Source organism: Abyssisolibacter fermentans (genome assembly GCF_001559865.1).
Taxonomy (GTDB): Bacteria; Bacillota; Clostridia; order Tissierellales; family MCWD3; genus Abyssisolibacter; species Abyssisolibacter fermentans.
Genome location: NZ_LOHE01000085.1, coordinates 1 through 57,671 on the forward strand (window position 1 = coordinate 1; position 57,671 = coordinate 57,671).

The following is a 57,671-nucleotide window of genomic DNA, read 5'->3' on the forward strand; positions in this document are numbered from 1 at the left end:
ATGATGAAAAAATATAGGCATCAATGTCATGGTCGAAAAATGTCATGTAGCTTCCAAAAGATTTAATGGTTTGATTTCTTTGGGGTCAAGCGTTGTGAGTGTGTTGCCAGAAGATGGGGAAGATACATTGCACAATGGTGATGGGCACGAATCTGAGAATCTATGCTGGTTCCTGTAAAGAAGTAATTTTTTTCATTATATAAAAACTGAAAAAAGCACTTCTTAAAAGTTACCTACTAAGAAACCTCAGATTGCGTGCTAGTACATTTATTGGTTGAAATAGTTATTAGAGCAGTTGGTTACTGTTTGCTTAGGGTAGATGATATTAGAAAATATATATGAGTAACCAATTTTAATGCAGCGTAAACTGTTAATGTTGTGCTAAAAAAGGAAGATGATTTAGTTAACTGTTTACTATTATGGAAAATAAGAGTATGATATTATTGAAGGTTGTCTTGATTGTTTACCTATATACTAGATTGATATAATACAGGAAGTTCGACGACATTCAAGTTCAAGCACTATGGAGATAAATACACATGATACAAAAAATAGTCTTAGAAAGATACAAAGTCTATTGGATAAAATAATGAAGTTGGAGAGTTTTACTACAGGAGGATTTCATGAGCCAAAGTTCGCAAATCCTAATAATATTAGAAGTATTCACGAATTTTGGTTCGTGAATGCAGAAGTTAGGCAACATCAGATGTATGAGACCGCGCGTCCTGAGCGGATTTACTATGGATATGCATGAAGAATTATTTATTGAGGAGATTATTGCATGATTGATTATGAGGTTTTAAAAGAATTTATTATTCTATATTACAAAGATAAAGATATTATGCATGACTTGTCGCATATTGAAAGGGTTATAAAAACGGTGAAAAGCCTTATGAAATATGTTGAATGTAATATTGATTATGAAGTTATAGTCTATGCAGCTTATTTTCATGGTTTTATTTATAATGATGATGAGAACATTAAAATCTGGTTGAAAGAAAGAGGTTTTTCTGAGGAAAAAATAGAATTTATTGTAAAAGTTGCTTGGGAATCTCAAAAAAATGAAAGTGCAGAAACAATTGAAGGGAAATTATTACATGATGCACACATGGTAGAAGGTGGGAAAACATTTTTGATTGTTAAGTCACTTATAACAGGTTCTGTGAGAGGACAAACATTGGATGAAACTATAGAATATATAGAAAAGAACATCTTAGGAACAGGTTGTTGTTACTTTGAAGAAGCAAAGAAAATTTATAATGAAGCACAAAAATTTGCAAAAGAATTTATTAATGAGCTAAAAATAGGATTAAATTGTGGACTGAGATAGGTAATTTTTAAGGAGCCGCCGTCCATGACGGATTCTGATTTTAGGGGCATCTGGCATCTCCTAACAACACATCTCTGCAGAGGGCGCGTAGAGAAAGGTCACATAGTAGGACATCGTAAGAACGATCATGAAGTAAGGTGCGCCACATCACTTTATCAGGTGCAAGCACCACCATGGGGCATTTCTTATAAGTCCGATTCAGTGATGTCGGAGATGTAGAAACGTTATACGCTATGCATATTCATTAATGTAAAATTTTGAGGAAGACATTTTATACATACAACTATATTTTGAAAAATTCTGTGAAGTAGAAGTATTGTATATTTAGATTTCAAATAAAGGATGGATTATTATGAAAAAAGTTTTTTTATCTTATTGTTGGAATCGATATGATAAATTTGTGGAAATTCTTGCGACTAAACTACTGACTAAATATGATGTAGTTTTTGACAAATGGGAAATGAAACACGGGTATAACATGGATTTTTTTATGGAAAATTCTATAAGAGAAGCTGATAAAGTATTTGTTCTATGTGAAAGAGAGTATGTAAAAAAGGCAAATAATAGAGTTAGTGGTGTTGGAGTAGAAACATCAATAATAAGTCCAAAAGTGTATAGGGATAATAAGCAAGAAAAATTTATTCCTGTTTTTTTAGAGGGTACAAAGATAAAACCTGATTATATGGAATCAATATTTGGAATTGAGGTTAATCCAAATATTAAAATGACTTCTGAAAAATTAGCAGAATTTATTAATGCAATAGAAGGTAAATCTATTTTAGAAAAGCCCAAGTTTGATGTTTTTAGCGACAATGTAGACGTTGAAATACCAACGAAAATTAGCGGGATGTCTTTAATTGATAAGTTTAAAAATGGAATTTTTGATGTAGAAGTTTATGAAAAAGTGTTAAACGTTTTAAAAGAGAATCTGCTTGAAAAGTTTATTGTAAAATACCAACTTAGTAATTTTGGAAAAATAATCTTAAGATTTGATAAAAATAGACAGATAAAAATTATGCTATCTATAGATAAAAATTATGCAGAAGCAACTGGGTATGGCGGATGGAAAAACTATGATATATTTGGAAAAGTTGCATATGATGTTGGTATTGCAACTGAAATTGAAGAAGTTAAGGATATTGCTGGTCGAATTTTAAAGGGATGCGCGGAGATTCGATTTAACTTAAATGATATGCTAGATGACTTTAATATGTCAAATATATAAAAAGATAAATATGAACTGCGTATAACAAGATTTTTGCGCAAGGGTGCATGGAAGTACGTTTTTGTGGCAAGGCATATGCACCACATCTCTTTACCAGGTGAAAATATCGCCAGGGAGAAGGGCTCTGAGGGTCCGGTTCAGAGACGTCGGAAATACAAAATGTTATATAAAATCGCGTGCAAAGAAAATGCTGCGTCCTGCGGCAAATATTTTAAAGAATCCTAATTAGTAAATTCTAATAGGTATTGGAGGAGACATGAGATCAAAAGAAATTATTAAGTTTTTAAGTATAGCAGAAAAATTAAAATGTGAGTTACGTCATTCTTGGACATCAACAATGAGACAGGAAAGTGTAGCAGATCATAGTTGGAGACTTTGCCTTTTTTCATGGATACTAAAGGATAAATTACCCGAATATGATATGGATAAAGTAATGAAAATGTGTTTATTTCATGATTTAGGCGAAGCTTTAGCTGGAGATATACCTAGCTTTATTAAGAATAGTGAAGACGAATTGAATGAAGAAAATGCAATAATTCAGATACTTAATATGTTGGATGGTGTTTTAAAGGATGAGCTAGAAAATCTATTCATGGAAATGAAAGAGCAAAAAAGTAGAGAAGCTAAGTTATTTAAAGCACTTGATAAAATGGAAGTAGTAATACAACATAATGAAGCACCGATTGAGACATGGATACCATTAGAATATGAGTTAAATAAAACATACGGAAGTGATGAAGTAAAGGGTATTAAGGCATTGGAAGAGTTAAGAGAAGTGATTAGAAAAGATACTATAAAAAAGATTAGTGGATAAAGAGGAGTAGTAGGGACCTACGTCCTATAGGCTCTGGTTTCGCGGAACGCGCGCCGTTACATAACAATGTGTTCACATTCGTTCTGAGTAAGGTATTCCCTCTTTTATAAAGACAAGTTTTAAGAATATAGCAGCACAATCACTTTATAGATCAATTGGGTTTTTAGAAATTGGAAAAGAGTATGAATGGACAAAAAAACTATAAAAACACAAAAAATATATTTCCTACGAGAACTTCATGTAACACTTATTTGCAAAAGGGGTTAATCAATAGGGATGGTTCGTTTAGATTGAATTGTACGGATCTGGTTCGGATAAGGCGTAAACACGACACTGTTAATGAAATAAGAGTTTTTTATTTATTAAGTTTGGTATGCTTATAAAAGGAAGAAAGGGTAGGTAGATGAAAAACACTAAAAGATTTTGGGATAAAATATCATCAAGGTATGATTCTCAAGTTTATTTAAAACATCTTGAAGGATATAATAAAACTATAAATATGACAAGGAATTATTTAAAAACTACCGATGTAGTACTAGACTTCGCGTGTGGAACAGGTGTAACTACAATTGAATTATCTAAGAATGTTGAAAGAATTGAAGCTATTGACATATCAGAAAATATGATTGATATTGCAAAATGTAAATCAGTACAAAGAGATATATCAAATATCTGTTTTGATGTAGCAACTATCTATGACAAAAGGTTTATTAAAGAATCTTTTGATGTAGTTATTGCCTTCAATATTCTTTACTTAATGGAGGATATGGATAATGTAATACAACGTATATATGAACTATTAAAACCTAATGGGATATTTATTTCATCAACGAATTGCCTAGGCGAAAAGAACAGTTTAACGATTATGATTCAATCACTATTAAGTAAAATTGGAGTAATTCCATTTATAAGAAGATTGAAGATATCTGAATTAGAAGGAATAATTAAAGGTAGTAATTTTTCTATTATGCAAACTCATAAGTTTAATGAATCTGTACCAAATTATTATATAATATCAAGAAAAAAATAATAAATAAACTAAAAAAACATGGATTATTCTATTGTTTTTTATGCCAGAATTTTATCCATAATTACTTTTTTGATCAAAATGTTAAAAATATAATCATTAGGGAGGTTCCTTTTAATTTTAGTATAACTCGAAGCTAAATGAGAATATTTTATAGTTATTTTAATAATCAAGGGACGGTTATTTTGACTTGAAAGGTACAAACTCCATTCGATAAAATGATGAAGTAGGAGAATTTTACTACAAGAGGATTTCATGAATCAAAGTTATATGAAAGAATTGAAGAGCTACAACATTAGAGTCCGAGTATATTGTAGGAGCGTGACGAATGATAGAGAATATAGTTAAATTAACAGGAATTGTAACTAATTTTAATGATCAGCCATTAAAAAAGACAGACTGTTTTTCTTCAGTCTGCCGTCCCCTACGATTGATGTGAAACATCATAATTCCAGTTACTGCATAGTGTTTCTTATAAATCATTAAAACGTAAAATGTTTTTGAAATTTTATTCATTGAATTAAGCAATATGTAATTATTTTAAATGAATTAATCTAGTGATTTTCCTAATAATAAGTTTTGAGTATCAATAGTTATAGTTCTCAAAACTTTACTAACTTCCTCGTCATTTTTATGAGAAATGTTTGGATAAATAGCAAAAGATGTTATTTGTATAAACATATTATTATCTGTAAAATTAGCATTATAAATTATTGGTAATTCATAATTGTCAATTAAAAATTCATTAGTCATATTATCTACAATATTTACACTGAAGTATTCCTTTTGTTGTATTTTGGGACTATAATAAAAACCTAATTTAGTTATAACATTTTTTGAATCATTAATAAAGTAGACTATGTTTTTTTTAGGTTTTGATGGGTCATTTCCAATTATATCGCCTTTATCAGAAGACCATTTACCATCTACATTACCATAATACGGAACAGCGAATACATAATCTTTTTTATTAATACGAGTGTATTTATTACTTAATTCATTTATTAGGTTATTTGTTTTATTGAAAAACTCTTCATAAGTTAGACTTTTATATTCGTACTTATATAACAGAATTAATAAAATAATTATAACAGCACTTATACTTATAAATAATGATTTTTTATTCATTTGTTTCACCTCAGGTTTTAAGCGTATAGTATAAAACTATACGCTTTTTACTATTTATTACCATGTATATACAGGTCTACCAAATGTTACTGATGTATATTTAGTTTCTTCATATGGTATTACACCTTCAAATCTATTTTTTATAACAATTTCATGCTGACCGAGACAATTTATATAGTCATATTTATATTGTCCTCCTGTCTTAACTCCAGCTGCATATATAGGTATGTAACCTTTTTTCCTTTCAGTAATTCTAGCAGTACCTGAGCAACCAATAGCTTTATTTGTTGAACTTTCTCTTGATACAGTTAACCCAAGAGATTGCGCTATTTCAGTTTTTACAGCCACAAAGGAAGCTTCTATTTTTACATCAGTAGCTGTATTAACGGCGACATTCCAAGTTACAGTATGACCTTCACTATAAGTAACAGTAAAATTTTCCCATTCTCCACCAGTATTATCAAAATAAACTTTTATTAGAGGAAAAGCTTCTGGATCTATTTCTGTATATTCAGGTAGATATTCAAGTTTTGACAACTCACTGGTAGTTCCAGATCTATATATTGAGCTATTAGATTTGGGCATATATCTAGAAATATCATCAAATTTTTTATTGAAATGATCATTTATTTCTTCTTGGGAAAAAGAACTTGTACCAAGATCACTGCTTGCAAAAACAGTTGTAAAACTAGTAAATAAAATAAAACAAATAGTTACTATACTTAAATATTTTTTAGTTTTCATTATTAACCTCCGAATAAATAGAATTATGTAACTGCAATTACAATAATATCGATATCGGTTAAATTATAACATAAAATTTATAGCAAAACAACTAATATATTAATAAAATACAAATAGATTAAAAAAATGTAATTATAAACCAACAAAGTAATGTCATTAGCCTGGTATTTTTGAGGAAGTTTCGAAACTGTTGAAAGATTTTTATAATAGAGACTTATGAAAAAGTCTACAATCAATAGGGACGGCAGACTGCGTAAAAACAAACAAAATAACTAGTAAAATTTGATTAGAAAATAGTCAATATATGATATAATTAAAATAAAAAAGGTAGAAAAACATGCAAAGATATATATATAAAGGAAAAAATGTGGGGTACAGTCGTTTATGGCATTGTTTGTCTATTATTGTTATATTTCTCATTTAGATGATAACAAGTAGAAGCAAATATGCATTGGGAATATAAGAATTAATTATTTTTTTAAAGTTTATGCCGACGTCGTATAACAGAGGGTTTGCAACATCTAGGTAGAAAATTGGAGTAATAACCAGACGTCGCAAACCCTCAGAACGTTATCTATCATTATTTAAAAAGGGATTAGGGTAATGCTTAGGGTCTTATTTATTAAGTTTGGAGGTTTCAGTAAATGTTAGTGTTATTAAGTAATTTTACCCGAAAAGATAACAAAGAACTAATTAATAGAGTTGTTAATAATTTTAGTAATGGTAAATATAATTTAGCATATGTACCATCTTGTACTGATTCTAGTCGAAAATATTATATACACGTTAAATCTATGCTTAATGAGTATGGGAATTTCCAATATGAATATTATGATATCGATGAGAATTGCGATAGCATTGATTTTGATAAATTATTTTCATCTGATGTAATTTATCTTTCTGGTGGAAATACTTTTTATTTTTTGAATAATATAAAAAAGAATAACTTAATTGATAGGTTCAGGTCTTATGTTAAAACAGGTGGTAACATAATTGGTTTAAGTGCTGGAGCAATTATACTAAGTCAGAGTATAGAAATTGCTAAATTTGGAGGTGAAAATATATGTGAGATAGAGGATTTTAGTGCATTGGGATTAGTACAATTTGATTTCATACCACACTGGAATATGGGTTCTCATAATATATACGAATTAAAACATTTTTCTAAGAAAAATAAAAAAGTGATTTATACTTGTAATGATGGAGATGGAATAATTGTCGATAAAGAAAACATAGAATTGTATGGTTCTATTACAAAGATAGATTATAGTCTTTAAAAAAGATAGGATAGAATATTCCTTGGAAGTGATGTTAAATAACGAGGATAAAAGTGTATTTTTGTTCGTTCAGGTGCTCTAGGGTAAGCCCTCATATATCCCAACTAAGCACATTGCAACAGTCGTTGTATTAGCCTTTAATCAGGGTATGAGCAACTCCTTCAAAAGATAAATAAAGGAGAGAGATAATGTTACATAATTATTGTAGTGTTTGTGGAGATAAGCTAATTGAAAAAACAATAGGTGATGAGGGTCTTTTGCCATTTTGTAGTACTTGTAATATCCCTTTTTTGATGAATTTAAGACATGTGTATTAGTAGTAGCTGTAAATAGCAATAAGGTTGCATTACTCAAACAGCAATATGTATCCGATAATTGGGTATTGGTTGCTGGGTATGTAAAAAGAGGTGAAAATGCCGAAGAGACCACCAAAAGAGAAGTGGAAGAAGAAACTGGGTTAGACGTAAAAAGTATTCAGTATATTTCTAGTTATTATTATAAGAAAAGAGATATATTAATGCTTGGTTTTATGGTAGAAGTAGAGGGTGAAGAATTTGGATCATCACAAGAAATAGATGAAATAAAATGGTTTGATATTGAAGAAGCAAATAAGTACCTTAGAGAAGATAGTATTGGTTATATCCATTTTGAAAACTGTAAAAATTATTTGAAAAATAATAGATAAAATATAGGGTATCTCTCTAGAGTCATGTAGTCTGACTACATTTAACAATGCATCTTCACAAGGTTGAAGGGTAATTATCAAGGGCAGCGGAAAAAGTGGAAATTTAGAGTATGAGCAAAGATTTTGGTTCTTTGATCAGGTTGGTCTAGAGAGTACATTGAGTTCGAGTGTACATATGGAAAAAGTAAAGTTTCATAATGAATGTTCTAAAATGGATTTAGAAATAAAACCACCTACTCAAGAACAAATTAAACAGATTAAATTTAAATATGGATTGGAAAAAAGAATCATTAGAGAAGGGGAGTATATGAAAAGAATTGGAATTATTGGCGCTATGCCAGTAGAAATTGAGATTTTAAAAAAAGAATTGAAAGATTGTTTTGTTGAAACCTATGCGGGTTTAAATTATTATCTAGGTAAAATCAAAGATATTGAAATTGTTTTATTAGAATGTGGGATTGGGAAGGTTAATGCTGCTATTTATACACAGATTCTAATTGATAAATATTCAGTTGATGCAATAATCAACACAGGTATTGCTGGAGGACTTTCAGATGATGTTAAGCATCTTTCTATAGTAATATCAAAGCAATTAACTTATTATGATGTGCGTAAAATTCAAATGATAAACTGCTTTCCCAACCAAGAGTTTTTCAAAGCAGATGCTAATTTAATTGACTTAGCAGCTAAAATTTCAGAGTCTAATAATTTGGATTATCATATTGGAACGATTATATCAGGTGAAGATTTCATATCAGATACTGAGAGAAAAAGAAAACTTTATCAAATTTATAAGGCAATTTGTATAGAAATGGAAGGAACAGCAATAGCACATACCGCTTTTGTAAACCAGATTCCTTTTTTAGTTATTCGTTGTATTTCTGATTTAGCAAATGAAGCAGCTACTGAAGATTATAAGAATTTTGAAATATTAGCAGCACATGAATCTGCTAATCTTGTGAAAGAAATGATATGTCATATATAAGAAAAGCGTATATATAAACTTATGGTTAAAATGTAGTTTTAAATTTTTTAAAGGTTAATAGGTTAAAAAATAAGGGGGTGTATTATATGAACCAAATAACCAAATATTATCAATGGTATGATGAAGAAAATAGATTGAAAAAAGATAATATGCATAGAGTAGAGTATGATACAACAATATTTTATCTTAATAAAATTATTAAAGCTAATCACAAAATATTAGATATTGGAGCCGGGACAGGTGCTTATTCTTTTTATTACGCTTCTAAAGGAAATAGAGTAATAGCATTGGACATATCGTCTAAGAATATTGATATAATGAAGAATAAGTTGGAAAATTTAAAAGATAAAGTGAATCTAGAAATTAAAGTAAGTGATGGAAGAAACTTATTAGATCATAGAGATAATAGCTTTGATATTGTTCTATGCATGGGACCGCTCTATCATATAAAAAATAAAGATGCAAGGTTAAAATGTATAAAAGAATGCTTAAGAGTTCTAAAAAAGGATGGTAAATTAATAATATCATATATTAATAAGTATGCAGCGTTTATTAATAAGATTGCAAGTGATAATGAAAACATAAATAAGACGGAAGTATTTAATATTCTAGAAAATAAGCATTCAGAAAAAGATGATTGTTTTGTTTATACAGAACCAGATGAATTGAGAAATATGTTACATAGTTTAGAGGTTGAAGAAATAATTAATATTGCTACAGATGGAATAGGACATATGATGAGTAAAGCAATTAATAGCTATAGTGAGGAAGAATACCAAAAATGGCTATCATATCATTTAAATACGTGTACAAAGGATATACTTCTAGGATATAGTTTACATGGTTTATATATTTGTAAGAAGAAATAAGATTGGTATTACTTTGAGGTAATAAATCAATAGGGGCAGTTTGGAGTGAACCCGTTTTAGTGTAAGGTTTCTAAATATAAGAGAATGATGATTAAATGAATTGTGTATTGCAAGAAAGTAGGATACAAAGATTGAGTTTTTTAAGTTTAAGAGCATGTATTCATTGAAAAGAAAAATAATGAAAATTTAAAAACTTTATTATACACAAATAAAAGTGATGGAAAAAGAGGAGAAGAAGATTTAATTATTCAGTAAAAAGGAGTAATTTAATAGTAATTTAATGTATAATAAACTTACAAAAGGTAGTAGGTTTGAATTATAAAAATAATTTTCAAAATATAGAATGAGGTTAGTGCTTTTGTTAAATTATATGATTACAATGAAAGCTGATGATTTGCAATATGAATGATATTAATAGTAAAACAAAGTTAATTAGTATGAATAAATGTCGTTTAACAATAATTGCTATATACATATTTATAATAATTATTCTTAATGTGATAAATAAAACAATCTATTATGGCACTATAAATACATCTGACTTTTATGTGGTATGTCTTATATCTTGTTGGATAGAAATAAAGGATTTGTATCGTAGAAAAAAGCTGAATAAAAAAATTATTATTACACACGTAATAGTAATAATAGCAGTTATTTGCGTATTTTTAATAATCTTACCGACTTTTTCGCATGATGAAGCAATTAATAAAGTAAAGATGGATTTTAGGAATAATTTAAATATTAATATTGTTTATCAAGATACATGGTATGTAGGTATTGATGATTATCATTTTGTTAAATATTACTATAGGTTATATTTTAAAGATGGATATAAAGAAATAATATGTTTGTTTAATCCTAAAACAGGAAAATATGAGGTTGAATAAATACCTGTGCAATTTATGGGGTCTTTATGTTCTAAGGTATAATGTAATAACAATAGTTAAGTTGAAGGAGAAGAATGAAATGATACGATTTAAAAATATAACAGCTGATAATTGGAAAGAATGTATAAATCTAAAACTTTCTGATAGAGAAAAAGACTTTATACACCCTAATGTATATTCAATTGCTGAAGCACAATTTTACCCGAAAGCGATATCAAAAGCAATTTATGATGAAGACAATATGGTAGGATATACAATGTTTGGTGAGGATGAAGATAACAGTAATGTGTATTACATTGATAGATTAATGATATCTCAAGATTATAGAAAACGAGGTTTTGCAACTGAAACTATTCAATTAATAATTAAAGAGGCTATAAATAAAGGTTATAAAAAAATTTCAACAAGTACAAATTTAGAAAACGATAAGATGAAGAAATTACTCACAAAGAATGGTTTTTATACAAAAAACGAGCTTGATGGAGAAGAAATAATATATCATTATGAAGTTGAGTAGAATTAAGAATTGTAAACTAATGAGTATTTTACTAAAAAAATAATCGTAAAGGAGGTAGAAGAATAAATGGCATCAAGAATAATACATTTAGCTGTATCAGAAAGAGTTGCAGAACATTTTGGTCTAGATTTGGGTCGGTTCAATCTAGGTAATCTTTTACCCGATTTGCATGAAAATACTAGAGAGTCAAAGGCAATTTCTCACTTTAGAATTGCACGAGAGCCGTATGAAGATGCAAAAACAGATGAATATCAATACTTTGATTATGATAGGTTTTTGCAGAAATATAAAAGGAAAATACATGATGACTTATACCTTGGATATTACTGTCACTTGATTACGGATGAATTATGGATACAGAATATATACATCAAATATATGCGTGATGAGAATAGAAAAAAGCGAATAGACCAACAAAAGAATTATTATCATGATTTTAGTAGATTAAATCAAATAATAAAAGAGAAATACAATTTAAAAATGAATGTTGTATTTGAAACAACTCAAATATCAGAAATTAATTATAAGAAAACATCAGAACTCGAAATCGCCTTGGAAAATGATTTTAAAACAAAATATGACGACTTAGATCTACTGTTATTTAATTATGAAGACATTATTACTTTTGTTGAAGAAGCTAGTAGTGCGATTATTGAAAATTTAGAAAAAATAGAATTGAGATAGTCTATAGTCGACAATTGTGAATGAGCTAACTCCATATCTATAACATTAGTATATTCAAGAATCTTGGTTTACAAATGTAGGAGTTAGGTAAAATTGATTTAGCTTTTTATTGATATTTGAAAGTAATGATTAATAGCTTTTGGAAAGGGGTAGAAAAAATGCCATGGTGTCCAATATGTAAGGCAGAGTATAGAGAGGAAGTAAAAGTTTGTAGCGACTGCAATGCAGAACTTGTTAATAAATTGGAAGAAGAAAATTATGATGAAGAAGCTTTTTTGATATCTGTTTCAGGGGATATAGAGGCTAATGCTGTAGAAGCATTATTGAGAGCATATGAAATTCCTATATTTAGAAGGTATAGAGAAGCTGGAGGATATTTAGAAATATATATGGGAATGTCAACTGCTGGTGTAGATTTGTTTGTTCCATCTAGATGTTTAGAAGATGCAAAAGAGATAATCAAAAATGAAACGGAAAAGAAAATAGTTGAAAATGATGATTTGAGTAGTTTTGAGGAAGCGTATCAAAAGAAACGACGCATAAGAACATGGATTATTCTAACGTTTTTCATGCCTGGAATCATATGGATTATATTTATAGTTATTTTTAATCTAATTAAAATGTTGAAAATATAGGATGATTATTGTTAAAAATGAATTTAACAATTAATAGGGAAGGTTCTTTTTGATATTGATTTATTTTTTGACCGATAATATATTTAGCATATGCATTCTTATTTACATTATTACCTTTTATAGGAATAATTACATAAGGAGGCAAAAGAAAAATGAATTTATTATATAATAAACCTTTAGTGATAATATTAATAATGACTATATTTGTCATAATATCACTAGTGTTATTATGTATTAATCAAGATAATCTTTATGCATTACAAGAAAATTATGTTGAAGATTTAACTAATTTAATTTTAATTAGTATAAACAACGGAGAGTATAGTACATTAAAAGAAATATCTGAAAATGATGACGTTAAATATAAAATTATTGAAGAAAGTAAACGTATAAGCAAGATATCAGATATATCAAATGAAATGGGATATAAAATAAAAGGAATTATTTATAATAAAGATATATATTATGTTGAAGTCGAAACTACTAGTAGCATAGACGGTTTTTTAACATATTTTATGGAGTTTACAAAAAAGGAAGATAGGTTATTACTACATAAATTTTTAATAGATAAATAACAATATAAAATCAAGATATAGTACATTTTTAAGGTAAGCAATAATCAGTAGGACTGTTCCTTTTGATTTTTATAATAAGGTCTTTGAAATGAAAGGTGAGTGTTATGGGAGTAAATGAACTAAGTAATTACGGTAAAGATATTATAACTATTCAGAAGAATACGAAATTACCAATAAAAAGCAAGATAAAGATTATAAGAGCACTGTTAGGATTCGTAGGTCGTCTATTGTGGTACATGAACCCAGTAGGGTTTATTAAGTTTATCAAAACAGTAAAATTAGAAAAGCAAAAAGCATTACAAATGGATTGGACTCATGTACGGGCAAAGGGTATTTCAGAGGAAAATCTCTCATCAGTTATAAGTAAGCAGGTTGTAGCTAAGGTTATGGTTGATACCTTGGGTTATGAACAAGCTGCAAAGATAAGAAATCGATTCTCAGATAAATGTTCATATTACATACTTCAAGAAATTTTTGCAAAGCCTGAGGATTTTGTTAAGTGTGGTAAAGGTGATTTTTTATTAGCCTTTAAAGAATATTATGTAGCTCTTCAAGATGCTATGAAAAAGGTAGGCTTAGAGGAATATGAGGTTGGTATTGATACAAAGGATTGCTTCCAGATGAATATAACCTACTGCGTGTATCATGAGGTAGCTAAGGCATTAGGTAACTCAATGAATTGCTATTACTCAACTTGCTATGGTGATGAAGTATTTTTTCCCAAACTTTGTGAACAAGTAAATTTTGAATTTAAGAGACAGGGAACATTAGCTACAGGTAAACCATGCTGTGATATGACATTTATTCGTAAGTAGAAATGAAATATGATAACATGAGAATCAATAGGGAAGGTTCATTTTGATTTGAGTAAGGGTTACTTTATTTAGAGACCAAAGTTCGTGAATGTAGTAAATAATATTTTATTTTGTGGGGTGAATTATGATTGAATTATGGGATATTTATGATAAAAATAGGAAAATAACTGGTAGAACAATGGAACGAGGGAGTGAATTTGGTAAGGACGATTATCATCTTGTAATTCATGTTTGTATTTTTAATACAAAAAATGAAATGCTTATCCAACAACGTCAACCTTGGAAAGAGGGCTGGCCAAATATGTGGGATCTCACGGTTGGTGGAAGTGCTTTATCTGGTGAAACAAGTATAGAAGCCGCTGAAAGAGAAACGTTAGAAGAAATTGGTTATAGAATTGATTTATCAAGTGAACGACCATTTTTTACTATAAATTTTGAAGTGGGTTTTGATGATTATTATCTTGTTGAAAAAGATATAGATACTAAAGATTTAACATTACAATATGAAGAAGTTCAAGCAGTGAAATGGGCAAGTAAGGATGAAATTTTACAATTAGTTAAAGAGAACAAATTTATTGATTATTGGTTTACTGAACTTTTATTTGATATGCGAAAACATAGAGGAGGACATCGAATAGTATAAATATGATATTTACAAGAACACTATTCTCATAATATGAATAAAAAAGATGATATCAGAGTTGTTTAATGGGGAGATATGAAATGAAACTAGGAAAATTAATAGGTGTTGGTAATACAGCTAACATATATGAATGGAAAAATGGTCAAGTAATAAAGCTTTTCAATGAAGAGTATCCTAAACAGTCAGTTGAAAAAGAGTTTAAAAATGCAAAGAATATAAGAAACTGTGAGTTTTCGAAACCACAAGTATACCAAATTGTTAACTATAAACAAAAAACAGGTATTATCTATGACAAAATAGAAGGTGAGTCGTTACTATCATGGGTAATTAGAACAGGTGATATAAATACATGTGCTGCTTATATGGCAGTTTTACATAAAAAAATACTTCAAAGTAAGGTAGAAAATATTGAGAGTTATAAGGATTTTCTTTATAAACATATTATTAGCTCTAAACAATCCAAAAAGGAAGAAATATTGAATATATTAAGAAATCTTCCAGATGGAGATATACTATGTCATGGAGATTTTCATCCTGGCAATATATTTATAAGAGATGGGAATTTAACAGTTATTGATTTTATGAATATATGTCATGGACATTTTTTATATGATATTGCAAGAACAATATATTTAATAGAATATACACCGTTACCTAGTAAAATTGAAAATCGAGAAAAAATACAAAGACTAAAAAGTGAATTAGGAGATGTATATTTAAAAGAGATGAGTGTGAAAAGAGAAAAACTTCAACCATTTATAGAGGTTGTTGGATATGCAAGGTTAGGTGAGTGCCCTAATGAGAACTCAAAGTGATATAGTAATGGTCATCTCATCCTATAATACATTAAGTAGAATTGAAGCATGACAATAACAAAAATATACTATTATGGAAGGAGATTTGAATTATGTTACCAAAGGCTATTATATTTGATTTAGATGATACAATTATATCATTAAAAGGTACGGCTAATGAGACGTGGCAATTAATGTGTGATGAATATTCAAAGATTAATAATAATGTTGATTCTAAAACCCTTTATACAACTATAACGGAGACTAGACTTGCATATTGGAATGATAGAAAGTCTAATGATAAAGGCAGAAAAAATCAAAAGGAAGCAAGAAGGGAAATAATAGGTAATGTATTTGACAAGTTAAATTTGCCAAGAGAGGACGTAAATTTAATTGCAGATACATTTTCTGAAAAGAGACTTAAAGCACTTAGGTTTTTCCCAATGGCACAAGAAACGTTAGAAATTCTTAAGAAAAAAGGTATAAAACTAGCACTTATAACAAATGGAGAAGCTAAGATACAAAGATATAAGATAGAAAGATTTGAACTCGAAAAATACTTTGATATTATACTGATTGAAACGGAAGTGGGCTATGGAAAACCAGATATAAGAACATATAAGAGCGTTATGGATTACATGAATGTTATGCCTAATCAAACATGGTCTATAGGGGATAATCTTATTTGGGATGTTCAAGCACCACAGAAATTAGGAATTTATTCAATCTGGAATGATTTTGAGAACGTAGGGCTTCCAGAAGATACAACAATAGTACCTGATAGGATTATAACAAGAATTCATGATATAATATGACAAGGAAAATGAGAGTAGGGATTTAGAGTTATTGCAAAACGACCGTATATTTCCGTCACATAACAAATATTTTAGTTCGCTACGGTGCGCCAAGATATACATAATTGTAGAATAAGACTAAAAAGATTACTATATAAAGGATGATATATGTGATAAATACGAAATTAATCATTTTTGAAGGTATTCCAGGGTCAGGGAAAACTACAACTTCTCAATTGCTCTACAACTTCTTTCTTGAATATGGAATCGACTCAAATATTTTCATTGAAGGATGTGAACACCCAATTGATTTACCCTTCTATGCATATCTCTCTTTAAGTGAGTATGACACATTGATTTTGAAATATCAGGAGCAAGCAGAGTGGTTACAGAAAAATTCTATTGTTGAAGATAACTATGTACTCTCGCCATATAAGATACCTGAGCCATATCCATGGGATAATATGTTAATTGAATATTTAAGTTCAAAAGAGTTTTGTTATTCAAGTAAACCTATTGTTTCATTTGATACATTTAAGAAAATATTTTGCAGACGGTTTGAGCAATATGTTTTTAAAATGATTAAAAAAAGCGAAATAACAATTTTTGAAAGTGTTCTACTCCAACATCAAATTCATGATATTAATAGATTATATCCTCATATCAAAGACAATGAAATTATTGAATACTTAAGAATGTTAGCGAGTATTCTTACACCATTAAATCCTGTATTATTTTATATTTCACAGAATAATGTTAAAGAATCTTTGAAACATACGGCTTTTATTAGGTCTAAAGCTAAGTGGGCAGAAAATTGGTCTGGTTTCAGAAATTTTTCAAGATGGAAATATTGAATATAACTTTAATCAAATAAAGAGACAGTTGATTAAATGTAGTGAAAAAAAGTTTGATTTAATTTGCTTTGGAGAATCGTTCTTGCAAGGTTTCGAAGGATTATCTTGGGATTATCATCGTGACTTGTTAAGAGCTTGTTCTCAAAATGATGAAATTATTTGTTCAATAAGAGAACTTGCAATAAGTTATAAAATTGCCCTTTCTTTTGGATATATTGAGAGAGAAGAAGGGACAATCTATAGTAGTAATATGGTTATTTCTGATGATGGTGAAATATTAAATAATTATCGCAGAATCTCGACTGGCTGGAAAGAACTTATAGCAGATTGTAGATATTATAAAGAAGGTAATAGCTTTTCGCTTTTTAACTATAAAGGTAAAAATTTTGCGACAGCTATATGTGGAGACTTATGGTATGACGAGCATATTGATTCGATAAAACGATTAAAGGCAGATTGTGTTTTGTGGCCATTATACGTTGATTATTCTATAAATAAATGGCAAAGTAGAGAAAAAGACGAATATGCTAAACAAGTAAAAGAAATTCAAGCTCCAGTGTTGATGATAAACAGCTATGTAGAGGATGAAAATAGAGCCAAAGGGGGATGTTGCATTTTTCAAAATGGACATGTATTAAAAGAACTTTCAATGGGTGATCTTGGTATTTTGGAATATGAAATATAATATTATATTAAAAATTATACAAATCATAAGGGATGGTTCATTTTTGCTTTTTTTTTAACTTTACAATAGTTTAGCTAATGGTTTACTATTATGGAAAATAAGAGTATGATATTATTAAAGTTTGTTATATGAACTTAACACTAAGGTTAATGCTCTATCTATAACGCTGGAAAACGCCGTGAACATGAATACGATAGGTGACATCAAAATTTAATGATTATGGAAGGACTGATAATATGTTTATTGAATGTAGTGATGGAGTAAGAATATATGTAGAAGAAAAAGGTAAGGGTCAAAAGTGTATGTTTATACATGGAGGACCAGGAGCTTGGTGTGAAAATTTCAAAGAACTTGCAGGAGAAAAATTTGAAAAAACCTTTTCTATGATTTATTTTGATCAACGTGGTTGTGGAAGGTCAGAGGGTAATAAAAATACAGATTATTCACTTGATAGACTGATTGATGATATAGAAGAAATAAGAAAGAAACTTGGAATTAAAAAGTTAACATTGTTAGCTCATTCTTTTGGTGGAATAATAGCTGTTAAGTATGCTATAAAGTTTAAGGAAAATGTAGATAGCTTGATATTAATGAATGTTTCACTTGATATGATAGATAGTCTAAAGAATCAATTAGAGCAAGGTATGAAATTGTTAAATATAACAAAAAGCTACAAAGATGATGATTTGTTTGAAGAATGGAACAGTGTTATTACGACATTAATTAATAAAGGTGAATTTTATAAGTTTTATTATAATAAAGAAGAAAGTAATAGAATAGTTGATAACATTGACTCTAGAATAGGGAATAGAAGCATGGCAGAGCAAGCTTTTTCAAACAATGATTATTTTAAAAATTATACATATCTAACATCAGAAATAGAAGTGCCAACGTTAGTAATAACAGGCAGAGAGGACTATGCTATTGGCCCAAATCACTATAAAAAATTCAAATTTCCAAATTGTAAAATTGAAAAAATTGATGGTAAACATGGCATTTATATCGAACAAACAGATGAACTTATTTCAGCTATAAAAGGATGGAATGTTTATAAACGCTAACTGAATTAGCTATCGAATATTGAAAGTGAGGTGATATGTGTGAGTTCAATATTAGCAGTACAAAGTATTTTTCAAATAATTATAATAATAATTTATATTGGATTATTAGGACTGTCTATATATTGCTTAATATTATTTATTAAATTAGCTAAGAGAGGAATAAAAGCATTAGATATATATATTAAGAAAAATCATGAATTATAAAATCTTGTGAGGCATTATATAAAATTGGGTTTAAAAAAGCTAAAACAAAAAAAGAAGACAAATATCTTCTTTTTTTTAACGTAATTTATCTAATTTTTAATCTAAACAAATAATTGTTTAAATGTTATCTCATTACCTTAGATTTGCTTTTAAACTCTTCTTGAATTTCATGAAGTCTCCTTGTGCCATCAACACGTTTTTGTTTCATTTCTTGTTGTATTTGTCTAGTTTCATCTATACCTTGCATTATTGTTTGCCATGTTTTTTCAAGTGTCTCAATTTGAACAGCACCACTTGATGCTAATTGAGCTGTTAGTTTTGATTGTAGAGCTGTATTTTGAGCATTTCTTAGTAATAACTCGTTAGTTTTTTCATCTAAAGCAGCCATAGCCTTTGCTTGAACCGCTTGACGTTTTAATGTTATAGCCTGAGTTAAACACTGTTTGAAAATCGGCATTGTAATGATAAATGCAGAGTTGATTTTTCTTATAAGATTATAGTTGCCTTTTTGTATTAATTTAATTTGAGGCATAGTTTGTAATGAAACATTTTTTGCAAGCTCTAAATCGTAAATTCTTTGATCAAGCATTTCAACTATTTGCTGAGCATTTGATAGATTCATTTGATCTATTTGATTAGTTGATTGTTGAGCTTTTAATTCAAGTTCAGGTAAAACACTGTTTGTAAAATTTTGTTTTACTTGATTACCTGCAATAATATGTTTCTCCAATAGTTCAAAATAATCCATATTTTTAATGAACATTTCTTCTAGCATATTATTTGCTTGGTTGATTTCAACTTCATATTCTTTTAATTGAACATATACTTTATCTACTTCGCCACCCATTGTATGGTATTTATTGAATAAAGCATCTATAGAATTTTTAGCTTTTTTAAATACCTTTTGAAAAAAACCAGGTTTCTTTTCATCAAAATCCTTGATATCAAATTTGTCCATTATTTTATTTAGCTGTACAAGTAAAGTTCCAGAGTCTTCAACTTTAGTAGTTTCCATTGAGGCCAATATTTTATCAGCAAAGCTTGATACTTCTTGAGCAGCATTTTGTCCAAATGTCATAACAGAATCAACATTTTTCAAGTCTATTTGTTTTGATAATGCAACTACTTCTGGAGAGTTTTGAAGTTTTACAGCTACTTCATTTTTTGTTTTTTCAAGACTAAATTCTTGATTTTGCTGGTCAGTAATTATGTTTTGGTTATTCATGTTTTCATCCCCCTATTTTTTTAAGATCTACCAAAAAGAGAAGACCAAAATGATTTTTGTTTATTTAAACGTCTTTCGGTATTTAAATTATCTAATTGAAGGTCAAACTGTACTTTTTGGAGTTTATGAATATCATAATATTTAGATTTAATATTATTTTCAATATTATTATAACCTGTGGGTGTTAATATTAATATATCAAAACCCAATAAATTTAAGAAAGCTAGAATTGATATGTCCTGCTCATTAAACATGCTTTCATTATTATCATAAATCATTATTTTTGGTATTTTGAACGGATAATCAAAATTTTGTATTAGATTTAATATTTCTTTATCCATTGATAAAATACTCATAATAATTTTTAACTTAAAATCTTTTGTTATATCTTGCATGAAAATTGGTAAAACAAATAATTGATTTATTTTATTTATAATAGTGTTTTGTAAATTTGTTTTTAAGTATGAGAACTTATAAAGGTTGCTTGCAAATAATTTTTCTTTATCTACAAAGCCTTCGTTATCTAAAATATAGGCACATTTATATAAGTCTGCTCTTGAATATTGAGTAGAGCTAAATGGAACACTTTCATAAAAAACTGTGTTTTCACAATTTTTATATATAGCGACATCATCCCAATATAAATTTAAATCGTCATAGACACCACTTATTTTAACAAATAAATTTGGTATATATACTGTTTTATTTTCAATTTTAAAACCAGTTCTCATTCTTGCTTCTTCATTCCACAATATTTTAACTTCATCGATTGTAGTTTTCAAGGTTAAAGGTTTTGTTTCATAGCTCTCAAATTGCCAAGGCTTGTAAATGCCGTCGCTTTCAGTGTAAATCATATCTGCAAGTTCATTAGATGCTTTAAAAGCGGTTGTTTCTGTTCTTACAAGAATCTCTTCTCTTGGAAAACTTTGAGCTTCACACTTGTTATTTGATTCTATTAAATATGAATATTTACAATCTGGGTCAATAGAATTAAAACCAATATCATCCTTTGGATTAATATACAAAACATCACAACCTAATTTAGCTAAAAGCATAAGAAAATATACTTCATGAGATTTTATATTTCCATAATGCAGTACTTTAGGATTAATTACATTTCCAGATACATTAGTTACATCATATTTTTTAGTTAATTTAAGACCATATTCATTTAACCATAACAATTGTTTCATAGCAAAATTCTTCAATTTTTGTACATTTACATTGCTTTCAGTCGATAAATATAAGTCAAGTATTTCCTTAAATGCATTAATAAAAGAATTAGAAATAGTTTTATTTTTTACATTTGGAAAGGCTTTACATGATAATAGATTAGCTATTAATGAATCTACTTTCATAGGGTTAAAACCTTGCATAGTCCAAATACTTTGACATTGCTTTACTAACGACTGATTATTAATCAATGAAATGTTATTATCAAATTTTATATAAGCAGATGCTTTTAAAGTTAATTTTTTATCAAGTCTGTATAGCTTGTTATAAAAAATATCTACATTTTCATCAATACCTATATATCTGTAAAAACAAACAGGTACTATGGGACTGTTACCTCCTATAAAACCACTTCTACTGCTTAATGGCAAAAATATGTCATCAAAAAGCTCATGAGCTGTTTTAAGTTTGGAGTTAATTTTATCAGCCGTAGTTAAATTTATCTTTGGAACAATATTTTTAGAAACATTATTTATTTTTGTGTTAGGTTTATTTTTAACTGTATTAACATGTGTAGTTTTTACATTATATACTGCACTATTATTTTTTTTATTTATAGGAAGTTGTTTTACTGGTATTTTGCTTTTGAATTCTATTTTTCTAGAGTAAAAATTATTTTTGTCAATAACGTTAAAGTCGCAATCATTCATTGAGTTAATAAATAATACGTCACTTCCTATTTGAGATAAAAATATTAAGAAGTATATCTCATGTTTTTTAATATTCCCGTAGTAAAGGACTTTAGGGTTAACCATACCAAATGAATCTGTGTTTTTATATAATGTAGTTATATAGTCTTCTACCCATGTTAATAATTTTAATGAAAAATTCTTTATTTTAGTAGAATTAATAACTGCTTCATTATTTATATATAATGTTAATACTTTTTCAAATGCAGATTTTACAGATTCATTTAATAATGATGGAGTAAAATTAGGCAGTGCATTTACAGATGCTAAAGAATTAGTTATATTCATTGGGCTAAAAGTATCTGATTTAGATAAGTTATTCCAAATTATTTGTGTTTTACTTAAGAGAGTTTTATTTACAGCTTTTATCTGAATTTGATCAACAAATTTTTTATATCCACAAGATAAATTTGAAAGTTTATTATCTAACTCACATATTTTGTTAATATATTGCGCTTCGTTATTTTTCAACCCAATATACCTATAAAAAAGTACAGGGAAAATAGGAAGTTTACCAGATTTATAACCTGATCTTTGGTGTAATGGTTTTAGTAAATCATCAAATGGGTTATTAGAATTTGTAATAACAACTTTAAAGGATTTACGTGTATTAATCATATCAAATACCTACCTTCTATTATATTAATTAGTCCAGATTATTCATATTATGTAGTAATTTTAATTTATCATGCATAAATAAAATAATGTGGTAGTCGTTTTTATGAATTATATGGACATTATATTATTCTGTATATAAGTGATTCATTATAAATAACTATTAATAGTATATCAAAAAAAAACAACTTTTTGAATACTTAGTAAATAGTTATTGCAGAATATAATTAACTAGGATATAAATAATTATATTACAAAATACTAAGTTTGTATATAAATCAAAATTAAAAATATTAATTATATTTATGTTATCATTAAAAATATTAAAAAAAAACTTAAAAAACATGAAAAAAATCTTAATTTTTGTGTGAAAGTATGATATACTATTCATATTCAAAGAATAAAATATTTGTTAAATAATATTATGATTCATTGGGAAATGTATTAAAAACATGTATTTTATAGTAAACTATATATGGATAAAGTATTATCCTTGTTTATTCATATAATACCCAAAATAATATGCTGTATAGTTTTCTATGAATAATCTGGGATTAGTATATATGACAAAATAAATTTGCAAACTAAAATAAAGGAGGGGTCTTAAATATATGTTTAATTTTAGGATTCAACATGAATTGACATGTGTTGCCGAAGGGGATGGTTATTTTTATGCTAGAGCAGGGGCTATGGTTGCATACCAAGGTTCATTTAAACAAGAAAAAGTATTATTAGATCCTAATAGAAATAATAATATGCTCAGATCAGTTGTTAATTATGCAACTAGAAAGCTTACTGGTGAAAATATACCGATAATGAAGGTTGATGGAAAAGGATCATATTATATGGCTCATCTAGCAGACCACGTGTCTATTATTACGTTAAATTCTGGTCAAAGTATTGGTGTTGAAGGTGAAAATCTTTTAGCATTTACTCCAGATTGTGAATATGGAGTTAGATTTGTAGGAGTAGGGGTTATATCTCAAAAGGGATTGTTTACATCTAAGTTATCGGCAAAAGGACCAAATGCACAGGTTGCTATAACAACAAATGGAAATCCAATAGTATTAGAGACTCCTTGTGTAGTAGATCCAGATGCAGTAATTTGCTGGACAGGGCAGGATCCAAGTGTTAGAACTGATATAAATTGGAAGACTTTGATAGGTCAAACCTCAGGAGAGTCATATTTTTTAGAGTTTAGTTCATATGGAGAAATAGTAATAATACAACCTTCCGAGCGACCTTCAGGGTTAAAATTATCCATTGATTAGGCGGGTGGATGTATGAATAATATAAATATAAGAAGTGGCAAAAAAGAAAGCAGGAGCGTTTTTAGTAATAACAATGTAAAGGTAGATTTTGGTGAAAAAGTTATTCATGAAGGGACAATAGATTTAAGACAAAATGCTAAAACTATACAGCAGAATATGGCTAAAGTTCAAGGTAAACCACAAAACAGTATACATTCAACTAATACCATAAACAATGCACAAGTATTACCACAAAACAATATAGCACCTGTTAAAAGGAAAAAGGAAAATACGGTTATTAATACTAGTGCATCAATTGGGGCAAAAAAAGGTCAAAAGTTAAGCATTACTAAAACTATAAGTAATGTAAATAAAGTATTAATAGGTTTAGAATGGGAGTTTCATGGACAATATAATTTTGAATTAGACACATCAATTTTTATGATGGATACAAATAATAAAACAGCAGAAGAGGATTTTATATTTTATAATAATCTTAAAAGTAGAAATGATGCTATAGTACTACATGGAGATTTTAATAAAAATTTAAAAGATTATTATGATGAAATAATACAATTAGATTTAACTAAAATACCTCAAAATATAAAATTATTTGCTGTTACCGTTACGATTGATGAGGATAGCAAAAATACTTTTAAAGATGTTAAGAGCGCAGCATTAAAAATAATTGATCCTACAACTAACAAAGAAGTTTATTCATATAGTTTTTGTGATAAGTTAACCTCAGAAACAGCCATAGTTGTATGTGAGATATACAGACACAAAGAGGAATGGAAGATAAATTGTATTGGCAGCGGATTTAATGGAGGATTACAAGCTTTGTGTGATAATTATGGAATAGATACGAAATAATAGTATTAAGTAACAAAATTTACTGTAAAACTAGATTTTATAGTATAATTAAAGATATATACATGGTATTAAGGAGGTATAATATGCTAAAAACACATTATGATGGACTAAGTTCATCGCAAGTTGAAGAATCCAAAAAGAAATATGGTACTAATTCATTGTCGGAAATGGAGACAGAAACTTTTTGGGATAAGCTAAAAGAAAATTTTCAAGACCCAATAATTAAAATATTAGTTGTTGCATTAATTATTGATGTTGCGTTTTATTTCTTTGATCAAGTTGAATGGTTTGAACCATTGGGTATAGCAATAGCTGTTTTGATAGCTACATTAGTTGGAACTTATTCTGAATACTCAAATGAACAATCGTTTCAAAAGCTTCAAGAAGAAGCATCAAGGATTAAATGTAAAGTTTACAGAAATGGTAATATAGGCGAAATATTTATTAACGATATAGTAAAAGGAGATTTGATACTTGTTCAGACAGGAGATAAAATACCTATTGATGGGGTACTTGTAGATGGACATGTGAGTGTAGACCAATCAGTTTTAAATGGTGAAAGTAAAGAAGCTGAAAAACATATACCAAAAGAAGATTATAAATATGAAGATGGTAATTCAGATTTCTTGGATGAAAGCAAGATATTTAGAGGAACAGTTGTAGTAGAAGGAGAAGCTATTGTTGAAGCTAAAACAATTGGAGACAGCTCTTTCTATGGTCAACTTGCAAAAGAGCTTCAAGCAGAAGACAGAGAATCTCCATTAAAGGTAAAATTGGGACATTTAGCAGATGGTATAAGTAAATTTGGTTATATAGGTGGTTCATTAATAGCTGCATCATTTATGTTTAAGAAAATAGTACTTAACAGTATGGCAGCTGGAACTCCGATAGCAGCTTATTTTTCTAATATACCACAAGCTGTAAATGATTTGGTAACAGCGATAATATTAGCGATTATTATAATAGTTGTAGCTGTTCCTGAAGGACTTCCAATGATGATAGCAATGGTATTATCACTTAATATGAAAAAACTATTAAAAGATAATATACTAGTTAGAAAGCTTATAGGGATTGAAACAGCAGGTTCATTAAATATCCTATTTAGTGATAAAACAGGAACAATAACTAAAGGACTTTTAGAAGTTATATTATTCTGTGATGGTGAAAATAATCAATATGATTCATATAATAATGTACCAGGTAAGTTAAATAGAATGATGGACTTATCAATAGCTGAGAATACAAGTGCAGTACTTAATATTCAAGATGATGGTACATACAAAGTACTGGGAGGAAACTCAACAGAAAGAGCACTACTTAAATTTGCTAGTGAAAAAGTTATTGACTATGATTTAGAAACAGTTGATAATATACCTTTTAATAGTAAAGATAAATTTTCAGCTACACAAGTTAAAGGTGAGTATAATCTTACACTAGTAAAAGGAGCTCCAGAGAAAATAATAGAAGCATGTACAACATATTATGATAAAGAAGGAAATAAACAAGCATTTGGCAAAGAGAAATTAACAAACATTAACAATAAGATAAATGAACTAGCTGACAGAGCTATAAGAGTACTTGCAATAGCTACATCAGATAAACCAATTGGAGAAGATATATTCAATGAACTTACATTTGTAGGTATAGTAGGTATTAGAGATGACTTGAGAGAAGAATCAGTACAGGCAATTGGTGAAGCAATGGATGCAGGTATCCAGGTAGTTATGATTACTGGTGACAGAAAAGAAACAGCAGTTGCAATAGCAAAAGAGGCAGGACTTATTAAAAATGATACAGACATTGTTCTTACATCTAATGAGTTAAAAGAATTATCAGATGAAAAATTAAAGAAAATGATACCTAATATAAGAGTTATAGCAAGAGCATTACCTACTGACAAGAGTAGACTTGTTAAATTAGCACAGGATTTAGATTTAGTTGTAGGTATGACAGGTGATGGTGTAAATGACTCACCTGCACTTAAAAAAGCAGATGTTGGTTTTGCAATGGGTTCAGGAACTGAGGTTGCTAAAGAAGCAGGAGATATAGTTATATTAGATGACAACTTTAACTCAATAGCTAAAACAGTTCTATATGGTAGAACTATATATAATTCAATAAGAAAGTTTATTGTTTATCAATTAACTGTAAACGTAGGGGCTATATTAATAGCTTTTATAGGACCATTTATAGGTGTGGATTTACCACTTTCTATGACTCAGATGTTATGGGTTAACTTAGTAATGGATACACTTGCTGCATTGTCATTTGGAGGCGAGGCTGCACTTAAGAAGTATATGAAAGAAAAGCCAAAGTCAAGAAAAGAAGCTATCATAAACAAGGATATGTGGAGTTCAATACTTATTAATGGTGGACTAGTAGCAACTCTAAGTGTTTTATTCCTTAAACTTGATGTTTTTAGAAATATATTTAGAATTGGTCCAACTGGAAAAGAAGATATTTATTTCTTGACAGGTTTCTTTTCATTCTTCATATTCCTAAATGTATTTAACATGTTTAATGCTAGAACAGTTGAATTAAACTTATTTGAACATATTAGGGATAATAAAGGGTTCTTAAAGGTAGTAGGTGTAATTGTAGTTGTTCAAATTATTATGGCATATATAGGTGGAGACATATTGAGAACAGCAGGATTAACTTTAAGAGAATGGCTTATAATAACCGCTCTTGCACTTATAATTATTCCTGTAGATTTAATTAGAAAAGCTATTAGAAATGCAATGAGAGCAAAAGCGTAAGAATATATTATGTAATTAAAATTAAATAAATAATATTTAATAATAAAGAATAAATAAATAATAAGCAAATTAAAAAAATATTAAAATAGAAAGGATGATAAAAATGGCTGTAAGCTTAAAAAAAGGACAAAAGGTAGATTTAACAAAAACAAATCCGGGGTTAACAAAGGTTATTGCAGGTTTAGGATGGGATGTAAATAAATATGATGGAGGCAATGATTTCGATTTAGATACAGCTGCATTCCTTTTGGGTGAAAACGGTAAAGTATCAGGTGAAGTAGATTTCGTATTCTATAATAATTTAAATCACCCTTCTGGTTCAGTATCTCATTTAGGAGACAATAGAACAGGTGAAGGTGAAGGCGATGATGAGCAGATTAAAATAAATTTAGCTTCTGTACCTCAAGAGGTAAATAAAATTGATTTCACTGTTACAATTCATGATGCTCAAGCAAGAGGTCAAAACTTTGGTCAAGTATCAAATGCTTATATAAGAATATTTAACGAAGAAACTAACGAAGAATTGTTAAGATATGATTTAAGTGAAGATTACAGTATAGAAACCGCTGTTGTGGTTGGAGAACTATACAGACATGGAGCAGAGTGGAAATTCTCAGCTGTTGGAAGTGGTTTTGAAGGTGGCTTAGGAGCTTTATGTGGTAATTTTGGTATTAATATTGGATAAAAGATGAATAAGGGACGTTTCAAAATGGAGAACATTTTGAAACATCCCTAAAGATTTAAATACTACATCGCATTTATTCAAAATCATGTGAATATTAGATTTAATATGAAAAGGGGAGAATTGATGAATAAAAAAGTAATGTTATTAATTATTTTAGTAATTATTACATCAATATTTCTTTCAGGATGCATGCCAGGAGACGGAGCATGTGATCCATCTGATGAAGCAGGATTCTTTAGTGGAATTTGGCATGGATGGATTGCACCAATTTCATTAGTGTTTGGATTGTTTGATAAAAATATAAGAATATATGAAGTTTATAATAGAGGATGGCTATATGACTTCGGGTTTTATATAGCACTTATTGGTGGTTTTGGTGGTTTTAATTTAGTAAGAAATAAAAAGAAAAAATAAATAAACTTAGTGAGGAAGTATAGTTTACATTAAAGAGTTAAAAAATATTACATCTTTAATGATAATTTGTTAATATATAAGTAAAAGTAATAAGGAGGGTTAAATAATGTCTATTAATTTATCAAAAGGTCAAAAAATAGATTTAACAAAATCAAATCCAGGATTGAAGAAAGTTGTCATAGGTTTAGGCTGGGATACTAATCATTATGATGGAGGATACGAATTCGATTTAGATGCATCTGCATTTTTAGTTGGATCAAATGGAAAAGTAAATAATGATTTAGATTTTATTTTTTACAACAATCTTACTCATTCAAGCGGTTGTATTGTTCATACAGGAGATAACAGAACTGGTGAAGGAGAAGGTGATGATGAGCAAATTATTATTGATTTCTCTGTAGTACCACAAGAAATTGATAAAATAGCTATAACAGTTACTATACATGATGCTGTAACAAGAAGCCAAAATTTTGGTCAGGTTTCTAATGCATTTGTAAGAGTAGTAAATGAAGAAACTGGAGCAGAATTAATAAGATATGATTTAACAGAGGATTTTTCAGTAGAAACTGCTTTAGTTTTCTGTGAATTATATAGACATGGTGGAGAATGGAAATTCTCAGCTGTAGGAAGCGGATTCCAAGGTGGTTTAGCAGCCCTTTGTGGAAACTATGGCTTAAGTGTTTAATGTGATATATAATAGGAGGATAAAAAAATGGCTATTAATTTAACAAAAGGTCAAAGGATAAGCTTGACCAAAGAAGATGCTTCATTATCAAGAATAATGGTTGGATTAGGCTGGGATCCTGTACAATCAAATTCTGGCGGTGGATTATTAAAGAGTTTATTTAACTCACAACCTGATATTGATTGTGATGCTTCAGTTTTTATGCTTAATGCGAATGATAAATTAGAAAACAATAAGCATGTTGTATATTTTGGAAATCTAAAATCTGCTGATGGTAGTATTAGTCATATGGGAGACAATTTGACTGGTGATGGAGATGGTGATGACGAGCAGATTATGGTAAATTTAAGTATGGTACCACAAAATATGCAAAAGCTTGTATTTGTTGTTAACATATATGATTGTATTAAAAGAAGACAGCATTTTGGTTTAATACAAAATGCATTTATAAGAATTGTAAATCTTGATAATAATAAAGAATTAATTAGATTTAATCTTACTGATCAGTACTCTAATATGACAGCATTAACAGTAGGAGAATTATATAGGCATGGAAGTGAATGGAAATTTATGGCTGTAGGTCAAGGTTCTAAAGATACTTCTTTAGGAGATATGGCTAGAAGGTATAAATAAAACATGTACCATGAACTATTAGGAGATGATTAATTCATCTCCTTTGTTTGTTGAATGACTGAAAGAGTATTTTTTATAAAAAAAAGACTTTTAATAACATAAAGGAAATTATACAATTTTAAGCTGTGAAAAATTATATTTTATAGCCTTAATTATTATATAACGTTGAATAAGATACTTTATAATTTTGAATCTCATATTAAGTTTCTTCAAATTTTTTCTTTATTCATTAGGTAAGTGACTCACATAAAACGGAGCTTCAAGTGTGCTATTCAAATCAATTTGGGTCACTACTCATAATTTTTTAAAATAATCTGGATTGAATATAGTTTTAGGTAAAGTTAACATAAGATTTAAATAGTAGATTTTGTTCTGAAAACAGCTGTGTTTAATTTTAGTAAACAAATTTAATATTACCTGCGGTTAGGAATGTTATAGTACGGGTTACAATATTGAAAGTACTTATTTAGGAGGGTTATTAATTGAAATATTTTAGTTACTTGAAACAAGACCAAATTAGGTCTATTTTTTATAAAGAACCTGAGCGTTTTAGCAGGAATGATTCAAAGGAGAAATTAGCTTATGCATTAGGTTCTACTTTATACATGCCTGCAACTAGAGAACACATCATAGAAGATATTTTAAAAAATATGAAAAAAGGACTTATGACTATAGTATTATGTTTAGAAGATGCAATAGGGGATAATCAAGTTAAAGCTGCAGAACAAAATTTAATACAAAATATGGAGAAACTTAATTGTTTAATTGAAGATAATCAAATAAGCTATGATGACATTCCTTTATTATTTATTAGAATAAGGAATGCAGAGCAGATGAGCAGATTAGCAAGTGCACTTTCAGATAAGCTGAATTTAATTACTGGTTTTGTTTTTCCTAAATTCTCATATGATAAAGGCGAGGAATATTTTAAAGAATTAGAAAGAATAAATAAAGAAACAGATAATATTATATATGGTATGCCAATATTAGAAAGTAAAGAAATAATATATAGCGAGAGTAGAAAAGCTGAGTTATATAAATTGGCTCAGATTTTTGATAAATATAATGAATTAGTTTTGAATGTGAGGATAGGAGCAACGGATTTTTGCAGCCTTTTTGGTATAAGAAGAAGTTATAGTGCAAGTATATATGACATACAGGTTATTCGTGATTGTATTGGTGATATAGTGAACGTATTATGTAGAGTAGATAGAAACTTTGTGGTTTCAGCACCTGTATGGGAGTATTTTTCTAGCGGAGATAGATTGTTAAAACCACTACTAAGAAGTACACCATTTACTAAAAAATTCGGAGAAAAAATGGGAACTGAGATGAGAGCTCAACTGTTAAATCAATATTTAGATGGGTTATTGAGAGAGATTGAACTTGATAAAGCAAATGGTTTGTGTGGAAAAACTATAATTCATCCTAGTCATATTGTTCCAGTACAATCTATGTATGTAGTAACACATGAAGAATATACAGATGCGTTAGGTATTATGAAAAACCAAAATGGTGATATAGGTGTATTTAAAAGTGAATATAGTAATAAAATGAACGAAATTAAACCACATATCAATTGGGCACGAAAAGTTCTTAGTCGTGCTGAAATTTATGGAGTATTCAACAAAGAAATGAAATATTTGGACTTATTATACTATAGTGTATAGGATATAGATAAGTTTATTAATTAACGAAAGGAGAAAGTGTTTGTGAAGCAGTCTTTCTACCAATATAATATTAATGATAATTATAATATAAAAATAAATGTTAATAAAAATCCGTATGATATTGAATTAGATAATTTGTTCTGCATGGCAGCTAGGAAAAATTTAAAAAGAAAATTCCTATTTGTTAGTAAAGTGTTAGGAAAGCATGTACCAATTGATCCTAAAATAGCCTTATTAACAGGTAGATTATTGAGTATAAAATATATAGAAAATATTTATGGACAGAAGTTTGAGCTGACTAATGAAATATGCGACATTATAAATGGTGGTAGATATTCTCAAGAAAAATACTTACAAATCAACAAAAAGCGACTCGACTTACCAGAAGAAACATTAATAATTGGTTTTGCTGAAACCGCTACAGCCTTAGGTCATAGTTTTTTTGACAGTTTTGAAAACAATGCATTTTATTTGCACACAACTAGAGACATTGTAATGACACCTAATGATTCAATTTCATTTGAAGAAGAACATTCTCATGCAACAAGTCATAGGTTATTTCCATTAAAAACTTCTATTCTTAAATCTGATGCACCTATAGTTTTTGTAGATGATGAGATTACGACAGGTAAAACTACTATAAATATTATAGAATCCATACAAAAAAAATATCCTAGAAAAAGATATTGTATAGTTTCTATACTAGATTGGAGAAGTAAAAAAGACAAAGAGTTATTTAAACAAAAAGAAGAAGAATTAGGAATAAAAATAGATACTGTTTCTTTAATATCTGGTGAAATAGCTTATAATAACGTGAATTCAGAGTACTTTAATGAAGAAGAAAAAAATATTGATAAATCGAAAACAAAAGATTTTTCGCTAGAGTATATATACTTAGATAACATATTTACCGATATTGTTAATAGCCAATCTATTGATAGTAACAATAATATAAATACATGTTGTTATTTAAAGCATACAGGGCGATTTGGTATAGATAATATTGACAATGAAAAGCTCGAAAATTTAGCTAATATTTGTGGTGAAAAACTAAAAAATATGAGAACAGGTTCTAAAACACTTTGCTTAGGTACAGAGGAATTTATGTATATACCTATGAAAATAGCAACCTATATGGGAGTTGGAATAAAATATCATTCTACTACAAGAAGTCCTATTTATGCTAGTAAAACTCAAAAATATGGAGTTCAAAACAAATATACATTTAAAAGTCCGAATGATAACAGTGTACAAAATTTCGTTTATAATATCCCTAAAAACTATTATGATGATATATTTGTTTTTCTTGAAAGGGAAGGTTTAGATGGAAGTTTGGAATCTTTTATAGAAGCTATAAAAGGAACAGGAGTCAAAAAGGTTTATATAGTTACACATGCTACAAGTAAAAGAGGTGATTTGGTTGATAGAAAACAAGCATGATAATTCAGCAAATATGTTTATAAAAAGTAGTTATAGTAAAGATGATGTTATATTTCTCTTAAAGGATATAGGTGAACTGATTAAAGAGCAAAATAATGAACAGAGAGAACAAGCTATACAATCAGGTATTCATTATTCTGAAATGCTTCCTATAGAATATAAGCCTTCAGAAAAATACATGGATATATTCTACAAAGGATTAAAGCAAAATAGAAATAAAATAGCTGTTGCTGTTGGAGTAGTAGCTGAGAGAATACTAGCACTTAGAGGAGAAGATTTAGTATTTGTTTCCTTAGCAAGAGCAGGTTCACCGGCTGGTATTTTGTTGAAAAGATATTTGAAATATAAATATGATATAGATATACCTCATTATAGCATTTCAATCATCAGAGGTAAGGGTATTGATGAAAATTCTATCAAATATATACTTAGAAAGCATCCGAATAGACAAATCCAGTTTATAGATGGATGGACTGGCAAGGGAGCTATTACAAACGAACTATCGAAAGCATGTAAAAATTTCAATGAAAAATATTTAACTAATATAGATGATAGGCTTGCTGTAATAGCTGACCCAGCACATTGTACTACTATTTATGGTACAAGAGAAGATTTTTTGATTCCAAGTGCTTGTTTGAATTCAACAGTATCTGGTTTAGTAAGTAGAACAGTTCACAGGAAGGATTTAATAGGTGAAGATGATTTTCATGGAGCGAAATTTTATGAAGAATTGATAGATGAAGATGTTTCAAATTTATTCATAGATACAATTGCTGAACAATTTAAGTATATAGATGATAAAGTTGCATGTGGGATAAAAGAAATCGAAAGTAATGAATACAATCTAAAAACTACATGGATTGGATTAAAGGATGTTCAAAGACTTCAAAGTGAATTTGATATACAAAACATAAATTTTATTAAACCTGGAGTAGGAGAAACTACCAGAGTTTTATTGAGAAGAGTACCGTGGAAAATACTTATCAAAGAAGAATCAGCTAGTCTAGAGCATATAATACAACTTGCAAAAGAGAGAAATGTACCTGTAGAAAAATATGATTTATTAGCTTATGAATGCTGTGGGTTAATAAAAAGTCTAAGGAGAGAATAAAATGCTTTATGCTAGTGATTTGGATAGGACTCTTATATATAGTAAAAAATTAATTAACGAAGAAATTTTAAACACATCTGATGTACGTATAGTAGAAAAATTTGAAGGTTACCCTATATCATACATGACGCAAAAGTCCATAGATTTATTAAAATCAATAAAGGATAGACTACTGTTTGTACCGGTTACTACAAGGACATTAGAACAGTTTAGGCGTATAAAAATAGTACAAGAACTAGATTTAAAATATTCTGTAGTAGCAAATGGTGGCATTATATTAGAAAATAATAAAATTAGTGAAATATGGCGTAAAACTATATTTAGAAAAATAACTGATAACTGTATTAATATAAATGATGCTATAAAAGAATTTGAAAGGATTAAATCGGATGTTTGGGTAAAAAAGCTTAGAATAGCAGATGATATGTTTTTTTACTGCATAATAGAGGAAGATAATATACCAGAGAAAGAATTACAAGCTTACTCTAAATGGCTGGAAACACAAAATTGGATTACTACAAGGCATGGCAGAAAGTTATATTTTATTCCTAGATATGTTAATAAAGGCGATGCAGTTAAATTTATAGCCCAAAGAGAAAATATAAGTGATATAGCTGCATCAGGGGATTCTTCTTTGGATTTAGATATGGCGAAGGTATGTAATTATTTTATAGTACCAAAGCATGGGGGCATATGTGATATAGCAGACAACAAAATGAAGTGCATGAATTATACGACTGTAAAGGGTATACTAGCTGCAGAGGAGATATTAAAGCTTACAGCTGATTATTTTAATATTTAATAGATATTATTTTGTAATTTATAAAAATTATTATTTTAAATTTAGCAAATAAGAAACTTTTCTAAACCAACCTTCTTGATTAATTATAATAAGTTTTCAGGAAGGTTTGTTTTATATCAAAATAAAATATTTACTATAGTTAATAATTACAAATTCAATTATTATAACCAATTATTAATAAATAAAATATATTTATCATTGAATAGCTTAAAATATGATAGTAATACATATGGTACAAAATATAATAGAATCCATTCTTAAAAATTACAAAATTAGACAACGATTTAATGTTATAATGAACAAGGAATAGAAAAATATGAAAAAGGGGTGTAATACGTATATTTTGGTATAATAGAATGGAAACAATGAAAAAAATATTTCTAATTGTATTTTTAATAATCGTAATGACAATAGCTTATTATCAAATACCTCAGAGAATGACTGATAAAGCGTCTGATATTAAATTTGATAGAATAGTAATAAATCAAATGGTATTAGATAAAAATGGTGCGTTTTGTAATAGTGCAATAACTATAAACGATAAAGCTAAGATAGATGAGTTATATAATTTTCTGTTTACTCGCAAATATAAAAGAGTATGGTATAAAGATTACTTAAAGTACAGTGGTAAAACATATATGATTTTTTTCTCTAAAAGCAATCAACTTGAAATTTCAGTTGAAATACTTGGTGATATGTATATTCAAATCATATTTAATGAAGAACTTAATAAAAAACGATATAGTAAAACTTATAGATTAGATAAAGATTTTGATACTAAATATATTGAAAAAATGTTTGAGTGAAGCAGATAAAAAAATGGATGTCTAAGATTATTTTGAGACGCCCATTTTTTATATTATAGATTTTTTAACGCTAAATCAAAGCCTTCACCTAAAACTTCATGAACATAATGTACAGATACAAAAGCATGTTGATCAACTGATTTTATATAATTTTTCAATTGTATGTATTCTCTTCTATTTAATACAACATTAATGATGTTTTTATTATTGTTTGAAAAGCCTCCAACCGCTTTATAAAGAGTAGTACCTCTTTCAAGTTCATTAATAATAAAGTCATTTATTTTACTATTTTCATTACTTACAACAACAACATTTATTTTTGCTTTTAATTGGGCAATAAACTTATCTATTAATAGAGCATTAGTTATAATGCCTAATAAAGCGTATAATCCTAATTTTATACCAAAAACTAAGCCTGCTGAAAGAGTTATTAAGAAATCAGATAGTAACAACGCCTTGCCAATTTCAATATTTGTAAATTTATTTATAATCTTTGCAACAATATCTGTACCACCAGTAGATGCATTTTGAAAAAACACAATCCCCATTCCAATGCCTTGAATTAATATACCAAAAATTAGATTCAGTAAGATATCATCTACAAGTGGTTTTGTAAGAGGTGATATTTTTCCTAAAAATGATATCATACCCGTTAGTAAAAAACTACAATAAATAGTGTAACCACCAAAATCTTTACCAATAATTAAAAACGCAAGTGTGAATAGTATAATATTTGAGATAAACATAATAATGTCAATATGAATATATGGAAATAAATGATTTATAACCATTGCAAGTCCTGTTATTCCACCAACAGCTAAATTTGCAGGTATCAAGAAATAGTATAGTCCTACTGCCATTATTGTTATTCCTAAATTAATTAATAAAAATTTATAAACTTTTTTCTCCATCTTTTTCACCATCACTTATTATTTTTTGAACATCTACTATTAGATCTACTGGAAATATACAGAACACAAAAAACTAGCACAAAAATGGCTAGTTTACTCACAACTATAAACCTTTCATTTAGAAAAGGGGTGACTAAAACAAAGTTGAAAAACTATTCTACTGAAATTTAACACTTGCTCATCCTCGTGAGTAATAATTAGTGCCCTTATTATTGGCAGGTCTCCTGACTTAGGAATCAACGTATCTTATACCTTCCCATACATTTTAGTACAGTGGTTGCAACAAGACACTATCCATTACAGTGGCGGGACCGTGTTGGAATTAAACCAAACTTCCCTATTAAGTAAATAATAAAATTATATAATTTTATTTTTACACCAATAATACCTATGAAATTGTAAGAATTACTAATTAAGAAATCGTTCTCTCAAAGTATATATTAAAAGAAATATAACGTCAAGAAATTAATCAGAATATCTTTTATTCCTTTTAAAATAAAAACCCCTTGCAAGGATTATGATATATTTGCAAGAGGTTTTGAGTTATATTTAATCTATTTTTACTAATATTGTCCAATGGAATTAAGGTATTTAGTTATGCTGAGATTTTTAGCATGTTCTATTTCAACAACTTTTTCTTCAACTTCAGCTAATTTCTCGCTGGCTGATAGGACTTCCATTATAGTGCCTCCTAATTCCTCGGAATTTATTGATTTAAGGCTTGAACTACCATAGCCTATACCTTCATTATATCTATAAGTTGCTATTTGTAGATTTGCCTGCATTTGCTCAACGCTATTTCTCACATGTTCATACATTTTGCCTGTCGCTACCATTGTTTCATAAGACTTTCTTATATCAGCTTCTACCTCTTTTTTCTGAATTTCAAGGTTTATATTTGAATATTCTTTTTTATATAAAGCTTCTTTGTATTGATTTGTTATATCAGGATATGTTCTAGCAGTTAATTCATGATTCAGGCTGTCAATTATATATTGTCCCATTGCCTGTTGAATTTCAAGTCTTTTTTCTAATCCCTGCTTAATTCCATCTTCTAAAGAAGGTATATTTTCAGCGGACAAATTTACTTCGGCTATAGTTATGTTGGCATCTAATGGGATATTTAAGGTGTTTTTTAAATCAATTTTAGCATTTTTTTCATCCGATATAGCTTTTTCTAAATCTGCTTTCATAAGTTCTACTTGTGATTTTGCTAGTAATAAATCATCTTTAGCCCTTAAACCTTCATCATAAGCATTTTTTATAATTTCAAATTGACCGTTTGCTCTATCTAAGGATTTTTGTTTTACGTTAGCTATTTTTTTCATTTTTAAAACTTCATAATAGTTTTTTTCAACAAGCATTGCTATTTGTTTTTTACTGATTTCATATCCTGCTTTAGTTATGTCATAGGTAATATCTGCAATGACATCCATTAACTCAGTAGTTGATTTGATGCCTAGTTTTACATTCGTGGTTATTCCTAGGTTCATTGATAGAACGCTGTTGGCTTCTTTGTTTGCATCATCAAGTTCTTGCTTTCCAGCTTGTAATCGATCTAATGCTTGTTGGCTTTGATTGTCTATTTCTTTTTTCATTCCTTCAATGGCTTGGTTTATAGCAGTTTTATCGTTACCTTTACTTTTAAGTAGTCTATAGGTATCTTCGTCAATAGTATTTTTTATATCTTCTAATGTTTTAGTAGGATCATCTGAGCTTTGCAAAGCTTGATTAAGACCATCCAGATTCTTTTTTATTCCTTCAGCTTCCTTTTTACCTTTATAGTAGCTGTTCCACTTATCACTCAAGGTATCATCATTATCCAAAATCTTTTTAGTGTTTTTGTTAGTTCGTTTTTTGTTAAATTCACTTATTTTTAGTTCTTGCCTTATTTGTTTTATAGTTAAGTTATTTTCCATTGCAACGTTTATACACTCATCAAGTGTATAATTATCATAGTTTTTTGCCACTATAGTTTCTCCTTCAGCGTATGATAAAAGGAGAGATGTAAAGAATAAAACTACTGCTAATATTGAACAAATTTTCTTTTTCATATCTTATACTCCTTTAAAATAAATTTAATCTGTTCATATCCTTATACCTCTAGTCTTCAATTCTAACTTTATCTCCATTAACTAACATACTAATACCTTGAATTACAAGTTTATCATTATCGTTAAGACCTGTAACCTTAGCGGAGGTTTCATGAATAGATTCAATTTGTATTATTTTTTCATTTGCAATATCATTATTGACAACATATACATAGTCTTGACTATTTGATTTTATGCTTTTAATAGGTATCCAAATACCATTTTCTTCACCAATTTGTATGTCTACATTAACTATGAATCCAATTTTAAAATTATTTTCATTTAATGCTAGTTCAACATTATAAGTTCTAGTATCAGTATCAGGAAGTTCACTAATATTAGTTATTGTTCCTTCGACTACTGTATTATTAGCTTTTATTTGCGCTGTATCACCAAGTTTAGTTTTTACGATATCTTCTTGTGTCAGCCCAACGTTGACTATTTTATTATCATTTCTAACTACAACAACAGGATAACCTGCACTTACCATTTCACCTTCTTTAAAAAGAGTATCAACAATATAGCCATTTGAATCAGCCTTTAAGGTTGCATCCTGTAGTAAACTTTCTTTATAGTCAAAATCAACTTTTGCTTGATTTTTTAGTTCATTTGCTTGGTTTAATTCTGATTGTCTTATATCAAGTTGTAGCTTGGCTTCTTCATATTTTTGTTTTGAAATTGCATTTTTTTCATACATGTTTTTAATTCTCTCATATGTATCATTAGCAAAGTTATAAGCGTCTAGAGCCTTAGTATATTGTGACTTTGAAGCATCTAATTGAGCTTTAGATGCTTCGTATGAAAACCTTAAATCCTTAGTATCAAGTTTTGCTAATAGAGAACCTTTAGAAATTTTTTCACCTTTAGTAATATAAACTTTTTCAATTTTGCCGGGACTTTTAAAACCTAATTTTTTTATTTCATTATAATTAACAGTACCAATATAATTTAGTAAAACTGGTTTTGTCTCATTTTTCAATGTTATTGTTTTTACAGGCTTTATTGTATCTGCTTGTTGAACGGGTATTTCATTGGAACATGATATTCCAAGAATACACATCATAATTGCAATACTTATAGTGAATATCTTTTTCATATTATTACCTCCTAGATATTAGTGTATATATGTTTTCTATTATTTAGATGTTTATTATTTGATATTAAATAAAATACATATAAACGTGTATAGACTTATTCATTTTTAATATATCATTTACACCATTTAATTACAATTATGTCAATAAAAATAAAGAGATTTTTAATTGATTTTTTAAATGTCTAGCAATTAGATGTAAAAATGAAACACAATGACATAAAATATTCAAAAATAATAATTCTAAGTAATATATATTAAAGTTTTCGATATTGAAATAATTCCACTAACAGATTTATAAAAGTAATTATTAATCTGAAATGGCTTTTTTCTATTGTTATTAAGTGATATAATAATAAACTAAAATAGGGGTGATATAAATGTTTGAATGGAAGGAAGAATATAGTGTACAAATAAAGGATATTGATAATCAGCATAAAAAACTTTTATCAATAGGAGAAGAACTATTTTATATAGTTTCAGGCAAAAGTGATATAGATCATTATGATGAGATAATAAGTATTCTAAAAGAATTAGAGGAGTATACTATTTATCATTTTGGATATGAAGAGGCTTTGATGCAAAAATATAATTATGATGAATTTCTAGGACATAAAGAAGAGCATAATAAGTTTATTAATAAAATAAAAGGAATAACAACCGACAGTGTTGATGAGGCACAGGTTACTATATCTATGGATATAATAATGTTTATTGCAGATTGGATTGAGCATCATATTTTAAAGAGTGACCATAAATATAAAGAACTATTAAAAGAAAAAATAAACCATTGATAGAAGTGATATGATGAAAAAATTTGAAATTAGCAATTTTAAAATGATGAGTGACTTTGATATTAGAATATTGAGAGAAGAAAATGATGACGTTGACATAATTGTAGCTATAGGAGATAGAGTTGTTAATCTTATTTTTAATGATATTATTGAAGGCTTGGGTAGCAGAATACAATTTGTCGATATTAAAAACATTATAGTTAGATTTAATAAGTCAAAGAATTTAAATATATGTACAATTCACATGTTAAAAAAAATAGATTTATTTTCAGCAGTAGCTAATTTTGAGATTGACTATTCAAAATATTGTATCTGCGTTGAAGCTAAAGAAGGTTTTGTGAAAATGTATTTAGATTCATATTAGTCTAAACAATATGGTGTATATTAACGATATATAAGTAAAATACATATAATAAAAAAAGATTTATTTAGTAATGTTAGGAGGAATTCAATGTCTTATGTTGCAGCTTTTTTTGATATTGACGGAACATTATATAGAAATTCATTGATGATACAACACTTTAAAAAATTGATAAAATACGAAGTAATAGATCCATCAAGATGGTATGACCATGTAAAAAATACTTATTCAAAATGGGAAAGCAGATATGGAGACTTTGAAGAATATCTTGAGGAACTTGCAGCAGTTTATGTAGATGCATTAAAAGGTGTAAACAAAGAACATATTGATTTCATAGCGAGCCAAGTAATAAAAGTAAATGGGGACAAAGTATACAGATATGCCAGAACTAGAATACAGTGGCATAAAAATAGGGGAGACAAAGTGTTTTTTATCTCAGGGAGTCCTGATTTTTTAGTTGATAAGATGGGGAAAAAATATGGCGTTACAGAATGTAGAGGTAGTAAATATATTGTTGATGAGAACTATAATTTCACGGGAGAAATAGTGAAAATGTGGGATTCGGAAAACAAACAAAAAATGCTAGATACTTTTGTTAAGCAATATAACATAGATTTGCATAATAGTTATTCATATGGAGATACTACAGGTGACATATCAATGCTTAAAATGGTAGGGAATCCTATTGCTATAAATCCAAATAAAGAACTTCTTACTTTTATAAAAAATGATAAAGAGCTTTATAACAAGATTCAAGTAATTGTTGAGAGAAAAGATATAATTTATAAGCTTGGTGCAGACGTACAAACTATAAATGATTAAGAGGTGTAAAAATGACAAGAGCGTTGTTTTTAGATAGAGATGGGGTTATAAATGATAATAAAAGACCAGTTAATAAACCTCAAGATTTAATAATATATGATAATGTAAAAAATGGACTCCAAAGAGCCAATGAAAATGGGTATGATATTTTTGTAGTTACTAATCAAGGAGGAATTGAGCTAGGTTTTATGACACATTCTGATTTAAAAGAAGTACATGCTGAAATGGTTAGACAATTAAAGCCATATTGCACAATCAAAGATATAATGTATTGTCCTGATTATCATAGAAAATCTAAATATAGGAAACCAGAGCCTGGAATGTTACTAGAATTACGTGATAAGTATTCTATTGATATGAATCAAAGTTGGATGATAGGAGATATGGAAACGGACATAACTGCTGGTAAAAGGGCAGGATGTAAAACAGCTAAAATTGGGAAGAGGAGTAAACAAGCTGATATAAATGGATCAAATTTGGAAGAGGTAGTAAATAAAATTTTAGAGATGTAAACATAAGAAAAGCTGTTCAAGGTAATCAGATAGTACCTTGAACAGCTTTTAAGTAGCACCTCTTATTTAGATGAAATAACTGAATAAGAGGTGCTTTTTATATACTAGGAGAGTTCTACTTTTGTAATATTAGTTCAAAATAATTGTTAATAGCTAGGGTCAACCTTTGAGGTAAATCTGGTTCAATGTTTTTGTGTGAAGCCATACAAGACATTTTTTTTACTCGGAGATGCCTACATTTTTCTGATAATATAAAGATGAAAAAATATAGGCATCAATGTCGTGGTCAAAAAATGTCATGTAGCTTCTAAAGAATTTATTGGTTTGATTTCTTTAGGGTAAGGCTCTGTGAGTATGAAGTCATTAGATGATGGTGGTTCATTACCAAATGGAAAGGGCACGAATCTGAGAATCTTTGCTGGTTCCTGTAAAGAAGCAATTTTTTTCATTTAATAAAAGCTGAAAAAATTGCTTCTTAAAAGTCACCTACAAAGAAACCTCAGATTGAGCCCTAGTGAATTTATTGGTTGAAACAGTTACTAAAGCAGGTGGTTACTGTTTGATTAGGGTAGATGCGATTAGAAAATATATGAGTAACTAATATTAACATGGCGTAAGCCACTTATTGTTATACAGCTTTGCTTACAGTCTCTTTTGATTTATATCTTTTTTTCAATATAAATATAGCTATAGGCATCCATACCAAGATGTATATAAGCATTTGAATTATATTACCTTTTACAATTTCAAAGCTCAATCCTTTTATAATGACTTCATCAAAAGATCTTACATAGTATATAAGCGGCCACAAAATTTTAGACACTATTACCATAGGCTCAGGCAATTGGTCAATTGTCCATAAGTAACCACTGCACGCAAAAGTTGGCAATGACAGCATAAAAGAAATTTGTGCAAACTTCAATCTATCTTTTATTATAGATGCTAATATTATAGCTGGACAGCTTATTGCAAATATAAAAACTAAGGACATCAATATTGCAACCATCATACTCCCATGTATTGGTGCGTTAAACACTCTATTAGCTAAATAAATAGATAGAGATATTGAAGATAGTGCATAGATAGATAATGCAATTATCTTTGATAATAGTTTGATAAAAGTTTTTTTACTGGCTATATCTTCTCCGTTTCTTACGATACTTATTCCGACACTTGACATCATTATTTGTTGTAGGAATACACCTATAAATCCGATAATCAGATAGTTCATATAAGTCATCTTTGGATCATATAACATTCTGTCTGCAAATTGAAAGGGCATTGCTACATTATATGATTGATTAGGTACTATTCCCTTAGCTTCAATTAATTTTATCTGAGTTCCAGCTGAAATAGTTTGTATGATGCTGACAGCTTGTGCATAAGCATTATTTCCAATAACCATATTTGATCCATCAACGAGAATCATTACTTCTGAAGACTTTAACGTCATCACGTCTTTAGAAAAATTGGGGGGTACATAGACACCCATATGAATTTTTCTTGAATCAATCAATTCTTTGAGTTCATCTCTAGAATCTACATGATATGTTACATTGAATTTATCATCATCATTAAACTGTTGAACGATCATTCTACTTAAGCTTGTATTATCCTCATCCAGTATAGCAACTGGAATATCTTCGATATAACTGTTCATATATACTCCTCCAAAAAGAAGAGTTAAAAATATTGGTGCAATTACAAGTAATAACATTATATCTTTTTCAAATAGTGCTATTTTTAAATCTTTAAATATCATCTTAAGAAATGACATTTTCTGTTCCCTCCTCACTTGGAGAAATCTTTTCGCTATGTTCTGGTGCTTTTATTATTAAAACACCTAATAATGCAATAACTAATGCTATTAATGTGAATTTTACAAACCACATTATATCTCCATTCATTTTAGTAATCGATAGTCCTTTTAAACATAAATCTCTTAGATTGTCTGCAAAATGATAAAAGGGATAAAAATTAGCTGCTACTTGATATGGTCTAGGCATAGATAAAACAGGCCATGTATAACCAATCATTATTGTGTTTGGTATAAATATAACCGCATTTATTAAAGTTGAAAGCATATGATCTTTGATCCAGCTTGAAATCATTAATCCAAACGCGGACACAGCAAATGCAAGAACTAAACTAAGTATTGTTGCATCAAAGAATTTGCCCCGTAATGGTACTTTAAATAACTTGTACTGCACGTATATATTTAATATAAGTGAAAGACAGCCTAAAATTCCATAGAATAAGACCTTCCCTAATATATATCCTAATTTTTTTCTTTTTTTCTTTTCGATTTCGGATCTTCTTATTGCAGATGCTGTCATGATTGCAATAGCTGATTGTACTATGGCGGTGCCGAGTCCTATATTCAAGAAATTTTTATAGCTTCCTGCAGGATTATAAAGTGTTCTGCTACTGAATTTAATAGATAAAGCTATTTTCTCAGCCACGTCAGCTGGAAGATCAAGTTTTGCTTTTATAAGTTTCATGAAAACACCAGTTTTTAAAGATAGTAATATTTCAGAAGCGCTCTTTTTTGTAGCAGCTGCTATTGGCATATGACTTCCATCATAAACCATTAGTATACTTGGAGATTCTGCACCCATTACATCTTTACTGAAGTCCTTAGGTATAATCATACCTACTCTAATCTTACTATCATCTATTAACTTTTTCATATCATTTGAATCTTCTAAGTAGTACTCAATGTCAAACATTTCATTTTCACTAAACTGCTCTATTATCATTCTACTTAAAGATGAATTATCACCATCATAGACTGCCATTGGTACTTTATTTATTATATCTTTACTGAACTGATAGCCAAGTAACAAGTTTGTGAGCAGAGGAATGATAAATATAACAATAAATATCATCTTTCCTCTTGCCATGATGTTAAATTCTCTTTTTATCGTTTTTAATAAACTATTTATCATTTCCTACACCACCAGTTATTTAATAAACTGAACAAAGGCCGTCATTCCTGGTCTTAATGTTTTCTCATTATTATCTATTTTTATTTTTACTCCAAATGAAATAATATCAAAGCTTCCATTGTCATTGGTAGCTCTTTTTGTTGCAAAATCAGGTTTTTGATTGATTCTAACAACACTGCCTTTGAAAACATCATTTGAATAACTAGGAATTTTTATATTTACTTCTTGTCCTAATGATATTTTTTGTAAATCAGTTTCTTTTACTTTAACTTCAACCCATGTATTTTGTAAATCAGTTACTGTAGCTATTGACATACCAGTAGAAACTAATTCACCTTCATCTGCATTTATTTCAGTTACAACACCGTTAATAGGAGCTTTAATATTAGTATCATTTAAGTAGGCCTCTACTTCTTGAAGACCTCCATTTGCTTGTTCAAGCTTACCTTGAGCAGCCTGTTCCATTGATAATGCTTGAGTAACTAATGCTTCAGCACTGCTGATATCTTCACTTCGTGCTCCTTCTTTTGCCATACTTAGGGTTTGTTTAGCTATTTCTAATTGTGTAGCTACTTCTTCTTTTTTCTGCTGAGAAACTGCACCTTTTTCGTATAGTTTTTCAACTCTTGAATATGTAGAGGACATAAGATCATAAGCTGCTTGAGCTTGAGCTATTTCTTGATCTCTAGCACCATTTTGAGCTTTTGTTAATAGAGATTTGGCTGCTACAGTTTGTCCTTTTGCTGCTTCATGTGCTGCTTCAGCTGCTTTTACAAGAGCAAGAGCTTGTTCTTTTTTAGCCATCAACTCATCACTTGATATTTCAACTAATGGACTATCTGCTTTTATGTCCATACCTTCTTCTATTAGAAGCTTTTTAACTCTACCAGGTATTTTACTGTTTATACTTACTTCTTTTGCTTCGATAACTCCCTGTGCTACTAATCCTTCTTCTTCATTAAAAACTTTCATACTTCCATTTTCTGTAGTTAAACTAGCACTACAACCTGTCATAACAAGCATCAAAGAACACATAATTATAGCTGTATATATTTTATATTTTTTCATAAATATACTCCTTCCATTCATTCTAAATTTTATAGTGTATTTTTAATAAATGAATTTTCCAGTATCATTGTAATATTTAACTTTTGCTAAGTTATAGTTATACATTATTTCTACAACTTTTTCTTCAACATTAGATAGATTTTCCTCGGCAGCTAGTACTTCTACTATAGTACCGGCAGCTGATTCAAGGTCAAGTTTTTTAAGAAGACTATTTTCAGTACTAAATCCTTCTTTGTACTTGTATTCTGCTATTTCAACACTTTCTTTTGCTTTTTCTACCATAGCTTTAGCTGTATCCATCATGTTTCCAACAGTCATTAGAGTTTCATAAGACTGATTTATAGATGATTCGACCATACTATATGCCTTAGCGTACTCTAAGTGTGATTTTTCTTTAAGTAAATTAGCTTCTTTGTATTGATAAGTGATGTCAGGATATTTACCCTTTGCTTTTTCAAAATTCAAATCATATATTGTCATTTGTCCTAGAGTTTTCTTTAACTCAAGTCTGTTAGCAAGTCCACTTTTTAATCCTTCTTCTAAATCAGGTATTTCTTTTTCATCTATCAAGACATCAGTTAATACAAGTTTTGTTTCTAGTGGAATATTCATATTTTTCTTAAGTTCAACTAGGGCGTTTTCAAGGTCGCCTTTTGCTTTTGTTAATTCTAATTGAGTGCTTTTGTAATAAACATCTCCAAGTAGCATGTCATCCTTTGCTTTCATACCTACTTCATAGCTGTCCTTAGCAAACTGAAACTGTTTTTTAGCTCTTTCCATTGCTTTTTCTTTCATTTCAACTATTTTTTGAGCTTTTAGTACATCATAATAGTTCTTTTGTATAAGCATTGCAATTTGATTCTTGTATATATCAAAAGAAGCACTTGTTACATCATAAGCTACATCTGCCATAGTAGTCATTAAATTAGAAGTAGCATCAACATTATATGAGTCTAAATCTCCTAGGTTTAGGTTTTCTGATATTGATAATCCTGCTTCTTTTAGAGAATCAGATAATGTTGTTTTTCCTGAATCTAGAGAAGCTTTGGCACTGTCAAGTATTGCTTCATTTGCTATTAGCTCATCTTTTTTATTTTCAAGTTTTTTTCTATATTCTGTTTCTACATAAGAAGCATTTTCTCCATAATTTTTTAATGGAATTACTTTACCATCTTCAGTAATTATTTTTTTATCCTCTTCATTTTCAGCATTTATTAATGCTTCTGCGTAAGCTAATTCTTGCTTTTTAGCATTTAGCAACTTTTGATTTTTATTTATCTCACTACTACCTTTTTTAATCTTGTCATCTCCATCCTCAAGCTTTTTACTTATCCTATCAGCTCGATCCTGCTTAAGAGCACTCATATCAATTTCGTTTTTCACCATTTTTAAGTCTATGCTGTTTTCAAGTCCAATATTAACAGCTTCTTCTATAGTGATAGATAAATTTTTCTCTACTACAGGAGTTTTTTCAATGGTTTCTACAGTAGTCTTTAATGCAGCGTCATTAGATGCAAAGGCTACATTAAACATTAGTAGTGAAATTAGTATGGGTGATATTACTTTTTTAAAATTCATGTATATTACTCCTTTCTATGCTTATTTTCTTATTAATTAAACCTGTCTGAAACTTTTTGAATAATTTCAGCAGCAAAATTTTATCATCATCATCCAGAATAGTTAATACATCCTTTGACCAGATTTTATATTTTTTGATTACATCTTCAGTGAAACTTCTTCCATTTTCGGTTATGGATGCCATTATTTTTCTTCTGTCACTGCTATGTCTAATTCTCTCTACATATCCCTGTTTTTCTAATCTGTCAACAAGACCAGTTATATTAGCTTTGGTAACCAACATTTGATCACCTATTTCAGATAGAGGTAAACCCTCGACAGGGGCATTGTACAAAATAACCATAAGATTAAATTTGGTACTGGATATATTAAATTCGCTAAAAAAAACATTATGCATTTCTTCGAGAATCTCGGTTGTTTTTTTAATTTCAACAATTACCTTATTGGCAACTTCACCTATCCAAGTATAGTTATCAAATATATTCTTTAATTTACTCATATTGCACCTCCATACTATTAAATCAACCTTTATACATTATACATATAAATAGTGTACATGTAAATAGTTAATATGTTAACTAAAATTAATTATTTATGATTATAGGGTAAATTTATTATTCGATACATAAAATACTAAAAATAATCAATAATATTTATATTGATGGATGTTAAAAATATTTACTTTAGTTATATTATTTATCGAATATTAATATATATACTTGACAAACATTAAACTTCTGATATACTATATTCTAAGTAAATATAATTAATAGCAATGAATAGGACAGTACTAAGGAGAGGTAGTATACAGAGAAATAATCATTGAGGTGAGAGATTATTATGATACTCTTTACGAAGATCGCCTATGAGCTTAAGATTTGAAATAATAGTAAAGTCTTACGTAGAGATACGTTAAAATGTATTGAGTGATAAGGGTGTTTTTCTGTCCTTATAATTTGGGTGGTAACGCGAGATATAATCGTCCCTAAGTCTTTTGACTTAGGGGCTTTTTGAATTTATAGGAAATTATAAATAATAAAATATAATCCTCTTATAGATTCCATAAAAGAAAATACCTATAATTTTCAAATAACTAGATAATTCAATCACATGAAAATTAGAGAAATATAGGTTTTAATATAGACTTCAGGGAAGTATATATATTGTTTAGTATAAAGACTTATATGTAGATATTATTTTTAAGCGAATTAAAGAATTATAACAAGGCACAAGATGTCCCACCAATCTCTATAAGTGGTGGGTACTGATTAGATTTAACAGGCGGTGTGAAATCTTGCGCCTCGTTGAAACGGTGTGTTGCAATTACTACGTAATTGCTTCCGTTGTTATAATAAAAGAAAGGATGAATAAAATGGATAAATTCAAGCAATTATCAAATCTGTCTGTCAAAGATACTGAAAAGGGAATTTCATCATATTGGGATGACATAAACATTCTTCAAAAGAGTATTGATAATAGAGAAGGAAAAGATTCTTTTATTTTCTATGAAGGTCCTCCAACAGCTAACGGTAAACCAGGAATACATCATGTTATAGCTAGGACACTAAAGGACTCAGTTTGTAGATATAAGACAATGAAGGGCTATCAAGTTAAAAGAAAAGCAGGATGGGATACACATGGATTACCTGTTGAAATTGAAGTAGAAAAACAGTTAAAGTTAAAAGATAAGCAAGACATTGAAAACTATGGTATAGCTCAGTTTAATGAAAAATGTAGAGAATCAGTATTTAAATATGAAGGTTTATGGAGACAAATGACAAAGCGTATGGCTTATGAAGTTGATTTAGATAATCCATATATAACTTTAGACAACAATTATATAGAATCTGTATGGTGGATTCTAAACAAATTTTTTGAAGAAGGGTATATTTACGAAGGTCATAAGATATTACCTTACTGCCCAAGATGTGGTACTGGACTCGCATCTCATGAGGTAGCACAAGGTTATGAAGAGATTAAAACAAATACTGTAATAGTAAAATTCAAAGTTAAAGATAAAGACGAATACTTTTTAGTATGGACAACAACACCTTGGACTTTAGCAGCAAATGTTGCTTTAACAGTAAATCCTAATGAGACTTATTTAAAGGTTAAAGTTGAAGACAATGTATATTATGTAGAGAAAAATTTATGTAATAAAGTTGTTGGAGATGACTATGAAGTATTAGCTGAATATAAAGGTAAAGACTTAGAATATATGGAATATGAGCAATTAATGCCTTTTGTTAAAACTGACAAGAAAGCTTTCTTTGTTACAACAGCTGATTATGTTACAACTGAAGATGGAACTGGTATAGTACACACTGCTCCGGCATTTGGTGAAGATGACTATAATACAGGAAAAAGATATAAATTGCCAGTATTACAACCTGTAGATGAAACAGGTAAATATGTAGAAACACCTTGGAAAGGTCAGTTTGTAATGGATGCTGATTTAGATATTATAAAATGGTTACATGAAGAAGGAAAATTATTTAAAAAACAAAAAATAGCTCATAATTATCCACACTGCTGGAGATGTAAAACACCTTTATTATATTATGCTAAACCTAGCTGGTATATAGAGATGACTAAACTAAAAGATAAGTTAATTGAAAATAATAATTCTGTAGAGTGGTATCCAGATTATGTAGGAGAAAAAAGATTTGGAAACTGGTTAGAAAATTTAAATGACTGGGCTATTTCAAGAAGTAGATATTGGGGAACACCACTTAATATTTGGCGTTGTGAATGTGGTCATACTACTAGCGTAGGTTCAAGAAAAGAATTAGCAGAAAGAGCTATAGAAGATATAGATGAAAATGTTGAACTACACAGACCACATGTTGATAATATTCATATCAAGTGTGAGAAATGTGGAAAAACAATGACAAGAGTTAAAGATGTAATAGATTGTTGGTTTGATAGTGGATCAATGCCATTTGCACAACAGCACTATCCATTTGAAAACAAAGATATCTTTGATAAGCTATTCCCAGCAGATTTTATTTGTGAAGGTATTGACCAAACAAGAGGATGGTTCTATTCATTGCTAGCAATTTCTACGTTTTTAACAGGAAAATCTCCATATAAGAGAGTACTTGTTAATGACTTGATATTAGATAAAAACGGAAAGAAAATGTCCAAATCAAAAGGTAATACGGTAGATCCATTTGAATTATTTGATCAATATGGTGCAGATGCATTAAGATGGTACCTTCTTTATGTATCTCCTGCATGGACACCTACTAAATTTGATGAAGATGGGCTTAAAGAAGTATTAAGTAAGTTCTTTGGAACAATTAAAAATGTATATAATTTCTTTGTACTTTATGCAAATACAGATAATGTAGATCCAACAAGCTTCTATATAGAAACAAAAGATAGACCAGAATTAGATAAGTGGGTTTTGTCTAAGTACAACAATTTATTAAAAAATGTTGAGAATGACCTTAATGCATATGATTTAACTAAAGCTGTTAGAAAAATTCAAGAATTTGTTAATGAAGATGTATCAAATTGGTACATCAGACGTTCAAGAAGAAGATTCTGGGATACTGAATTATCAGATGATAAGAAAGCTGTTTACAATACAACATATGAATTATTAGTAGGAGTTGCACAGCTTGTTGCACCATTTGCACCATATATTTCAGAAGAAATGTATAGAAAATTAACAGGTGAAGAGTCAGTACATTTAAGTGATTATCCTGTAGTAGATGATAGTTTAATAGATAATCATATAGAAGAAAGAATGGATTTAGTAAGAGATTTAGTTAAACTTGGTAGAGCATCAAGAGAATCTGTTAAAATTAAAGTTCGTCAACCAATACAACAAGTACTTATTGATGGTAAATACGAAGAATTAATATCAGATTTAGTACCATTAATAATGGAAGAACTAAATGTAAAAGAAGTTGTATTTGAAAAAGATTTAAGTAAATACATGAACTTTAGTTTAAAACCAAATTTTAGAGTTCTTGGACCTGTATTAGGGGCTAAGATAAAAGAATTTGGCAAAGTGTTAGCTAAGCTTGACTCTGCAAAAGCAGTAGCAGCTTTAGAGAGTGGTGAAACTGTAAAAGTAGACTTGAGCGGTGAAGAGTTTGAATTTGATAAAGATAAAGTTCTTATTAATATAACTTCAAAAGAAGGTTTTACAGTTACTACGGAAAATAATCTATTTGTTATTTTAGATACTACACTTACTGAAGAGTTATTAAATGAAGGTTTTGCAAGAGAGTTTATATCTAAGGTTCAACAGATGAGAAAAAATAATCAATATGAAATGATGGATAACATTAAGATTTATTATAATGGAGATGAAGCTGTATCAAAAGCAGTACAAGAATATAGTAAATATATCATGAAGGAAACTTTAGCACTTGAAATAAAACAAGTTCAAGAAGAAAATATGGTTAAGCAAGAACTTAATGGGCATACAACAGATATAAGAATAGAAAAAGCATAATATAAAAACCCCCTGACTAGGGGGTTTTATTAAGCAGAGAAACAAATTTATATTGGAGTGAATACTTACTCATACAAGTGAAATGATTATAAATTATGTGTAATAATATGTATGAAAAAACAATATATAAATATAAGACAAATGATAGTAAAGAAATATGCAGAAATATAATAAAAGAGGAAATTATGTGTATATATAGAATTATATTTAGTAGAAAGGGGGAAAGTTAGTGGATTATTTATGGGATGGTTTTATAATATTCCTTGGGACAGAAAATATGGATTTAACACATAAATTTTATTCTAAGAGTTTAGGATTTGCTTCATATGAAGAGAATGAATGTAAGATATATAACATACCAGGTGGTGGTAAAATAGGTTTTACATGTGAAATAAATCCATATCAGAAAATAAATCCTATTATAACACTCATAACTCCATATGTTGATTCTCTATATACAAAATTTAAAGGAGAGGGTATATGTATTAAAGAAAAACCGAAGTATTGTAATGACAAATACTATTTTCATATGCTGGATCCAAATGGTTATACTATTGAAATTCAAAAAAAAATTAATTATAGTATTTAACTATAATTAATATAACTCGTTCATATAATTTGATGTAATCCAAATGGGATGACTAAAAACACTTTGAGTCATCCCATTTTGTATAAATATTGATACTTATTTCATGAAAAAATTTTTTTCTAATTTTTATTTATAACTGTAAGAATTTTAAATTTAATAGATAGTAAATAATTTGGATTAAATACTTTTCATTAAATACTTTTCATGATTATAAAGTTCCTAATTGGATAATATAATATTGTCCTGATTTTTATTAATTCTATACAGATAATTGCAGAAGCAGAATAAAATAATCAGGAACTAATAATATAATTTTGGAGGTTTAAAATTGGATATATTAGTTGGAAATAAAGCACCAGAGTTTACTTTAAGAACAGCTTTAGGTGATGGAAGTGATTTTGGTGAAGTATCATTAAACAATTATAATGGTAAATGGTTAGTAATGTTTTTTTATCCTCTAGATTTTACTTTTATTTGACCAACAGAAATTACTGGATTCAGTAAACGATACAATGAATTTAAAGAATTAGATGCAGAAGTGTTGGCAGTAAGTGTAGATAGTGAACATTCACATAAAGCTTGGATAAATGGAGACTTAGGAAAGCTTAATTTTCCACTTGCATCTGATATTACAAAAGAGACATCAAGAAATTATGGAGTTTTAGATGAGGAATTGGGAATAGCTTTAAGAGGGTTGTTTATAATATCTCCAGATAAATATATTAAATATTCTGTAATACACGATTTGAATGTTGGTAGAAGTGTTGATGAAACAATAAGAGTGCTAAAAGCTTTAAAAACAGGCGGATTATGCCCTATTGATTGGAGCGAGGGAGATGAACTATTATAGGGAACAATAAAAACGGGTGCTATTAGATTGGTTTTTATATAATAGGATAGTGCTATTTTTTTAATATGAGATTAAAATTTGTTAAAATAGTTAGGGTAAGCTTCTTATTGTACATGTCTCTCAGAGTATTACAATAATAAAAAAATATATTACCCCAGATTATTCATAGAAAATTAAATACCTTTTATAAATGAACCTCATTTTTCGAATGAATAAGCGGCAAACCAGAAACTCATTCCAAGAATGAGTAAGCGACAAATCAGAAACTTATTCCAAGAATGAGTAAGCGATTCACATAAAATCATAGATTTTAGTTCTCTGCTCATGATTAGAAGATGTCCATTAAATTCTCGGCATACCAATCCAGTATGCCGAGAATTCACTGAAAGCTTCTAGTTCAGAAACCTACAGCATATTATTCAAAATTATACGAATAACCATGGATTAAGTAATAAATTGATGCTTAAAATTCAATATTTCTAAGAACTTGATTAAAAATTTTATTTATTTTGAAAATACTCATAAAAAAGCTGCCCTAAAATATTACAGGGCAGCTTTTTTTGATAGTGTTTTCATTTCTCTTACAATAAATATTGCCGTTATAAAAGAAGATAAAAAATCTGATATAGGTCCTGAAATCCATACTCCTTTGAGACCCCATATGTTAGGTAAAATCAATATTGCAGGAATTAAAATTAATACTTGTCTTGTTAAACTTAACAGCATTGCTTGTTTAGGTTTTCCGATAGCTTGAAAATAGTTAGAGCTAATTATTTGGAAACCTATTATTGGGAGCATTATTAAAAATATTTTTATTCCCTCTGTTCCCAGTTCTATTAACAATTCATCATCTTTATTAAATAACATAAAAAGCTGCTTCGGATATAATCTTGTTATAATAAAACCTACTAAAACAATAGAAGTAGCCATTATACATGCAAATGAATAAGTTTTTTTGACTCTATGATATTGCTTAGCACCATAATTATAACCAATAATAGGTTGAGCACCTTGATTAATACCAAAAATAGGCATTAAAATAAACATAGCGATACTGTTTATGAGACCCATTGCAGATATTGCTGTATCACCACCATATGTATACAGACTGTGATTAAATAATGCATTAATAGCACTTGAAGCAACTTGCATAGCAAATGGAGCAGATCCAAGAGCAAATATCTTCTTTACTGTTGATAATTCAAGTTTCATATTGCTGACATGAAATCTTAATAAACTTTTACCGGATAAGAAATATCTTAAGACCCATATAGCTGAAACTAATTGACCGATTATTGTGGCTAAAGCAGCACCTTTTATACCTAAATTTAAATGCTTAATAAATAAATAGTCCAATATTATATTTGTTATTGCACCAATAAGCATAGTGCTTGCAGCTATTTTTGGATTACCTTCGCCTCTGATAAAATTATTTAAACCAAATCCTATAGATTGAAAAACTGCACCGCATAAAATGATAGTTATGTACTCTTTTGCAAAAGGTAAAATATCTGCACTTGCACCAAAAATAGTTAAAAGTTCGTCTACAAAAAATAAACTTATAACTGAAACACAGCCTGATATTGCAATTAGTAATACAAAGGCATTTCCTAATATTTTTTCTGCCTCTTGTTTCTTTTGCTCTCCAAGTTTTATAGAAACTAAAGCAGTACCCCCAAAGCCTACTAACATACCAAAAGCCATTAATATAATCATAATAGGAAAACATATCGTTATTCCGGCAATTGCGTCACTTCCTACATTGTTTCCTACAAAATATCTGTCAATTACGTTATAAAGAGCATTTACAAGCATACCGACAATTGCTGGGGCTGAAAATTTTAATAGAAGTTTGACGACATTTTCTTTTTCTAAAAGTTCTGTTCTGTTCATTAATACACCTCACTGTAGGTCCTTTTGTATAAGGACTTCTTAATATTATGTAAGCATATTTATATAAATATACCAAAAAAATTATTTTATTTACTTGTTACAATTTATTTGAGCAAATTTAAATCTCAAATTTTATTATTCATTTAATACGATATGAATAGAAGAAGTTTGAGTGCAGGTTCTTGATTGTTAATATGTGTATTTTTAGTGAAAGCTGAAAAGGATATATATATAGGATAATTATATATATTTGTTTTGTCAACAATAGTTTATGAATAATAAAGGTATTTTGTTTATGATATAATATGCATTAATAAATAAAAAGTTAGAGGTGATGATATGTTTAAAGCTGAAAAACCTACATTTAAAGATAAAAAGATTTTTTATAATTTTATAAATATGAAACTAACTGGTCTTATTTGTGAAGAAAAAGATTGGCTTGCAAATCTTTCTAATGCAACTGCTTTATTAGGGTATATGTTAGACGATATAAATTGGGTTGGCTTCTATTTATTAAAAAATAATGAATTAGTGCTTGGACCATTTCAAGGCAAACCAGCTTGTACTCATATACAGATGGGTAAAGGTGTTTGTGGAACAGCAGCATTAAATAGAAAAATTCAAATAGTTGAAAATGTGCAGGAGTTTCCTGGACATATAGCATGTGACAGTGAATCTAAATCAGAAATTGTTATTCCGATAATATCAGGAAATAAACTAATAGGGGTTTTAGATATAGATAGTCCAATACTTAGTAGATTTGATAAAGAAGATGGATTGTATTTAGAAAAGTTTGTCGGTATATTAAATAAATACATTAAGTGGGAAGATATAAAATAAGCAGGTTGTGATAGAAATAAAGGGGTGTATCATAAATGTATATGAAACAGCCCCTTTTCTTTATATTTAATATTATGATATTTTTACTTGATGATAAGTTTTCTTACCTTTTTTAATAATCAATGAATCATTTTCAAATAATTCTAAAGTAACTGTCATTTGAGGGTCAGTAATTTTTTTATCTTGAATACTGATACCACCCTGTTTAATTAGTCTCCTTGCTTCTCCATTTGAAGCTGTTAAATTCAACTGCGTTAAAAGTGAGAGAAGTCCAATACCTTCTTTAAAACTGGATTTATCCATTTCAGTTGTAGGCATATTATCAGATTTGTTACCTGCTGAGAATAGTGCTTTTGCTGCTTCTTGAGCTTTTATAGCTTCCTCTTCGCCATGGACGATTTTTGTAAATTCAAATGCCAAGATTTCTTTAGCTTTGTTTATTTCAGAACCTTCTAAAGCACTTAAACGTTCAACTTTCTCCATTGGTAAAAATGTTAAAAGACATAAGCAATTTCTAACATCAGCGTCAGCAACATTTCTAAGGTATTGGTATAAATCATATGGTGAAGTTTTAGATTTGTCAATCCATACGGCACCAGCTTCAGTTTTACCCATTTTTTTGCCTTCACTTGTAGTAAGAAGTTTAAAAGTTAAACCATAAGCGGGTTTTGAATCAACTCTTCTTATTAGTTCCACACCACCTATAATATTTGACCACTGATCATT

Annotated in this window: 55 protein-coding genes, 1 pseudogene, 1 riboswitch and 1 other annotated feature (1 of these 58 running past the window's edge); of the genes and pseudogenes, 42 read left to right on the forward strand and 14 right to left on the reverse strand. The window is 28.7% G+C overall.

The features are described from left to right. The first annotated feature begins 781 nt into the window (after positions 1–781). From AYC61_RS16700 to AYC61_RS16720, 4 genes are all read left to right on the forward strand, one after another. Entirely contained in the window at positions 782–1,330 is a 549-nt protein-coding gene (locus AYC61_RS16700) for an HD domain-containing protein (protein ID WP_066505268.1), read from the forward strand. Between the two features lie 352 nt (positions 1,331–1,682). After that, positions 1,683–2,555, forward strand: a complete 873-nt coding sequence (locus AYC61_RS16710; RefSeq protein ID WP_066505285.1) for a toll/interleukin-1 receptor domain-containing protein — start codon at positions 1,683–1,685, stop codon at positions 2,553–2,555. Positions 2,556–2,811: 256 nt separating this feature from the next. Next, a complete protein-coding gene (locus tag AYC61_RS16715) occupies positions 2,812–3,369 on the forward strand; it encodes an HD domain-containing protein (protein WP_066505287.1) in 558 nt (185 codons plus the stop codon). A gap of 403 nt (positions 3,370–3,772) precedes the next feature. Then, a complete protein-coding gene (locus AYC61_RS16720; RefSeq protein ID WP_066505289.1) occupies positions 3,773–4,399 on the forward strand; it encodes a class I SAM-dependent methyltransferase in 627 nt (208 codons plus the stop codon). 546 nt (positions 4,400–4,945) lie between these two features. On the opposite strand, the gene AYC61_RS16725 is transcribed toward AYC61_RS16720, so the two are convergent. Together AYC61_RS16725 and AYC61_RS16730 are read right to left on the reverse strand one after the other, a co-directional pair. Then, a complete protein-coding gene (locus tag AYC61_RS16725) occupies positions 4,946–5,524 on the reverse strand; it encodes a hypothetical protein (RefSeq protein WP_066505292.1) in 579 nt (192 codons plus the stop codon). Between the two features lie 57 nt (positions 5,525–5,581). Next, positions 5,582–6,268: a hypothetical protein gene (locus tag AYC61_RS16730; protein ID WP_066505295.1), complete on the reverse strand. Its 687-nt coding sequence runs from the start codon at positions 6,266–6,268 to the stop codon at positions 5,582–5,584. Between the two features lie 644 nt (positions 6,269–6,912). Between AYC61_RS16730 and AYC61_RS16735 the strand changes: the two genes are divergently transcribed. The 18 genes and pseudogenes from AYC61_RS16735 to AYC61_RS21415 all read left to right on the forward strand — a co-directional run bounded on the left by AYC61_RS16735 (position 6,913) and on the right by AYC61_RS21415 (position 19,232). Then, positions 6,913–7,545, forward strand: coding sequence for a Type 1 glutamine amidotransferase-like domain-containing protein (locus AYC61_RS16735; protein ID WP_066505296.1), 633 nt, complete (start codon positions 6,913–6,915; stop codon positions 7,543–7,545). Between the two features lie 188 nt (positions 7,546–7,733). Next, positions 7,734–7,862 carry a hypothetical protein gene (locus AYC61_RS22125; RefSeq protein WP_275935262.1) on the forward strand — a complete coding sequence of 43 codons (129 nt, stop codon included), beginning with the start codon at positions 7,734–7,736 and terminating at the stop codon, positions 7,860–7,862. A gap of 50 nt (positions 7,863–7,912) precedes the next feature. Further along, positions 7,913–8,230, forward strand: a pseudogene (locus AYC61_RS16740) (NUDIX domain-containing protein); the annotation flags it as partial. Between the two features lie 175 nt (positions 8,231–8,405). Further along, the gene (locus tag AYC61_RS16745; protein WP_202906863.1) at positions 8,406–9,215 is read left to right on the forward strand and encodes a 5'-methylthioadenosine/adenosylhomocysteine nucleosidase; all 810 of its coding nucleotides are present in this window, start codon (positions 8,406–8,408) and stop codon (positions 9,213–9,215) included. Positions 9,216–9,301: 86 nt separating this feature from the next. Then, positions 9,302–10,084: a class I SAM-dependent methyltransferase gene (locus AYC61_RS16750; protein ID WP_066505298.1), complete on the forward strand. Its 783-nt coding sequence runs from the start codon at positions 9,302–9,304 to the stop codon at positions 10,082–10,084. A gap of 401 nt (positions 10,085–10,485) precedes the next feature. Continuing rightward, complete coding sequence (locus AYC61_RS16755) at positions 10,486–10,971, forward strand: hypothetical protein (RefSeq protein WP_066505299.1); 486 nt, start codon at positions 10,486–10,488, stop codon at positions 10,969–10,971. A 79-nt stretch (positions 10,972–11,050) separates the two neighbouring features. Next, on the forward strand, positions 11,051–11,488 hold the full coding sequence (locus AYC61_RS16760) for a GNAT family N-acetyltransferase (protein ID WP_066505307.1): 438 nt from the start codon (positions 11,051–11,053) through the stop codon (positions 11,486–11,488). A 66-nt stretch (positions 11,489–11,554) separates the two neighbouring features. Beyond that, a complete protein-coding gene (locus AYC61_RS16765; protein ID WP_066505309.1) occupies positions 11,555–12,172 on the forward strand; it encodes a zinc dependent phospholipase C family protein in 618 nt (205 codons plus the stop codon). A gap of 158 nt (positions 12,173–12,330) precedes the next feature. Further along, on the forward strand, positions 12,331–12,807 hold the full coding sequence (locus AYC61_RS16770) for a hypothetical protein (RefSeq protein WP_066505311.1): 477 nt from the start codon (positions 12,331–12,333) through the stop codon (positions 12,805–12,807). 152 nt (positions 12,808–12,959) lie between these two features. Next, positions 12,960–13,382 carry a hypothetical protein gene (locus tag AYC61_RS16775; RefSeq protein WP_066505313.1) on the forward strand — a complete coding sequence of 141 codons (423 nt, stop codon included), beginning with the start codon at positions 12,960–12,962 and terminating at the stop codon, positions 13,380–13,382. A gap of 104 nt (positions 13,383–13,486) precedes the next feature. After that, on the forward strand, positions 13,487–14,197 hold the full coding sequence (locus AYC61_RS16780; RefSeq protein ID WP_066505316.1) for an L-2-amino-thiazoline-4-carboxylic acid hydrolase: 711 nt from the start codon (positions 13,487–13,489) through the stop codon (positions 14,195–14,197). A 124-nt stretch (positions 14,198–14,321) separates the two neighbouring features. After that, positions 14,322–14,840 carry an NUDIX hydrolase gene (locus AYC61_RS16785; protein WP_066505319.1) on the forward strand — a complete coding sequence of 173 codons (519 nt, stop codon included), beginning with the start codon at positions 14,322–14,324 and terminating at the stop codon, positions 14,838–14,840. Positions 14,841–14,920: 80 nt separating this feature from the next. Continuing rightward, the gene (locus AYC61_RS16790) at positions 14,921–15,655 is read left to right on the forward strand and encodes a phosphotransferase (protein WP_066505322.1); all 735 of its coding nucleotides are present in this window, start codon (positions 14,921–14,923) and stop codon (positions 15,653–15,655) included. A 92-nt stretch (positions 15,656–15,747) separates the two neighbouring features. Beyond that, positions 15,748–16,449, forward strand: coding sequence for an HAD family hydrolase (locus AYC61_RS16795; protein WP_066505325.1), 702 nt, complete (start codon positions 15,748–15,750; stop codon positions 16,447–16,449). A gap of 149 nt (positions 16,450–16,598) precedes the next feature. Then, entirely contained in the window at positions 16,599–17,282 is a 684-nt protein-coding gene (locus tag AYC61_RS16800; protein ID WP_066505328.1) for a P-loop NTPase family protein, read from the forward strand. A gap of 28 nt (positions 17,283–17,310) precedes the next feature. Further along, positions 17,311–17,967, forward strand: coding sequence for a carbon-nitrogen hydrolase family protein (locus AYC61_RS16805; protein ID WP_162265484.1), 657 nt, complete (start codon positions 17,311–17,313; stop codon positions 17,965–17,967). 236 nt (positions 17,968–18,203) lie between these two features. After that, the gene (locus AYC61_RS16810; protein ID WP_066505334.1) at positions 18,204–19,028 is read left to right on the forward strand and encodes an alpha/beta fold hydrolase; all 825 of its coding nucleotides are present in this window, start codon (positions 18,204–18,206) and stop codon (positions 19,026–19,028) included. Positions 19,029–19,067: 39 nt separating this feature from the next. Then, positions 19,068–19,232, forward strand: coding sequence for a hypothetical protein (locus tag AYC61_RS21415; RefSeq protein ID WP_156456505.1), 165 nt, complete (start codon positions 19,068–19,070; stop codon positions 19,230–19,232). A gap of 124 nt (positions 19,233–19,356) precedes the next feature. Here AYC61_RS21415 and AYC61_RS16815 read toward each other — a convergent pair whose 3' ends face one another. Together AYC61_RS16815 and AYC61_RS20805 are read right to left on the reverse strand one after the other, a co-directional pair. Beyond that, positions 19,357–20,457 (reverse strand): toxic anion resistance protein, encoded by a 1,101-nt coding sequence (locus tag AYC61_RS16815; protein ID WP_066505338.1) that lies wholly within the window; start codon positions 20,455–20,457, stop codon positions 19,357–19,359. Between the two features lie 20 nt (positions 20,458–20,477). Beyond that, positions 20,478–22,997 (reverse strand): YceG family protein, encoded by a 2,520-nt coding sequence (locus AYC61_RS20805; protein WP_082760027.1) that lies wholly within the window; start codon positions 22,995–22,997, stop codon positions 20,478–20,480. 608 nt (positions 22,998–23,605) lie between these two features. Here AYC61_RS20805 and AYC61_RS16825 point away from each other — a divergent pair. From AYC61_RS16825 to AYC61_RS16880, 12 genes are all read left to right on the forward strand, one after another. After that, complete coding sequence (locus tag AYC61_RS16825) at positions 23,606–24,265, forward strand: AIM24 family protein (RefSeq protein WP_066505342.1); 660 nt, start codon at positions 23,606–23,608, stop codon at positions 24,263–24,265. Between the two features lie 12 nt (positions 24,266–24,277). After that, the gene (locus tag AYC61_RS16830) at positions 24,278–25,117 is read left to right on the forward strand and encodes a TerD family protein (RefSeq protein WP_066505345.1); all 840 of its coding nucleotides are present in this window, start codon (positions 24,278–24,280) and stop codon (positions 25,115–25,117) included. Between the two features lie 83 nt (positions 25,118–25,200). After that, complete coding sequence (locus AYC61_RS16835; protein ID WP_066505350.1) at positions 25,201–27,876, forward strand: calcium-translocating P-type ATPase, PMCA-type; 2,676 nt, start codon at positions 25,201–25,203, stop codon at positions 27,874–27,876. A 103-nt stretch (positions 27,877–27,979) separates the two neighbouring features. Then, positions 27,980–28,561 (forward strand): TerD family protein, encoded by a 582-nt coding sequence (locus tag AYC61_RS16840; RefSeq protein WP_066505352.1) that lies wholly within the window; start codon positions 27,980–27,982, stop codon positions 28,559–28,561. A gap of 123 nt (positions 28,562–28,684) precedes the next feature. Continuing rightward, entirely contained in the window at positions 28,685–28,975 is a 291-nt protein-coding gene (locus AYC61_RS16845; protein ID WP_066505354.1) for a hypothetical protein, read from the forward strand. A gap of 106 nt (positions 28,976–29,081) precedes the next feature. Next, entirely contained in the window at positions 29,082–29,660 is a 579-nt protein-coding gene (locus tag AYC61_RS16850) for a TerD family protein (RefSeq protein WP_066505371.1), read from the forward strand. A 27-nt stretch (positions 29,661–29,687) separates the two neighbouring features. Beyond that, positions 29,688–30,293 (forward strand): TerD family protein, encoded by a 606-nt coding sequence (locus tag AYC61_RS16855; RefSeq protein ID WP_066505374.1) that lies wholly within the window; start codon positions 29,688–29,690, stop codon positions 30,291–30,293. Positions 30,294–30,775: 482 nt separating this feature from the next. Next, positions 30,776–31,963, forward strand: coding sequence for an HpcH/HpaI aldolase/citrate lyase family protein (locus AYC61_RS16860; protein ID WP_066505379.1), 1,188 nt, complete (start codon positions 30,776–30,778; stop codon positions 31,961–31,963). Between the two features lie 42 nt (positions 31,964–32,005). Further along, entirely contained in the window at positions 32,006–33,403 is a 1,398-nt protein-coding gene (locus AYC61_RS16865) for a phosphoribosyltransferase family protein (protein WP_066505388.1), read from the forward strand. Continuing rightward, on the forward strand, positions 33,375–34,514 hold the full coding sequence (locus AYC61_RS16870; RefSeq protein WP_338026067.1) for a cysteine protease StiP family protein: 1,140 nt from the start codon (positions 33,375–33,377) through the stop codon (positions 34,512–34,514). Before AYC61_RS16865 ends, AYC61_RS16870 begins: the two co-directional genes overlap by 29 nt. A 1-nt stretch (position 34,515) precedes the next feature. After that, on the forward strand, positions 34,516–35,316 hold the full coding sequence (locus AYC61_RS16875; RefSeq protein WP_066505390.1) for an HAD family hydrolase: 801 nt from the start codon (positions 34,516–34,518) through the stop codon (positions 35,314–35,316). A 365-nt stretch (positions 35,317–35,681) separates the two neighbouring features. Beyond that, positions 35,682–36,122 (forward strand): hypothetical protein, encoded by a 441-nt coding sequence (locus AYC61_RS16880; protein ID WP_156456506.1) that lies wholly within the window; start codon positions 35,682–35,684, stop codon positions 36,120–36,122. Between the two features lie 53 nt (positions 36,123–36,175). Here the strand turns inward: AYC61_RS16880 and AYC61_RS16885 are convergent, their stop codons facing one another. The 3 genes from AYC61_RS16885 to AYC61_RS16895 all read right to left on the reverse strand — a co-directional run bounded on the left by AYC61_RS16885 (position 36,176) and on the right by AYC61_RS16895 (position 40,222). Continuing rightward, the gene (locus tag AYC61_RS16885; protein WP_242866826.1) at positions 36,176–37,045 is read right to left on the reverse strand and encodes a YitT family protein; all 870 of its coding nucleotides are present in this window, start codon (positions 37,043–37,045) and stop codon (positions 36,176–36,178) included. A gap of 185 nt (positions 37,046–37,230) precedes the next feature. Next, positions 37,231–37,431: riboswitch (cobalamin riboswitch) on the reverse strand. Positions 37,432–37,596: 165 nt separating this feature from the next. Continuing rightward, a complete protein-coding gene (locus AYC61_RS16890; RefSeq protein WP_066505395.1) occupies positions 37,597–39,087 on the reverse strand; it encodes a TolC family protein in 1,491 nt (496 codons plus the stop codon). Positions 39,088–39,136: 49 nt separating this feature from the next. Beyond that, positions 39,137–40,222, reverse strand: a complete 1,086-nt coding sequence (locus AYC61_RS16895) for an efflux RND transporter periplasmic adaptor subunit (RefSeq protein WP_066505397.1) — start codon at positions 40,220–40,222, stop codon at positions 39,137–39,139. A gap of 377 nt (positions 40,223–40,599) precedes the next feature. On the opposite strand from AYC61_RS16895, the gene AYC61_RS16900 reads away from it, so the two are divergent. The 4 genes from AYC61_RS16900 to AYC61_RS16915 all read left to right on the forward strand — a co-directional run bounded on the left by AYC61_RS16900 (position 40,600) and on the right by AYC61_RS16915 (position 42,708). After that, a complete protein-coding gene (locus tag AYC61_RS16900; RefSeq protein WP_066505399.1) occupies positions 40,600–41,013 on the forward strand; it encodes a bacteriohemerythrin in 414 nt (137 codons plus the stop codon). Between the two features lie 13 nt (positions 41,014–41,026). Next, entirely contained in the window at positions 41,027–41,377 is a 351-nt protein-coding gene (locus tag AYC61_RS16905) for a hypothetical protein (RefSeq protein WP_066505417.1), read from the forward strand. Between the two features lie 87 nt (positions 41,378–41,464). Further along, positions 41,465–42,196 (forward strand): HAD family hydrolase, encoded by a 732-nt coding sequence (locus AYC61_RS16910; protein ID WP_066505420.1) that lies wholly within the window; start codon positions 41,465–41,467, stop codon positions 42,194–42,196. Between the two features lie 11 nt (positions 42,197–42,207). Next, on the forward strand, positions 42,208–42,708 hold the full coding sequence (locus AYC61_RS16915; protein ID WP_066505426.1) for a D-glycero-alpha-D-manno-heptose-1,7-bisphosphate 7-phosphatase: 501 nt from the start codon (positions 42,208–42,210) through the stop codon (positions 42,706–42,708). 628 nt (positions 42,709–43,336) lie between these two features. Here the strand turns inward: AYC61_RS16915 and AYC61_RS16920 are convergent. From AYC61_RS16920 to AYC61_RS16940, 5 genes are read right to left on the reverse strand one after another with little or no spacing between them, the layout of a single operon-like run. Beyond that, complete coding sequence (locus AYC61_RS16920; RefSeq protein WP_066505433.1) at positions 43,337–44,485, reverse strand: ABC transporter permease; 1,149 nt, start codon at positions 44,483–44,485, stop codon at positions 43,337–43,339. Next, positions 44,472–45,656, reverse strand: a complete 1,185-nt coding sequence (locus AYC61_RS16925) for an ABC transporter permease (protein ID WP_066505436.1) — start codon at positions 45,654–45,656, stop codon at positions 44,472–44,474. Before AYC61_RS16925 ends, AYC61_RS16920 begins: the two co-directional genes overlap by 14 nt. Before the next feature lie 15 nt (positions 45,657–45,671). Further along, positions 45,672–46,724 (reverse strand): HlyD family secretion protein, encoded by a 1,053-nt coding sequence (locus AYC61_RS16930; protein ID WP_066505439.1) that lies wholly within the window; start codon positions 46,722–46,724, stop codon positions 45,672–45,674. A 42-nt stretch (positions 46,725–46,766) separates the two neighbouring features. Further along, on the reverse strand, positions 46,767–48,302 hold the full coding sequence (locus AYC61_RS16935; RefSeq protein WP_066505442.1) for a TolC family protein: 1,536 nt from the start codon (positions 48,300–48,302) through the stop codon (positions 46,767–46,769). After that, a complete protein-coding gene (locus tag AYC61_RS16940) occupies positions 48,292–48,801 on the reverse strand; it encodes a MarR family winged helix-turn-helix transcriptional regulator (RefSeq protein WP_066505444.1) in 510 nt (169 codons plus the stop codon). Before AYC61_RS16940 ends, AYC61_RS16935 begins: the two co-directional genes overlap by 11 nt. A gap of 267 nt (positions 48,802–49,068) precedes the next feature. Then, positions 49,069–49,292: a binding site (T-box leader), on the forward strand. Positions 49,293–49,674: 382 nt separating this feature from the next. Between AYC61_RS16940 and ileS the strand changes: the two genes are divergently transcribed. The 3 genes from ileS to AYC61_RS21900 all read left to right on the forward strand — a co-directional run bounded on the left by ileS (position 49,675) and on the right by AYC61_RS21900 (position 54,212). Then, on the forward strand, positions 49,675–52,773 hold the full coding sequence (gene ileS / locus AYC61_RS16945) for an isoleucine--tRNA ligase (RefSeq protein ID WP_066505446.1): 3,099 nt from the start codon (positions 49,675–49,677) through the stop codon (positions 52,771–52,773). A 229-nt stretch (positions 52,774–53,002) separates the two neighbouring features. After that, on the forward strand, positions 53,003–53,362 hold the full coding sequence (locus AYC61_RS16950; protein WP_066505449.1) for a VOC family protein: 360 nt from the start codon (positions 53,003–53,005) through the stop codon (positions 53,360–53,362). A 334-nt stretch (positions 53,363–53,696) separates the two neighbouring features. Then, complete coding sequence (locus tag AYC61_RS21900) at positions 53,697–54,212, forward strand: peroxiredoxin (RefSeq protein WP_242866827.1); 516 nt, start codon at positions 53,697–53,699, stop codon at positions 54,210–54,212. Positions 54,213–54,755: 543 nt separating this feature from the next. Here AYC61_RS21900 and AYC61_RS16960 read toward each other — a convergent pair. Then, the gene (locus AYC61_RS16960; protein ID WP_066505452.1) at positions 54,756–56,105 is read right to left on the reverse strand and encodes an MATE family efflux transporter; all 1,350 of its coding nucleotides are present in this window, start codon (positions 56,103–56,105) and stop codon (positions 54,756–54,758) included. A 339-nt stretch (positions 56,106–56,444) separates the two neighbouring features. Between AYC61_RS16960 and AYC61_RS16965 the strand changes: the two genes are divergently transcribed. After that, complete coding sequence (locus AYC61_RS16965) at positions 56,445–56,945, forward strand: GAF domain-containing protein (protein WP_066505455.1); 501 nt, start codon at positions 56,445–56,447, stop codon at positions 56,943–56,945. 72 nt (positions 56,946–57,017) lie between these two features. Here the strand turns inward: AYC61_RS16965 and tyrS are convergent, their stop codons facing one another. Beyond that, positions 57,018–57,671, reverse strand: partial view of a tyrosine--tRNA ligase gene (gene tyrS / locus AYC61_RS16970; protein WP_066505459.1) — the 3' portion only. 576 nt of this gene lie beyond the right edge of the window; the window shows 654 of its 1,230 coding nt (coding positions 577–1,230); its start codon lies off the right edge, out of view — the gene reads right to left on this strand; its stop codon occupies positions 57,018–57,020.

Excerpts from the sequence above, each read along its gene's own strand:
- AYC61_RS16835 (WP_066505350.1), top strand. The coding sequence starts at position 25,201 with ATGCTAAAAACACATTATGATGGACTAAGTTCATCGCAAGTTGAAGAA.
- AYC61_RS16935 (WP_066505442.1), bottom strand. The coding sequence starts at position 48,302 with ATGAATTTTAAAAAAGTAATATCACCCATACTAATTTCACTACTAATG.
- AYC61_RS16900 (WP_066505399.1), top strand. The coding sequence starts at position 40,600 with ATGTTTGAATGGAAGGAAGAATATAGTGTACAAATAAAGGATATTGAT.
- AYC61_RS16775 (WP_066505313.1), top strand. The coding sequence starts at position 12,960 with ATGAATTTATTATATAATAAACCTTTAGTGATAATATTAATAATGACT.
- AYC61_RS16700 (WP_066505268.1), top strand. The coding sequence starts at position 782 with ATGATTGATTATGAGGTTTTAAAAGAATTTATTATTCTATATTACAAA.
- AYC61_RS16785 (WP_066505319.1), top strand. The coding sequence starts at position 14,322 with ATGATTGAATTATGGGATATTTATGATAAAAATAGGAAAATAACTGGT.
- AYC61_RS16765 (WP_066505309.1), top strand. The coding sequence starts at position 11,555 with ATGGCATCAAGAATAATACATTTAGCTGTATCAGAAAGAGTTGCAGAA.
- AYC61_RS16810 (WP_066505334.1), top strand. The coding sequence starts at position 18,204 with ATGTTTATTGAATGTAGTGATGGAGTAAGAATATATGTAGAAGAAAAA.
- AYC61_RS16885 (WP_242866826.1), bottom strand. The coding sequence starts at position 37,045 with ATGGTGAAAAAGATGGAGAAAAAAGTTTATAAATTTTTATTAATTAAT.
- AYC61_RS16795 (WP_066505325.1), top strand. The coding sequence starts at position 15,748 with ATGTTACCAAAGGCTATTATATTTGATTTAGATGATACAATTATATCA.
- AYC61_RS16755 (WP_066505299.1), top strand. The coding sequence starts at position 10,486 with ATGAATGATATTAATAGTAAAACAAAGTTAATTAGTATGAATAAATGT.
- AYC61_RS16925 (WP_066505436.1), bottom strand. The coding sequence starts at position 45,656 with ATGATAAATAGTTTATTAAAAACGATAAAAAGAGAATTTAACATCATG.
- AYC61_RS16880 (WP_156456506.1), top strand. The coding sequence starts at position 35,682 with ATGAAAAAAATATTTCTAATTGTATTTTTAATAATCGTAATGACAATA.
- AYC61_RS16960 (WP_066505452.1), bottom strand. The coding sequence starts at position 56,105 with ATGAACAGAACAGAACTTTTAGAAAAAGAAAATGTCGTCAAACTTCTA.
- AYC61_RS16845 (WP_066505354.1), top strand. The coding sequence starts at position 28,685 with ATGAATAAAAAAGTAATGTTATTAATTATTTTAGTAATTATTACATCA.
- AYC61_RS16760 (WP_066505307.1), top strand. The coding sequence starts at position 11,051 with ATGATACGATTTAAAAATATAACAGCTGATAATTGGAAAGAATGTATA.
- AYC61_RS16890 (WP_066505395.1), bottom strand. The coding sequence starts at position 39,087 with ATGAAAAAGAAAATTTGTTCAATATTAGCAGTAGTTTTATTCTTTACA.
- AYC61_RS16780 (WP_066505316.1), top strand. The coding sequence starts at position 13,487 with ATGGGAGTAAATGAACTAAGTAATTACGGTAAAGATATTATAACTATT.
- AYC61_RS16720 (WP_066505289.1), top strand. The coding sequence starts at position 3,773 with ATGAAAAACACTAAAAGATTTTGGGATAAAATATCATCAAGGTATGAT.
- AYC61_RS16770 (WP_066505311.1), top strand. The coding sequence starts at position 12,331 with ATGCCATGGTGTCCAATATGTAAGGCAGAGTATAGAGAGGAAGTAAAA.
- ileS (WP_066505446.1), top strand. The coding sequence starts at position 49,675 with ATGGATAAATTCAAGCAATTATCAAATCTGTCTGTCAAAGATACTGAA.
- AYC61_RS16825 (WP_066505342.1), top strand. The coding sequence starts at position 23,606 with ATGTTTAATTTTAGGATTCAACATGAATTGACATGTGTTGCCGAAGGG.
- AYC61_RS16920 (WP_066505433.1), bottom strand. The coding sequence starts at position 44,485 with ATGTCATTTCTTAAGATGATATTTAAAGATTTAAAAATAGCACTATTT.
- AYC61_RS16790 (WP_066505322.1), top strand. The coding sequence starts at position 14,921 with ATGAAACTAGGAAAATTAATAGGTGTTGGTAATACAGCTAACATATAT.
- AYC61_RS16715 (WP_066505287.1), top strand. The coding sequence starts at position 2,812 with ATGAGATCAAAAGAAATTATTAAGTTTTTAAGTATAGCAGAAAAATTA.
- AYC61_RS16895 (WP_066505397.1), bottom strand. The coding sequence starts at position 40,222 with ATGAAAAAGATATTCACTATAAGTATTGCAATTATGATGTGTATTCTT.
- AYC61_RS16815 (WP_066505338.1), bottom strand. The coding sequence starts at position 20,457 with ATGAATAACCAAAACATAATTACTGACCAGCAAAATCAAGAATTTAGT.
- AYC61_RS16725 (WP_066505292.1), bottom strand. The coding sequence starts at position 5,524 with ATGAATAAAAAATCATTATTTATAAGTATAAGTGCTGTTATAATTATT.
- AYC61_RS16840 (WP_066505352.1), top strand. The coding sequence starts at position 27,980 with ATGGCTGTAAGCTTAAAAAAAGGACAAAAGGTAGATTTAACAAAAACA.
- AYC61_RS16730 (WP_066505295.1), bottom strand. The coding sequence starts at position 6,268 with ATGAAAACTAAAAAATATTTAAGTATAGTAACTATTTGTTTTATTTTA.
- AYC61_RS16915 (WP_066505426.1), top strand. The coding sequence starts at position 42,208 with ATGACAAGAGCGTTGTTTTTAGATAGAGATGGGGTTATAAATGATAAT.
- AYC61_RS16745 (WP_202906863.1), top strand. The coding sequence starts at position 8,406 with ATGGAAAAAGTAAAGTTTCATAATGAATGTTCTAAAATGGATTTAGAA.
- AYC61_RS20805 (WP_082760027.1), bottom strand. The coding sequence starts at position 22,997 with ATGATTAATACACGTAAATCCTTTAAAGTTGTTATTACAAATTCTAAT.
- AYC61_RS16710 (WP_066505285.1), top strand. The coding sequence starts at position 1,683 with ATGAAAAAAGTTTTTTTATCTTATTGTTGGAATCGATATGATAAATTT.
- AYC61_RS22125 (WP_275935262.1), top strand. The coding sequence starts at position 7,734 with ATGTTACATAATTATTGTAGTGTTTGTGGAGATAAGCTAATTGAAAAA.
- AYC61_RS16855 (WP_066505374.1), top strand. The coding sequence starts at position 29,688 with ATGGCTATTAATTTAACAAAAGGTCAAAGGATAAGCTTGACCAAAGAA.
- AYC61_RS16965 (WP_066505455.1), top strand. The coding sequence starts at position 56,445 with ATGTTTAAAGCTGAAAAACCTACATTTAAAGATAAAAAGATTTTTTAT.
- AYC61_RS16930 (WP_066505439.1), bottom strand. The coding sequence starts at position 46,724 with ATGAAAAAATATAAAATATATACAGCTATAATTATGTGTTCTTTGATG.
- AYC61_RS16735 (WP_066505296.1), top strand. The coding sequence starts at position 6,913 with ATGTTAGTGTTATTAAGTAATTTTACCCGAAAAGATAACAAAGAACTA.
- AYC61_RS16830 (WP_066505345.1), top strand. The coding sequence starts at position 24,278 with ATGAATAATATAAATATAAGAAGTGGCAAAAAAGAAAGCAGGAGCGTT.
- AYC61_RS16750 (WP_066505298.1), top strand. The coding sequence starts at position 9,302 with ATGAACCAAATAACCAAATATTATCAATGGTATGATGAAGAAAATAGA.
- AYC61_RS16850 (WP_066505371.1), top strand. The coding sequence starts at position 29,082 with ATGTCTATTAATTTATCAAAAGGTCAAAAAATAGATTTAACAAAATCA.
- AYC61_RS16905 (WP_066505417.1), top strand. The coding sequence starts at position 41,027 with ATGAAAAAATTTGAAATTAGCAATTTTAAAATGATGAGTGACTTTGAT.
- AYC61_RS16875 (WP_066505390.1), top strand. The coding sequence starts at position 34,516 with ATGCTTTATGCTAGTGATTTGGATAGGACTCTTATATATAGTAAAAAA.
- AYC61_RS16940 (WP_066505444.1), bottom strand. The coding sequence starts at position 48,801 with ATGAGTAAATTAAAGAATATATTTGATAACTATACTTGGATAGGTGAA.
- AYC61_RS16910 (WP_066505420.1), top strand. The coding sequence starts at position 41,465 with ATGTCTTATGTTGCAGCTTTTTTTGATATTGACGGAACATTATATAGA.